The 40,398-nt window shown below is 75.9% G+C and carries 45 protein-coding genes and 2 pseudogenes; 16 read left to right on the top strand and 31 right to left on the bottom strand.

Annotated features, from left to right (window positions below):
* Together OO57_RS44885 and OO57_RS26530 are read left to right on the top strand one after the other, a co-directional pair.
* Positions 1–271, top strand: a 271-nt coding sequence (locus OO57_RS44885) for a hypothetical protein (RefSeq protein WP_199811334.1), incomplete at its 5' end; no start/stop codon positions are given.
* Positions 272–303: 32 nt separating this feature from the next.
* Entirely contained in the window at positions 304–654 is a 351-nt protein-coding gene (locus OO57_RS26530) for a hypothetical protein (RefSeq protein WP_158715233.1), read from the top strand.
* A 90-nt stretch (positions 655–744) separates the two neighbouring features.
* On the opposite strand, the gene OO57_RS26525 is transcribed toward OO57_RS26530, so the two are convergent.
* The 4 genes from OO57_RS26525 to OO57_RS26510 form a co-directional block, all read right to left on the bottom strand.
* Positions 745–2,214, bottom strand: a complete 1,470-nt coding sequence (locus tag OO57_RS26525) for a glycoside hydrolase family 6 protein (protein ID WP_033255181.1) — start codon at positions 2,212–2,214, stop codon at positions 745–747.
* A gap of 339 nt (positions 2,215–2,553) precedes the next feature.
* Positions 2,554–3,045 carry a hypothetical protein gene (locus tag OO57_RS26520; RefSeq protein ID WP_033255180.1) on the bottom strand — a complete coding sequence of 164 codons (492 nt, stop codon included), beginning with the start codon at positions 3,043–3,045 and terminating at the stop codon, positions 2,554–2,556.
* A gap of 59 nt (positions 3,046–3,104) precedes the next feature.
* On the bottom strand, positions 3,105–3,794 hold the full coding sequence (locus OO57_RS26515) for an ArsR/SmtB family transcription factor (RefSeq protein ID WP_051778281.1): 690 nt from the start codon (positions 3,792–3,794) through the stop codon (positions 3,105–3,107).
* Between the two features lie 9 nt (positions 3,795–3,803).
* A complete protein-coding gene (locus tag OO57_RS26510) occupies positions 3,804–5,003 on the bottom strand; it encodes an FAD-dependent monooxygenase (RefSeq protein ID WP_033255179.1) in 1,200 nt (399 codons plus the stop codon).
* A gap of 108 nt (positions 5,004–5,111) precedes the next feature.
* Between OO57_RS26510 and OO57_RS26505 the strand changes: the two genes are divergently transcribed.
* Positions 5,112–5,822 carry a TetR/AcrR family transcriptional regulator gene (locus tag OO57_RS26505; protein WP_033255178.1) on the top strand — a complete coding sequence of 237 codons (711 nt, stop codon included), beginning with the start codon at positions 5,112–5,114 and terminating at the stop codon, positions 5,820–5,822.
* Complete coding sequence (locus OO57_RS45985) at positions 5,819–6,334, top strand: hypothetical protein (protein ID WP_051778280.1); 516 nt, start codon at positions 5,819–5,821, stop codon at positions 6,332–6,334. The genes OO57_RS26505 and OO57_RS45985 overlap by 4 nt, the downstream gene beginning before the upstream one ends.
* A 19-nt stretch (positions 6,335–6,353) precedes the next feature.
* Here OO57_RS45985 and OO57_RS45980 read toward each other — a convergent pair.
* Positions 6,354–7,037, bottom strand: a pseudogene (locus OO57_RS45980) (MFS transporter); the annotation flags it as partial.
* A gap of 660 nt (positions 7,038–7,697) precedes the next feature.
* Here OO57_RS45980 and OO57_RS26490 point away from each other — a divergent pair.
* Positions 7,698–8,243 carry a CGNR zinc finger domain-containing protein gene (locus OO57_RS26490; RefSeq protein WP_033255176.1) on the top strand — a complete coding sequence of 182 codons (546 nt, stop codon included), beginning with the start codon at positions 7,698–7,700 and terminating at the stop codon, positions 8,241–8,243.
* Positions 8,244–8,691: 448 nt separating this feature from the next.
* On the opposite strand, the gene OO57_RS38660 is transcribed toward OO57_RS26490, so the two are convergent.
* Positions 8,692–9,030, bottom strand: a complete 339-nt coding sequence (locus OO57_RS38660) for a hypothetical protein (protein ID WP_199811332.1) — start codon at positions 9,028–9,030, stop codon at positions 8,692–8,694.
* Between the two features lie 203 nt (positions 9,031–9,233).
* A complete protein-coding gene (locus OO57_RS26480) occupies positions 9,234–9,533 on the bottom strand; it encodes a hypothetical protein (RefSeq protein ID WP_051778279.1) in 300 nt (99 codons plus the stop codon).
* A gap of 304 nt (positions 9,534–9,837) precedes the next feature.
* On the opposite strand from OO57_RS26480, the gene OO57_RS26475 reads away from it, so the two are divergent.
* On the top strand, positions 9,838–10,626 hold the full coding sequence (locus OO57_RS26475; protein ID WP_033255175.1) for a class I SAM-dependent methyltransferase: 789 nt from the start codon (positions 9,838–9,840) through the stop codon (positions 10,624–10,626).
* 184 nt (positions 10,627–10,810) lie between these two features.
* Positions 10,811–11,623, top strand: coding sequence for a hypothetical protein (locus OO57_RS26470; protein WP_033255174.1), 813 nt, complete (start codon positions 10,811–10,813; stop codon positions 11,621–11,623).
* 97 nt (positions 11,624–11,720) lie between these two features.
* Here OO57_RS26470 and OO57_RS26465 read toward each other — a convergent pair whose 3' ends face one another.
* Together OO57_RS26465 and OO57_RS41550 are read right to left on the bottom strand one after the other, a co-directional pair.
* Complete coding sequence (locus OO57_RS26465) at positions 11,721–13,370, bottom strand: alkaline phosphatase D family protein (RefSeq protein ID WP_033255173.1); 1,650 nt, start codon at positions 13,368–13,370, stop codon at positions 11,721–11,723.
* Between the two features lie 420 nt (positions 13,371–13,790).
* Positions 13,791–14,357 carry a methyltransferase domain-containing protein gene (locus OO57_RS41550; RefSeq protein WP_234337512.1) on the bottom strand — a complete coding sequence of 189 codons (567 nt, stop codon included), beginning with the start codon at positions 14,355–14,357 and terminating at the stop codon, positions 13,791–13,793.
* A 90-nt stretch (positions 14,358–14,447) separates the two neighbouring features.
* Here OO57_RS41550 and OO57_RS44120 point away from each other — a divergent pair, with 90 nt between their 5' ends.
* Complete coding sequence (locus OO57_RS44120) at positions 14,448–14,612, top strand: hypothetical protein (protein ID WP_158715232.1); 165 nt, start codon at positions 14,448–14,450, stop codon at positions 14,610–14,612.
* Between the two features lie 71 nt (positions 14,613–14,683).
* A complete protein-coding gene (locus OO57_RS26455) occupies positions 14,684–15,271 on the top strand; it encodes a hypothetical protein (protein WP_033255172.1) in 588 nt (195 codons plus the stop codon).
* A gap of 169 nt (positions 15,272–15,440) precedes the next feature.
* On the opposite strand, the gene OO57_RS26450 is transcribed toward OO57_RS26455, so the two are convergent.
* Positions 15,441–16,328 (bottom strand): SDR family NAD(P)-dependent oxidoreductase, encoded by an 888-nt coding sequence (locus OO57_RS26450; protein ID WP_033255171.1) that lies wholly within the window; start codon positions 16,326–16,328, stop codon positions 15,441–15,443.
* A gap of 69 nt (positions 16,329–16,397) precedes the next feature.
* On the opposite strand from OO57_RS26450, the gene OO57_RS26445 reads away from it, so the two are divergent.
* Entirely contained in the window at positions 16,398–17,051 is a 654-nt protein-coding gene (locus OO57_RS26445; protein WP_033255170.1) for a TetR family transcriptional regulator, read from the top strand.
* Between the two features lie 9 nt (positions 17,052–17,060).
* Here the strand turns inward: OO57_RS26445 and OO57_RS26440 are convergent, their stop codons facing one another.
* A complete protein-coding gene (locus OO57_RS26440; protein ID WP_051778276.1) occupies positions 17,061–17,645 on the bottom strand; it encodes an aldolase/citrate lyase family protein in 585 nt (194 codons plus the stop codon).
* Between the two features lie 277 nt (positions 17,646–17,922).
* Complete coding sequence (fdxA, locus tag OO57_RS26435; RefSeq protein WP_033255169.1) at positions 17,923–18,252, bottom strand: ferredoxin; 330 nt, start codon at positions 18,250–18,252, stop codon at positions 17,923–17,925.
* Between the two features lie 106 nt (positions 18,253–18,358).
* On the opposite strand from fdxA, the gene soxR reads away from it, so the two are divergent.
* Positions 18,359–18,808 carry a redox-sensitive transcriptional activator SoxR gene (gene soxR / locus OO57_RS26430; protein WP_033255168.1) on the top strand — a complete coding sequence of 150 codons (450 nt, stop codon included), beginning with the start codon at positions 18,359–18,361 and terminating at the stop codon, positions 18,806–18,808.
* A gap of 47 nt (positions 18,809–18,855) precedes the next feature.
* Here soxR and OO57_RS26425 read toward each other — a convergent pair whose 3' ends face one another.
* The 9 genes from OO57_RS26425 to OO57_RS26390 form a co-directional block, all read right to left on the bottom strand.
* Entirely contained in the window at positions 18,856–20,100 is a 1,245-nt protein-coding gene (locus OO57_RS26425; RefSeq protein WP_033255167.1) for a beta-ketoacyl-[acyl-carrier-protein] synthase family protein, read from the bottom strand.
* Complete coding sequence (locus OO57_RS26420) at positions 20,090–20,344, bottom strand: acyl carrier protein (RefSeq protein ID WP_033255166.1); 255 nt, start codon at positions 20,342–20,344, stop codon at positions 20,090–20,092. Before OO57_RS26420 ends, OO57_RS26425 begins: the two co-directional genes overlap by 11 nt.
* Before the next feature lie 27 nt (positions 20,345–20,371).
* Positions 20,372–21,385 carry a beta-ketoacyl-ACP synthase 3 gene (locus OO57_RS26415; RefSeq protein ID WP_033255165.1) on the bottom strand — a complete coding sequence of 338 codons (1,014 nt, stop codon included), beginning with the start codon at positions 21,383–21,385 and terminating at the stop codon, positions 20,372–20,374.
* Between the two features lie 11 nt (positions 21,386–21,396).
* Positions 21,397–22,245, bottom strand: coding sequence for an SDR family NAD(P)-dependent oxidoreductase (locus OO57_RS26410; protein ID WP_033255164.1), 849 nt, complete (start codon positions 22,243–22,245; stop codon positions 21,397–21,399).
* Positions 22,242–23,270 carry a 3-oxoacyl-ACP synthase III family protein gene (locus OO57_RS26405; RefSeq protein ID WP_033255163.1) on the bottom strand — a complete coding sequence of 343 codons (1,029 nt, stop codon included), beginning with the start codon at positions 23,268–23,270 and terminating at the stop codon, positions 22,242–22,244. The genes OO57_RS26410 and OO57_RS26405 overlap by 4 nt, the downstream gene beginning before the upstream one ends.
* 289 nt (positions 23,271–23,559) lie before the next feature.
* On the bottom strand, positions 23,560–26,361 hold the full coding sequence (locus tag OO57_RS39825) for an acyltransferase domain-containing protein (RefSeq protein ID WP_051778275.1): 2,802 nt from the start codon (positions 26,359–26,361) through the stop codon (positions 23,560–23,562).
* A 302-nt stretch (positions 26,362–26,663) separates the two neighbouring features.
* On the bottom strand, positions 26,664–26,834 hold the full coding sequence (locus OO57_RS46950) for a DUF6228 family protein (RefSeq protein WP_267884989.1): 171 nt from the start codon (positions 26,832–26,834) through the stop codon (positions 26,664–26,666).
* Complete coding sequence (locus OO57_RS38650; RefSeq protein ID WP_267884988.1) at positions 26,795–27,100, bottom strand: DUF6228 family protein; 306 nt, start codon at positions 27,098–27,100, stop codon at positions 26,795–26,797. The genes OO57_RS46950 and OO57_RS38650 overlap by 40 nt, the downstream gene beginning before the upstream one ends.
* Complete coding sequence (locus OO57_RS26390) at positions 27,097–27,651, bottom strand: TetR/AcrR family transcriptional regulator (RefSeq protein ID WP_033255162.1); 555 nt, start codon at positions 27,649–27,651, stop codon at positions 27,097–27,099. The genes OO57_RS38650 and OO57_RS26390 overlap by 4 nt, the downstream gene beginning before the upstream one ends.
* Before the next feature lie 172 nt (positions 27,652–27,823).
* On the opposite strand from OO57_RS26390, the gene OO57_RS26385 reads away from it, so the two are divergent.
* Positions 27,824–28,702: an NAD(P)H-binding protein gene (locus OO57_RS26385; RefSeq protein WP_033255161.1), complete on the top strand. Its 879-nt coding sequence runs from the start codon at positions 27,824–27,826 to the stop codon at positions 28,700–28,702.
* A gap of 42 nt (positions 28,703–28,744) precedes the next feature.
* Here the strand turns inward: OO57_RS26385 and OO57_RS26380 are convergent, their stop codons facing one another.
* Positions 28,745–29,143, bottom strand: a complete 399-nt coding sequence (locus OO57_RS26380; protein WP_033255160.1) for a hypothetical protein — start codon at positions 29,141–29,143, stop codon at positions 28,745–28,747.
* Positions 29,144–30,010: 867 nt separating this feature from the next.
* Here OO57_RS26380 and OO57_RS26370 point away from each other — a divergent pair.
* Positions 30,011–31,375, top strand: a complete 1,365-nt coding sequence (locus OO57_RS26370) for a Fic family protein (RefSeq protein WP_234337511.1) — start codon at positions 30,011–30,013, stop codon at positions 31,373–31,375.
* Between the two features lie 3 nt (positions 31,376–31,378).
* On the opposite strand, the gene OO57_RS26365 is transcribed toward OO57_RS26370, so the two are convergent.
* Complete coding sequence (locus OO57_RS26365; RefSeq protein ID WP_267884987.1) at positions 31,379–31,831, bottom strand: winged helix-turn-helix domain-containing protein; 453 nt, start codon at positions 31,829–31,831, stop codon at positions 31,379–31,381.
* Positions 31,832–32,941: 1,110 nt separating this feature from the next.
* Here OO57_RS26365 and OO57_RS26355 point away from each other — a divergent pair.
* A complete protein-coding gene (locus tag OO57_RS26355) occupies positions 32,942–33,574 on the top strand; it encodes a hypothetical protein (RefSeq protein ID WP_051778273.1) in 633 nt (210 codons plus the stop codon).
* Between the two features lie 83 nt (positions 33,575–33,657).
* Complete coding sequence (locus OO57_RS26350; RefSeq protein WP_033255157.1) at positions 33,658–34,377, top strand: GNAT family N-acetyltransferase; 720 nt, start codon at positions 33,658–33,660, stop codon at positions 34,375–34,377.
* A 66-nt stretch (positions 34,378–34,443) separates the two neighbouring features.
* Here the strand turns inward: OO57_RS26350 and OO57_RS47435 are convergent.
* The 8 genes and pseudogenes from OO57_RS47435 to OO57_RS26310 form a co-directional block, all read right to left on the bottom strand.
* Positions 34,444–35,291: pseudogene (locus OO57_RS47435) on the bottom strand (class I SAM-dependent methyltransferase).
* A 115-nt stretch (positions 35,292–35,406) separates the two neighbouring features.
* A complete protein-coding gene (locus OO57_RS26340; protein ID WP_033255155.1) occupies positions 35,407–35,907 on the bottom strand; it encodes an FBP domain-containing protein in 501 nt (166 codons plus the stop codon).
* A gap of 172 nt (positions 35,908–36,079) precedes the next feature.
* The gene (msrA, locus tag OO57_RS26335; protein ID WP_033222870.1) at positions 36,080–36,586 is read right to left on the bottom strand and encodes a peptide-methionine (S)-S-oxide reductase MsrA; all 507 of its coding nucleotides are present in this window, start codon (positions 36,584–36,586) and stop codon (positions 36,080–36,082) included.
* Between the two features lie 202 nt (positions 36,587–36,788).
* Positions 36,789–37,361, bottom strand: a complete 573-nt coding sequence (locus OO57_RS26330) for a YbaK/EbsC family protein (RefSeq protein ID WP_033255154.1) — start codon at positions 37,359–37,361, stop codon at positions 36,789–36,791.
* Positions 37,362–37,456: 95 nt separating this feature from the next.
* Positions 37,457–38,032 (bottom strand): chloramphenicol phosphotransferase CPT family protein, encoded by a 576-nt coding sequence (locus tag OO57_RS26325; RefSeq protein WP_033255153.1) that lies wholly within the window; start codon positions 38,030–38,032, stop codon positions 37,457–37,459.
* Positions 38,033–38,079: 47 nt separating this feature from the next.
* On the bottom strand, positions 38,080–38,304 hold the full coding sequence (locus tag OO57_RS40455; RefSeq protein ID WP_234337509.1) for a hypothetical protein: 225 nt from the start codon (positions 38,302–38,304) through the stop codon (positions 38,080–38,082).
* A gap of 42 nt (positions 38,305–38,346) precedes the next feature.
* Positions 38,347–38,823, bottom strand: coding sequence for a hypothetical protein (locus tag OO57_RS40450; RefSeq protein WP_199811331.1), 477 nt, complete (start codon positions 38,821–38,823; stop codon positions 38,347–38,349).
* A 30-nt stretch (positions 38,824–38,853) separates the two neighbouring features.
* Entirely contained in the window at positions 38,854–39,228 is a 375-nt protein-coding gene (locus tag OO57_RS26310) for a VOC family protein (protein WP_033255152.1), read from the bottom strand.
* A gap of 248 nt (positions 39,229–39,476) precedes the next feature.
* Between OO57_RS26310 and OO57_RS26305 the strand changes: the two genes are divergently transcribed.
* Positions 39,477–40,211, top strand: coding sequence for a class I SAM-dependent methyltransferase (locus OO57_RS26305; RefSeq protein WP_033255151.1), 735 nt, complete (start codon positions 39,477–39,479; stop codon positions 40,209–40,211).
* Positions 40,212–40,398: the final 187 nt, after the last annotated feature.

Below are 40,398 nucleotides of genomic sequence, written 5' to 3'. Positions count from 1 at the left end.
GGCAGCAACCGTCCGACCCGCCGCCCCCACCGCCACGACCTCACCGACTCCGACTCCGACCCCCGCCCCGGCCGCCGCACCGACTCCGACCCCCACCCCGACCGCCGCACCCGCGACGCTGGTCGCCGCACCGCCCCCGGACACCCCGGCCGGGCCGGGCCCGATCGAGCCCTCCGTGTGGGCGACCGTCCTGCTCGTCACCGTCCTGCTGCCGGCCGCGCTCGCGGCCCTCGTCGGGCAGCACTTCGCCTTCTCCAGGAGGAGCCGTTGAATCCCGCTCCGTTGATCGGCGCCCTCGGGGCCATGGCCCTCGCCGTGGGCGCGCTCGCGGTGGCGCACCGGGTGCGTCCCGAGGTTCCGGAGGGTGAGCCGTTCCCGGAACCGCATCCCACGCTCGGGGCGATCGGCTCCGGGCTGCTGTCCGGGTTCACCCTGCTGACGGGTTTCCTGATCGCCACCGGCTGGGCGGCCCGCAGCACGGGCATCGTCCCGCCCGACGGCCTGTACGTCGCGGACCTCGCGGCGGGCGGCGCCGTCCTGCTGTACCCGTCGCTCGCGGGGCTGCCGTTCACGCCGCGCTACGTCACGGCGGTGTGCCTGTTCGGCCTGCTGGTCGGCTACGTGATGGTGACGGCCGTTCAGCTCCGGCCCTGAGGCGCGCTCCCGGGCGCCCCAGGGCCGGAAAAGGAGGGTGCCCCGTCGGCCCACGGGTGGGGGGTGGCCGACGGGGCTGGGGAGGATGGCTCAGGAGGTGGTGCAGGCGGCGCCGTTCAGCGTGAAGGCGCTCGGGGCGGTGTTGTTCGACCCGTAGGTGGCCTGCAGGCCGAAGCTGGTGGAGGCGCCGGCCGCCAGGGTGCCGTTGTAGCCGAGGTCGGTGGCGGTGACGGCGGTCCCGTTCTGGGTGACGGTGGCGTTCCAGGCGCTGGTGATCTTCTGGTCACCGGGGAACGTCCAGGCGAGCTTCCAGCCGGAGATCGCGCTGCTGCCGGTGTTCTTCACCGTGACGTCGGCGGTGAAGCCGCCCGTCCAGGAGTTGGCCCGGTAGGCGATCGAGCAGGACGCGTTGCCGGTCGGCGGCTGCGAGGACGCGGGCGGCGGGGAGGACGGGGGCTGGGAGGTCGGCGGCTGCGAGGTCGGCGGCTGCGAGGTCGGCGGCTGCGAGGTCGGCGGCTGGGAGGTCGGCGGCGTGCTCGGGTCGGCCGCGTTCACCGCCAGCTGGTAGGCGATGTCGGGGACGAAGGTGCCCGCCGCCGCGGCGCAGCCGTCGGCCTCGCCCGGGGGCTTGATCCACAGGTAGGCGTCGATGCCGCTGTCGTTGGTGGCGGCGGTCGGGTAGTTGCCGATCTTGCGGCCGGAGGGGTCGCACCAGGCGCTGCCCGCGGGGCCGTTGCCGTTGCGGCTGGTGTCGATGACGGCGTGCAGGTTGCCGGGGTTGCCGAGGGCGTTGAGCACGCCGTGGGCGAAGGAGACCTCGTTGGAGGTGGCGTTGAAGTTGGAGACGTTGGTGAAGAAGCCGTTCGAGTTGAGCACGCCCGCGCTGCGCAGCCGGTTGGCCTGCTCGGAGGGGGAGTTCCAGGTGGAGTGGCCGCCGTCGAGGTAGACCTTGGCGTTGGGGCTGGCCGCGTGGATGGTGTTGACGGCGCGGGCCAGCGAGGCGAAGCGGTCGTTCTGCTGCTGGGCGCTGAGGCAGGTGGTGAGCGCGATCGAGTCGGGTTCCAGCACCACGATCGAGCGCGAACTGCCGAGCCCGGCCGCGAACTTGCCGACCCAGGCGTCGTACGAGGCGAGGTCGGGGGCGCCGCCCGCGGAGGCGCCGCCGCAGTCCCGGTTGGGGATCATGTAGGCGACCAGCACCGGCACCTGGCCGGCCTGGGCGGCGGCGGAGGTGATGGTGCGGACGTCCGAGGTGACGGTGTCGGGGCGGTAGTTGGCGACCCAGATGCCCTGCGGCTGGCTGGCGATCCGCTTGGAGATCACCGGCGTCCGGGAGTCCCCGGGGTTGGCGGCGACCCACCTGACGGCCTGGGAGGTCGGGTCCTTGTAGAACTGGGTGTCGGCGGCGAGGCTGCCCTGCACGGCCGCGTCCGCGCCGCCCTGGGCGGCGGCGACCAGGCCGACGGCCGCGGTCACCGCGGCGAGGGCGAGGGCCGCGGCGCGACGGGTCGGCCGGGCGGGCGGAACGGCGGTGCGCCGGTGGGGGTCGGGGGTGTGCACGGTGTCCTCCGGGGGGTGCTCTCGGGTGGGAGAGGCGGTCGGCATCGAGGTGGGGGCATGCTGACCGGGGACGATGCGGGAACCGAAGCGTGGGAGCGCTCCCGCAGCGAACCGCGGCCGATGCTAGCGGCCCGACCGGCCCCGGCGGCAGGCCCCGCGCACCGCGAAACGCCGTCCCGGGCGCCGCGAACTCCCGTCCCGTCGAGCGCCCTTGACGGCCTTTCGCCCGGTCGAGCGGCTGTCGAACGGCCGTCGAAGGGGCCCTCCGTACACGTTGCTTCCCATTTCGGAGGGGGTCCGAAAACCCGCCGCTCCCCGGAAACTTTCACGCCGCCGGGTTCAGTCGCTCCAGCCCTCGGCCTTCCTGACCGCTGACGTGAACCGCTTCATCGCGGCTTCCAGCTTGTCGACGAACGGGGAGAGGTGCTCGTCCCGCCGACCCTCCGCCCCGAGGATCTCGAAGACCACGCCGAAGGAGACCGGCACCCTGATGCCGGTGATCGCCCCGCAGACCGCGAGGAACTCGTCCCTGACCCCGCCCGGGGCGAAGAGGTCGATCTGCTCCCGGGCGCCGACGAGCCTCGCGTCGGACTGCCTGAGGGTCTCGTCGAGGCGGCTCCACGGCTTCTCGCCCGTCGGGTACGCCATTGCGCGCACCGCATCGAGGACGACCTTGAACTCGCGGTACGCGGTGCGGTACGCATCGCGCATGCCGTCCTGGTGGCCGGAGTTCTGCGCCGCCGCGCCCATGTGCACACCGCCGTTGACCGTCCCGGCCTGGAGCGATGATCCGAAGGTGCCGCCGCTGATCCCGTTGTCCGTCGACTCCACAGCCCCACCCACGCCCTTCGCCGCTGCTCGACTCCCCTAGCGTACGGCCGGGTTCGGCCTCAGGCGGCGTCGACCGGCAGTTCGGCGAGGCGCCATTCGAGCATGCCGTCGTCGAGCCGCAGGGCGCGGCGGCCGCGGGCGCGCAGCAGGCGGACGGCGTCGTGGGCGAGGGCGCAGTAGGCGCCGCGGCAGTAGACGACGACCTCGGTGTCGGCGGGGAGTTCACCGATCCGGTCGGCGAGTTCCTCGACGGGGATGGAGAGCGCGCCGGGGATGTGCCCGGCGGCGTACTCCTCGGCGGGGCGGACGTCGAGGGTGACGACCCGTCCGGTGGCCAGCAGGGTGCGCATCTCGTCCCGGGTGAGGGTGTCGTCCTCCTCCGGGCCGAGGTAGGCGGTGCGGGCGGGGGCGACGGCGGCCTGGTGGCGGGCGGCGACGCGGCGGAGCTGGTCGTAGAGGGCGGCGACGTCGTCCCCGGCGAGGCGGTAGTGGATGCGGACGCCGTCGCGGCGGGTGGCGACGAGCCCGGCCTGCTTGAGGGTCTGCAGGTGGGCGGAGGCGGTGGTGAGGTTGAGTCCGGCGGTGCGGGCGAGGGCTTCGACGGTGCGTTCGCCCTGGGCGAGCAGGTCGAGCAGTTCGAGCCGTTTGCCGTTGGAGAGGGCCTTGCCGGTGGCGGCGAACGCCTCGTACAGCTCGCTCTTCGCGGTCCGGTCCGCCACGGCGCTCACCTCGTTCCTCGCCTGTTCCATGGAATGAGGCTACCGCTCGGCCGCACCCCGTTCCTGCGGCTCGCGGGCGGGTTCGGGCAGGTCGAGGGTGGCGGCGTCCTCCCCCAGGGCGAGCATCCGGTTGAGCAGGGCGGGCCGGCTCAGCAGGGTGTTGCGCAGCCACAGCCCGCGGGCGGTGCGCGGGGCGAGGAAGGGGCCGGTGCGGTCGCCGCCGCGCTGGCAGCGTTCGGCGTAGGGGCGGACGGTGCGCTCGTAGCGGGCGAGGGCGGCGCGGTGGTCGCCGTCGGCGCGGGCGAGTTCGGCGGCCAGGACGTACGCGGCGACCAGGGCGGTGCCGGTGCCCATGCCGCCGATGGTGGCGCCGCAGGCGGCGTCGCCGAGCAGGGCGATCCGCCCGTCGGACCAGGCGGGGACGTCGGCGCGGCTGATCGAGTCGACGTACAGGTCGCGGTCGGCGACCTCGTCGAGGGTGGCGAGCAGCTGCGGGACGGGGTGCGGCAGGTCGGCGAAGCGTGCGCGCAGCAGGGCCTTGAGCGCGGCGGGGTCGTGCCGGTCGAGGACGAGTTCGGGCGAGGCGAACAGCAGGAAGGCTCCGGCCCGTTCGGGGTCGCGGGGGTCGGCTCCGGCGGCGGCGAGCCGGCCGGGGGTGTTGGCGCCGGTGGTTCCGACGGGCAGGCCGAGGCGGTTGGCGAAGGGCCAGGTGGCGGCGTAGTAGCCGAGGTGGCGGACGTACTGCCGTTCGGGGCCGAAGGCGAGGGCGCGGACGCGGGAGTGCAGGCCGTCGGCGCCGACCACCAGGTCGAAGCGGCGGTCGGGCCCGTGCCGGAAGGCGACGTCGACGCCGTCGGCGTCCTGCCGCAGGGCGGTGACGGTGTCGCCGAACAGGTACTCGGTGCCGGGGGCGCTGTGCCGGTGCAGCAGGCGGACGAGTTCGCCGCGCCGGATCTCCACCTCGCCCCCGGCGAACTCGGCGGGCAGGTGCAGCCGGGTGCGGCCGCGCAGGTCGGTGAAGGTCATCGGGGTGCCGCCGGTCTGCCGTTCGCGCAGGTCGTCCAGCAGGCCCATCCGGCGCAGCACGGTCAGGTGGGTGGGTCCGCGGAAGTCGACGGCCTGCCCGCCGGCCCGCAGGGCGGGGGCGAGTTCGACCACGGTGGGCCGGTGCCCGTACCGGGCGAGCCAGTGCGCGAGCGCGGGGCCGCCGATGCCGGCGCCGGAGATCAGGATCCGCACGGGGGTTCCTCTCCCTTAATTGCGTCCAGTGGACACAGTTCGATGCTGTGTACGGTAGACGCAGTTCTGGGCCGCGCACAAGGCCGGCCGGTGGCAGGAGGAGGGGCCGTGACCGAACCGCACCCGGCGCTGCGGCTGCTGTGGGAACCGCCCGCCCGCCCGACCAGGGGGCCGAAACCGGGCCTCACCCTGGAGTCGATCGCCCGCGCCGGGATCGAGATCGCGGACGCCGAGGGCCTGGCCGCGCTCTCCATGCAGCGGGTCGCGGGGCTGCTCGGCCACACCAAGATGGCGCTGTACCGCTACGTCCCGGGCAAGGCCGAACTCGTCGCCCTGATGGTCGAGCACGCCGCGGGCGACCCCCCGCCCCCGAGCGACGCCCCCTGGCGCGAACAGCTCACCGACTGGACGCACCGGATGTCCGCCGTCCTCACCGCCCGCCCCTGGCTGCTGGACGCCCTCGCCGCCCCCCGCCCCACCGGCCCGCGCGAACTCGCCTGGCTGGAGAGCGTGGTGGCCGCCCTCGACGGCCACGGCCTGTCCGGCGCCGAACGCATGGACGCCGCCGTCCTGCTCATCGGCCACGTCCGCACCCTCGCCGCCCAGCACCGCCAGTCCGCCACCGGCTCCCCCGAGGCCGAACTCCTGCACGCCCTGGTGCCGTTGATCCACACCCACGCCACCCGCTACCCCGCCCTGGCCGCCGCCCTCGCCGAACCCCCCGAGGGCCGCGACAACGCCTTCGACTTCGGCCTGGCCCGCATCCTCGACGGCCTCGCCGCCCTGATCGACCGGCGCACCGGGGCCCCCGCCCGATGACCCCCGCCGTGGCCGAACTCGCCGCACTGACCCGCTGGACCCGCCGCCGGGCCACCGCCACCGACTGGCTCCCCGTCGAACGGCGCCTCGGCCTGCCCGTCCCCGCCTCCTTCAAGGAGCTCGCGGAGACCTTCGGCCCCGGCGAGTTCAGCCGGTACCTGCTGGTCCACGGACCCGGCGACGAGCGGACGCCCCACTCGCTCGCCCGCGCACGGGCCGCCTGGTTCTCCCCCGCCGCCGCCGACCTGCTGCACCCCTACCCGCCGCCCGGCGAACCGGGCGGCCCGGTCCCGTGGGGCGGCACCTGCCACGGCGACACCTTCTTCTGGCTCCCCGGTGCGGCGCGCCCGGACACCTGGCCGGTCCTCGCCCTGAGCGAGACCGCCGACTGGCACCGCTTCGACCTGACCGTCCCGGAGTTCGTCCTCGAGGCGATCCGCCCCGACGGCACCGTCGCCCCCTTCGCGGTCGGCGACCTCGTCCCGCCGTCCTTCCTCCCGGCCGCCCCCTGACGCCGGGTCGGCTCCGCGCGCCGGGTCGGCTCCGCGCGCCGCGCCCGAGCGCGGTGTACAGCAGTGCGGCCGCCAGTTGCAGCGCGGCGATGCCGAGCAGGTACCGGGGCGCGGTGGCGGCCGTGGCCGTTCCGGCGAGGGCGGAGCCGACCGCGGCGGCGGACACCTTCAGCCCGGCTCCCAGCGTGAACACCTGCGCCAGCCGGTGCGGCGGGGAGTGGGCGGCGCGGATCCGCAGCGTCGCCGTCAGGACGAGGCCGTCGCACGCGCCCGCCACCGCGAAGCAGCCGACCGCCACCGGCAGCACCGGCACCGCCGCCGCCACCGCGAGCCCGGCGCCCGTTCCCACCAGGCCGGCCACGGCCAGCCGTCGCGGCGCCGCCCGCGCCCACGGCCGGGTGAGCAGCAGCGTCCCGGCCAGCGCACCGAGTGCGAACGCGGTCAGCAGCAGGCCGCCCGCGCTCGCCCGGCCCAGGTGCCCGGCGAGCAGGACACCCGTCGCGGTCAGCCCGCCGAGGCCGAGGAAGGCCAGGCAGGTGGCCGCGGTGACGGCCCGCAGTTCGGGCCGCCCCCACACTGTCCGCAGCCCCTCCGCCAGTTCCCGGCGCAGCCGACCGGGCGGCGGCCCGCCGAGGGGCGCGATCGGTGGCAGCAGGGTGGTCAGGACGGCCGCGCACCCGGCGGCGGCCGCCAGCACCGGCATCGCGGCGGCCGGGGAGCCGAAGGCGGCGAGCAGCGCGACGAGTCCGGGCCCGGCCACGGCGGCGGCGTTGTACGTCACCGCGTCCCACGCCTGTGCCCGCGCCCGCCCCGCTTCCCCCCGCCCCGCTTCCCCCCGCTCCGCCTTCCCCTCCACCTGCTCTGCCTTCCCCTCCGCCCTCCCCTCCACCTGCGCCCCGCCCGACGGCAGCCGGGTGAGCAGGGCGGAGAGTCCGCCGGAGACGACGGGCCCGCAGCAGCCGCCGAGCGCGGCGACGGCGAGGACGAGCGGGAGCGGGAGGCGGCCGAGGGCGGCGGCGAGGACGGCCACGGCCGCGGCGAGGACGCCGAGCGCGGCGGCGTGCAGGAGCCGGGGGCGGTGGGTGCGGGCGGCGAGGGCTCCGGCCGGCGGTGCGGCCAGCACGTGCGGGGCCGTCCAGGCCGCGAGCACGAACGCGCCGGATGCCGCGCTGCCCGTGCGGTGCAGGGCGAGCAGGACCATCGCCACGGCGGCGCCCTCGTCGGCCAGCCGGGCGAGGAACGCGACGAGCGTGTAGCGCAGCAGCATTCCGGCACCCCCCGTAACGGCTTACCATCAAAAGGCGTTACCCGGGCGGAACGCAAGCCCCCCGCCCGCCGGAACCGGCCCCAGGAAGGCACCTGCATGAGCAGCCGCGGCTTCAGCACCGCCCAGCGCGCGATCGACCTGGCGAACGCCGTCCGTGCCCACCCCGAACTGCCCCGCGAGGTGGCGACGGCGCTGCTGGTGCGCCACGGCGAGCGTCCGCAGGAGCTGGCGCCGGACGGGTTCTCCGCCGCCGACCTGCGCGAACTGCGGGACGCCGCCCGGCGGATGGCCGACCTGCTCGCCGAGCCGGATCCGGACCTGGCGGCGGCCGCCCTGAACGCGGTCCTGGCCGAGCACGCCGTGGCGCCCCGGCTGTCCCGGCACGGCGGCCACTCCTGGCACCTGCACGCGGACCGCGAGGACGCCGGCTGGGGCGAGTGGTTCCTGGCGTCGAGCGCCCTGGCTCTGGCCCACCTGCTGACCGAGCACGGCCGCCCGCCCTGGGGCGAGTGCGCGGCCACCGGCTGCCGCACCCTCCACCTGCACACCGGCCCCGGCAGCCCGCGCCGCTACTGCTCCCCCACCTGCGCCTCCCGCACCCGGGTGGCCGCCCACCGCCGCCGAGGCGGGGTCAGCCCGTGACGGGCGTCAGGTCGTGGATCAGGAAGTGCAGTTGGGTGTCCTCCCCGTGCTCCGCCCACAACGCATCGGCGTCCAGGACGGCGGCGACGACGAGTTCGGCGTGACGGGCGGAGCCGGGCCCGGGCGGCCGGGAGCGGGGACCGGCCGCCCGTCCCGCAGGACCGCCGGACCGCCGGACCTACCGGCCAGGTCCCGGGTACTTGCCCGACGACGGCCCGCTTCCCGAGCCGGAGTCCGGCGGTCAGGACTGGCGGCCGCGCGGGGCGGCGCGGTGGCGGCCGCGGCGGGCCGGGGTGCGGGTCGCGGTGACGGCCGCGGCGACGATCAGGGGGGTGAGCAGCAGGGCCATGGTGAGGGTCATCGTGGTGCCTCCGGGTGTCCGGGTGGTCCGGTTCCTGCTGGTGCGGTTACCCGTGCCCGGCTCGGTCATGTGCTCGGATCGCCCGGGTCACCCGCCCGGACCGCGCCCCGGCCCGGATCCCGCCCGTTCGGTCGTCCACCGTTGGGAGGTCTTCCCGGGCCGACGATCCGTCAATCTGCTCCGCAGGGGGCGCTCGGGCAGCACGATCGGCGCGCCCCCGCGCGGGTGCGCCAGGACTTCGACGGGGTGGCGGTAGACCCGGGTGAGCCGGTCGGCGTCCAGGACGTCGCAGGTGGGGCCGGTGGCGACGGTGCGTCCGGCGTCCAGCAGGGCGATCCGGTCGGCGGGCGCGGCGGCGAGGGTGAGGTCGTGCAGGACGACGACCACGCCGCACCCGGCGGCGGCACGTTCCCGGGCGATCCGCAACACGAGTTCCTGGTGGTGCAGGCCGAGCGCGGCGGCGGGGTCGTCGAGCGGCAGCGGCGCGGTGTCCCGGGCGAGGATCCGGGCCAGGGCGACCCGGGCGCGTTCGCCGCCGCTCCTCCGGCGCCGCCGAGTAGGGCCGCCCGGAACCGCGTCGGGCCCGTACGGAAGCTCCGTACGGGCCCGACGGCGCGCCCGGCGGAGGCTCAGCGTCCGCCCGCCAGCACGGCCAGTTCGCGCAGGCGGGTGAAGTAGTCGGCGGCCTCGGGGTCGTCGGCGAGTTCGGGCAGGATCCGGTGGACGGTCGCTATGCCGGTGCGCAGGGCCGCTCTGCGGCGTTCGTCCAGCGGGCCGGTCAACGCGGCGGACACGCAGCCGGCCAGATGGCTGTCTAGCAGCACCAGGTCCTCGCCGGCGGGCGAGCGCCGGTAGCAGCTCTGCGGGAAGGGCAGGTCGAGGAACCCCTGCCAGAGGGTGGCCAGCTGGTCATCGTGCGTGTCGCTCATGCGGACGATGATGCCCGAGCCCCCGGCCGCCGCGTCACCCGCCCCGGCCCCTTCCTGCGGGTACGACGAGGCCCGGCGCGGGGAAGGTTCCCGGGCCGGGCCTCGCGGCGGCGACCGGACGCCCGGGCGCTCAGCGGGCACCGCCCGCCGAGCTCGCCGAATACCGCGCCGTCGAGGACGAAGGCGCGCTCGCACCCCTCGGCGGCCCGGCGGCGCTCGACCTCGTCCGGCAGGTCGCCCATGCCTGCCGGGAAGATCCCACGGGCCGTTAAATCCCTCGGCGCACCGGCTCCGACGTGCTTGGATGCTCGTCATGGACCGATCGACGCACCGAACGTTCGACGCCCTGGTCGACGAAGCCGCGGCCGCCCCCGTCGAGGGGTGGGACTTCGGCTGGCTCGACGGCCGGGCCACCGAGCAGCGCCCCTCCTGGGGGTACCAGCGGCTGCTGGGCGAGCGGCTCGCGGCCGCCTCCGCGGCGCTGGACGTGCAGACCGGCGGCGGCGAGGTGCTCGCGGGCGCGGGCGCGGCGAACTTCCCGCCGACCCTGGCGGCGACCGAGGGCTGGCCGCCGAACGCCGCCCGGGCGACCCGGCTGCTGCACCCGCTGGGCGCCCTCCTGGTCGCCTCGCCGCAGGACGCGCCGCTGCCGTTCGCGGACGGCGCCTTCGACCTGGTGACCAGCCGCCACCCGGCCCGGGTGGACTTCCCGGAGATCGCCCGGGTGCTGGCCCCCGGCGGCACCTACTTCGCGCAGCACGTGGGCGGGCGCACCAACGTCGAGCTCAGCGCGTTCCTCCTCGGGCCGTTCGCCGTGCCCACCGCCCGCGAGCACGAGGTGGAGGCCGCGCAGGCCCGGGCGGCGGGGCTGGAGGTGGTGCAGTGCCGCAACGAGCGGCTGCGCCTGGAGTTCTCCGACGTCGGCGCGGTGGTCTGGTTCCTGCGCAAGGTGGTCTGGACGGTGCCGGACTTCACGGTCGACCGCTACCGCGGGCGGCTGCGCGACCTGCACGAGCGGATCGAGCGCGAGGGCCCGTTCGTCTCCACCATGTCCCGCACCCTCTTCGAGGCCCGCAAGCCCGCCCGCCCCTGACCGCCCCTCCCGCTCCCCCCTTCCCGCCCTTCCCCCTCCCGCTCTTCCCCTTCCGCCGCTCGGCGCAAGCCGTCACCCGCACCGGCGAACCGCCGGATCGCCGGGGTGCGAACCGGCTATGCATCCCGCCGGAACACCCGGACGGGCAGGACCCACGGGCAGGGCAAGCGGGAGGCGGTCGCGGATGGCACGGGGAACGGCGGACGGGCGCACCGAGCTGGACCGCAAGGGCGGGCCGGGGCACACGGTGCTGCTGGCGCTGCTCGCGGCGGTTCCGCTGGTGAAGATCGCCTGGACGGTCGGCGGCGGCTCGCACACCCGCGAGGTGGTCACCACCATGGGCGTGCCGAACCTCGGCGAGGTGCTGGTCGGCATGGTGACGACCCGTCCGCTGCTGGGTTCCCTGGTCGCGGTGGTGACCTCCCGGGTGGTGTTCGCCCTGTTCGCGGCCCGCGGCGCCGTCCCGAGCGGGCGCTCGGCGGGCGCGGCGGCCCGGACGGTGGCGCTGACGCTGGTGAACCCGCTGGCGATGGGCGTGCTGTGCTGGGTGTTCTACGGGCCGTGGTGGGGGCTGGCGGTGGCGCTGGCCTCGCTGCTGCTGCGGCAGGGTCTGGTCCAGGAGTACCGCGCGGGCCGCCGCCCCCGCCCGCCCGGCCACCCGCACGACGACGCCCCGGCCGGGCGCCCGGCCGCCGCCGCACCGGCGCCGTGGCGGCTGCGGCTGGTGGCGGCCGAGCAGTGGGCGGCGCTGCTGCTGACGGTGCTGGTCCTGCCGGTGACCGCGTTCGCGGCCGCGCTGGACGGGCTGGACTGGGACACCGTCCTGCGCTGCGAGGTCGCCGTCGGCACGCGCAGCGAGCCGTCCCGGCTGATCGAACTGCACCGCGAGGGCAACGGCGTGGTCGGCTGGGACCTGCACGCCCAGGAGGTCGTCAACGGGCTGGGCTGCGTGAAGGAGGAGTCCCTGCGGGTCCGCCCGGCCTGGTGGAACTCCTGAGCGGAACGGTCCCTCGGACGGCTCCTCCGGCGGCGGCACTCATGGTGGCCTCCTCTCGGCGGGCTCCTCTCGGCGGGGGCCGGTCAGGCGGGGCCGGTCAGGCGGGGTGGACGCCCGGGTTGCCCGCTTCGGTGACGAAGGAGCCTGCGGAGATGACCTTGCCGTCGGGGCGGGTGACGCGGTCGATGGCGTGGAAGTCGGCGCGGGTGGCGGTCCGGTCCAGGGTGACCACGGTGTAGCCGCGGCGGCCGTCGTAGAACTTCATGTGCGGGTTCAGGGCCCGCAGTCCGGCCCAGTTGGCGGGGCGGACGGAGCCGTCGCGCTCGGTGGTGATCGAGCTGCAGACGAACTCCGCGCCGACGGTGCGCGAGCCGGGGTCGTCGAAGTTCCGTTTGACGTCGAAGGCGTGGGCGACGTGGGCGTCGCCGGTGAGCAGCACCAGGTTCCGGTTCCCGCCCGCCTGGTCGACGGCGGTCAGGAAGCGTTCGCGGGCGGCGGGGTAGGCGTCCCAGGCGTCCCTGGAGAGCACGGGGGCCGAGCCGCGGGTGCCGAACGCGCAGCGGGAGAAGACGACTTGCTGGGGCACCACGTTCCAGCGGGCGTCGGAGTCGCGCAGGCCGTCGGCGAACCAGCGTTCCTGGGTGGCACCCATCAGGGTGCGGCGGGGGTCGCGGGCCTCGGGGGTCAGCGGGAGGCGCCAGCCGGTGCCGAGCTGGGCGTCGCGGTACTGGCGGGTGTCGAGGATGTCGAACTGGGCCAGGCGCCCGTAGCGGACGCGCCGGTAGAGGGTGAGGCCGGACGCGTCGGGCTGCGGCAGGCGCAGCGGCTGGTTCTCCCAGTAGGCGCGGTAGGCGGCTGCCCGGCGGACCAGCGACTCGGTGGTGCCGGAGTAGTCGTTGTGCACCTCGTGGTCGTCCCAGGTGACGAACCAGGGGTGGGCGTGGTGGGCGGCCTGCAGGTCGGGGTCGGTCTTGTGGAGGCTGTAGCGCAGCCGGTAGTCGGCGAGCGTCCGGGGTTCGCGGTTGTGCGCGGCGGGGAGGGTGCGGTCGGTGTACCTGCGGTGGCCGCCGACGGCGCTGACGGGGTTCTCGTAGATGTAGTCGCCGACGTGGAAGAGCGCCTCCACGTCCTGGGCGGCGGCGTGCCGCAGCAGGGTGTAGTAGCCGTCGGCGTAGTTCTGGCAGGACACCAGGGCCAGCCGCATCCGGGCCGGGTCGGCGTCGCGGGCGGGCAGCGTGCGGGTGCGGCCGACGGGGCTGCGCCAGCGGCCGACGGTGAACCGGTACCAGTACTCGCGCCCGGCGCCGAGGCCGCGGGCGTCCACGTGCACGGCGTGGTTGAACTCGGCGTGCGCGTAGGCGGATCCGCGGCGCTGGAGGTGGCGGAAGCGCTCGTCCCGGGCGATCTCCCAGGTGACCCGGTAGGAGCCGGTGGCGGGCATGCCGGAGCCGGGTTCGAGCGGGCGGGTGGCGAGCCTGGTCCACAGCACGACGGCGTCGGGCAGCGGGTCGCCGGAGGCCACGCCGAGGGTGAACGGGTCCTCGGTGAGCGTCTCGGGCGGGAGTTCGTCGGCGGGGCGCGGCTCGTCGTCCTCCTGCCCGGCGCGGCTCTGGTCGCCGGGCAGGCCGAAGCTGAAGGCGAGCGCGGCGACGGCCGAGGTGACGGTGAGGAAGCGGCGCCGGTCCAGTCGGCCGGCGGCGGCGCGCAGCAGCCGGTCGGGGTCCCCCGGCGGGGTCTGGCGGGTCATCCGTGCTGGGCCTCTCGCTGTTCGTCGGACGCGGGCGGGGTGTGCCCGTCCGTCCGCGCCGCGACCGCCCCGCGCTCCGGCCGCCGACGGGGCGGCGGTTGCCGCGCCCGCACCGGCCGGGCGGCGTCCGGCCCCCCGGTTCCGCGCCCGTCCTGCTCCCCCGTGCTGCTTCGTCCGCGGCTCGCGCCGCGGCCCCGATCCTACTGCCCGTCAGCCGCCCGCCCCGACGGGGGCGCGGGGCCGGACGCGGCGGGCGCGGACACCCGTCCCTACGCTCCGCGGTCACCCGTCCCTCCGTTCCGCGGTGACCACGAACACGGTGACGGAGGCCAGGAACGGTCCGCGCGCCAGGTGGTCGAGCCAGTCGCGGGCCTGGTCGCGGGTCAGGTACCCGGCGGTGACGGCGCGTTCGGTGTTGCGCTACAGGCCGAGCACCCGGTCGGCTTCGCGGACGTCGCGGAAGAGCGGGGTGACGGGGACGACGGAGCGCACGGTGAGGCCGGACTCCGCGGCGAGCCGGGGCGGTTGGCGTCCGATCAGCGGGTTGCGGACGATCCGGTCGGCCAGGTGGCGGGTGTAGGCGCGGGCGGCGGCGGGGTCGGGGTGGTCGACGGCGAGGGTGTCCCAGTCGGGTTCGGCGGCGACCAGGCGGCCGCCGGGGCGCAGCACGCGGCGGGCTTCGGCGAGGGCGGCGGCCGGGTCGGCGAGGTGCTGGAGCAGCCGGTCGGTGCGGATCCGGTCGGTGTCGGCATCGGCGAGCGGGAGGCGGTGGACGTCGGCCCGCAGCACGGCGGTGCGCGGCAGGCCGGCGGCGCGTTCGGCGGCCCGGCGGACCATCTGCGGGTCGTGGTCGACGCCCAGGACGCGGCCGCGGGCGAGGGCGGCGCGGGCGAGGGCGGCGCGGGCGAGGGCGGCGCGGGCGAGGGCGGCGCGGGCGGCGCCGGTGCCGCAGCCCTGCCCGCCCTCGCCCGCTGCGCCCCGCTGCACGCCTCGCTGCGCGCGCTGCGCACGCTGCGCACGGGTCGGCTGCGCCGCCGTCTGGCCGGGGCCGAACTGCCCCGGCACATCGGGCTGATCATGGCCGACGCGGCCCACGCGGTCCTCACCGCCCCGGCCGCCGGGACCACCGGCCGCTGCCACATCGACGAGGAGGTGCTGCGCGCGGCGGGCGTCACCGGGTTCGACGTCTACCGCGCCGACCCGGCGAGCACCGAGCCGCTGCGCCGCGACATCTTCCTGTAGGCCCGTAGGCCGCGCGGGCCCCGGCGGGAAATCCGGTCGACGCCCGGACCCCGGCCGGGAAGGATGGCGGGATGCCCGAGACCCGCCCCGCCGGTGCGGACGGCGCGGTCCCGCGCAAGCTGGACCGCGCCGTCCGCACCGGGCACCTCGTCCGCCTCCACCGCTCCCTCCCCGGCGCCGACCCGGTCGAGGGCTTCGTCGTCGCGACGAACCCGGCGTGGACGCTGCTGGCGCCCTGCCGGGACGTCCTGCTCGACGGCTTCACCGCCGTCCGGACGCCCGACGTCGCCCGGGTGAAACGCGTCGGCGACGAGGGCTCGCTGACCGTCCGGGCGCTGCGGCGGCGCGGGCAGTGGCCGGTGCAGGAGCCGGGGGTGTCCTGCGGCGACCTGCGCGAACTGCTGGTGGCCGCCTCCGCGCGGTACGGCCTGGTGGTGCTGGAGTTCGAGCACCGGGACCCCGGCGCGAGCTGGATCGGCTCGGTGCTGGGCCTGGGCCGCCGGACGGTGCGGCTGCGCGAGGTGGACACCCGGGCCCGCTGGCACGACGGGCCGTCGAAGTTCCGGCTGGCGGAGATCACCCGGGTCTCCTTCGCGGGCCGCTACGACCAGGCCCTCCTGGAGTTCGCCGGTCCGCGCCCGGCCGGTCCGGAGTCCTGAGACGCCGACCCCCGCCGCCGACGGAGCGGGGGCGGGGACAGGGGCGGGGACGGGGCGGGGCCGGGACCGGGCGAGTCGCGCGGAAGCAGGCACCGGGCCGGGGCCGGTCCGTGACCGCACCGCACCGCACCGCACCACGCGGAGCGGATGCCTGGTCGGCGGCCGGGGCTCAGGCCGCCCGGGGCGGCAGCTCCACCGGGTAGGGCGCGGCGAAGTCGGCCGAGCGGCTGACCTCCTCCCAGGCGCCGGCCTCCTCCAGCTGGCGGCGGGAGTAGTCGAGCGCCATGGTCACCGCGTCGGCGCCGAGCAGCAGGTGGCCCGGGGCGTCGCCGCGGCGGACGGCCCGCACGATGGTCTCCGCGGCCCGCACCGGGTCGCCGGCGGCGCCGGGCCCGCCCTGGCGGACCCGGCGGTTCATCGCGCCGACGGTCTGCTCGTAGGGCTCGGGGACGGGGTGGACGGTCATGGAGTCGCCCGCCCAGTCGGTGGCGAAGCCGCTCGGTTCGACGACGGTGAACCGGATGCCGAACGGGGTGGTCTCCGCCGCCAGCGACCGGGTGAAGCCGTCGACGGCGAACTTGGCGGCCTGGTAGGAGGCGATGCCCGGGGAGCCGCCGACCCGCCCGCCGATCGAGGAGAACTGGACGACGGTGCCCGAGCCCTGGCGGCGCAGGACGGGCAGCGCGGCCTTGGTGACGTGGTAGACGCCCCAGAAGTTGGTCTCGAACTGGGCGCGGAAGTCGGCGTCGTCGGCGCTCTCCACCGGCGACACGTTGGCGTACCCGGCGTTGTTCACCAGGACGTCGATGCGCCCGAAGCGGGCGAGTGCGGCGTCCACGGCCGCGCGGGCCCGGCCGGGGTCGGTGACGTCCAGCGGCAGGGTGAGCACCCGGTCGCCGTGGGCGGCCAGTTCCGCGCGGAGGGCTTCGGGGCGGCGGGCGGTGGCGACGACGAGGTCTCCCGCGTCGAGGGCGGCGGTGACCAGGGCGCGGCCGATGCCGCGGGAGGAGCCGGTGACGAACCAGACCTGCTGGGCGTTGTGCGTGTCTTCGCTCATGCCATTAGTACAACACCGTTCTCTTAATAACACAACACCGTTCTCTTAGCTCTCCCTATGATGGGGCTCATGAGTCAGCCAGCCTTCCGACGGGCCCGCAGCACCGAGGCCAAGCAGGCGCGGGAGACCGCGATCCTGGACGCGGCCCGGGAGCTCGGCCGGGGCCGCGGCGTCCGCGACGTCTCCCTGACCGACATCGCCGCCGAGGTCGGCATGCACAAGTCCGCGCTGCTGCGCTACTTCGAGACGCGCGAGCAGATCTTCCTCGAACTCACCGCGCAGGGCTGGCGGGAGTGGTCCGCGGCGCTACGCGCCGACCTGGGGGCCCGGGCCGCCGCCACGCCCGCCGAGGTCGCCGGGGCCTTCGCCGCGACGCTGGCGGCCCGCCCGGTGTTCTGCGACCTGCTCGCGCAGGCCCCGCTCAACCTGGAGCGCAACGTCTCGCTGGAGGCGGTGCGCGCGTTCAAGCTCCTCACCCTGCACGAAGTGGCGCTGATCGGTGAGGAGTTGGGCCGCCTGCTCGGCCTGGACGAGGCGCAGGTGCTCGACACGGTGGCCACCGCCACCGGCATGGCCGGCGCCCTGTGGCAGATCGCCAGCCCCGGCCCCCGTCTGCGGGAGCTCTACACCGGCGACCCGCGCCTCGCGCACGCCGTCGTCGAGGTCGAGCCCCGCCTGCACCGCGTCCTCACCGCGCTGCTGACGGGGCTGCGCACCCCGTAGGGACGCGGTTCACTCCGCCGCGCGCTCCAGCAGCGCCGCGGCCCGCAGGTAGACGGGGCGGTCGACCATGGCGCCGTCCAGGCCGACCGCACCCAGGCCGGCGCGTTCGCCCGCCTGGTACGCCTCGACCACCCGGCGGGCCTGTTCGACCTCGGCTGGCTGCGGGGCGAACTCCCGTTTGGTGAGGGCCACTTGGTCGGGGTGAATGCAGTACTTGCCGCGGAAGCCGAGGGCGCGGACGTGCCGGGCCTGGGCGGTGAAGAGCTCGGCGTCCCGGTAGTCGGACTCCGGGCCGTCCATCGCGCCGATCCCGGCCGCCGCGGCGGCGGCCGCCAGCCGGGCCCGCGGGTACTCCAGCTCCGTCGCCCCGCGGGGGCGCTCGATGCCCGTCGAGGCGGCGTAGTCCTCCGCGCCGAGCGAGACGGCGGCCAGCCGTGGGACGGCCCGGCAGGTCTCCTCGACCCGGGTGAGGCCCGCGGCGGACGCCGGGGCGGCGGTGGCCACCGCCAGGGCGGGCAGGACGGCCGCGCAGCCGATCAGGGCTCGGGTGGACCTCCGGCACAGCGCCGCGCCGATTCGCGTACCGAGGTGCATGAGGGCTCCTTCGAGGGTCCGCCGGGTCCCGCAGCGAGGGAGCTGCATGGGGGGTGGTCCCGGCGGTTGCCCCCATCGTCGGGAGCCGCGCGGATGCCCGACAGGCTTCGACCGCAGCTCTGTTCGTCCGGCACAACCGGTCGGCGGCGCATTGTGCCCGCGACCACGCACCGGCCCGCCGCCGACGGTCCCGGGGCGAACGCGACCGCCCCGCCGCACTGTCCGGGGACGGACGGCGCGACGGGGCGGTGACGAGGTCGGGTCGGGTCGGGAGTGTCTACGGCGTCCGGTGCGCGGCGGGCGGGAGGGCGGCGACCGTCGGGTGGTCCTTGGGGACCGGGCCCAGCTGGGCGCTGCCGCCCGGGTGGCCCAGGTCGTCGAAGAACTCGGCGTTGGCCGCGGCGAACGGCCGCCACTTCTCCGGGAGGTCGTCCTCGTAGTAGATGGCCTCTACCGGGCAGACCGGTTCGCAGGCGCCGCAGTCGGTGCACTCACCGGGGTGGATGTAGAGCATCCGTTCGCCCTCGTAGAGGCAGTCGAAGGGGCACTCCTGGATGCAGGCCTGGTCCTTGACGTCCACGCAGGGCAGGGCGATCACGAAGGTCATCGGGCTGTCGTCCTCTCGGTCCGGTGCTGCTCGCCGCTCTGGCACGGGTGACCGTAGGGCCTCAAGTAAGGTTGAGGTCAACGGGAGCAGGCAGCGGAGGCCACGGATGACGACCCACCCGCCCGCGGCGGACGACTGGCTGCCGATCGGCGAGGTCAGCGCGCGGACGGGCACGGCGGTGTCCGCGCTGCGGTTCTACGAGGAGCTGGGCCTGATCGCCTCCGGGCGCGACGGCCGGGGCCACCGCCGCTACGCCCGGCACATGCTGCGCCGGATCGCGCTGGTCTCGGTGGCGAAGCGGATCGGCATCCCGCTGCAGGACCTGCGCGAGGCCTTCGCCGACGTGCCGCTCGACCGGCCGCCCAGCCACCAGGAGTGGCAGCGGGCCTCGCGCGGCTGGAAGCGCCGTCTGGAGGAGCGGCGGCGGACCATCGAGCGCCTGGAGGCGGAGCTGACGGGCTGCATCGGCTGCGGCTGCCTGTCGATGAAGGCCTGTGCGCTGCTCAACCCGGGCGACAGCCTCGCCGAGGACGGCTCCGGCCCGCGCCGCCTGTAGCGGGCGGCGGCGGGGCGGCGGCACCTGCGGCGGGGGGTGGCGGGGCGTCAGCGGCGCAGGACGAGCACGGCGTTGTGGCCGCCGAAGCCCAGCGAGTGGCTGAGCGCCAGCCGCGGGCCGTGGTGGCGGGGCGCGCCGGCGACCAGGTCGATCCCGGCGGTGCCGGGGTCGGGGGCGTCGTGGTTGGCGGTGGGCGGGACGGTGCCGGTGCGCAGGGTGCGGACGGTGAGGGCGGCCTCGATGGCGCCGGCCGCGCCCATGGTGTGGCCGAGGGCGCCCTTGGCGGAGGTGACGCTGGGCGGGGTGCGGGGGTAGAGGTCGCGGATCGCGGCGGCTTCGACCCGGTCGCCCTGCGGGGTGCCGGTGCCGTGCGCGTTGACGTGCTCGACCTCGCCGGGTGCGGCGTCCGCGGCCCGCAGGGCGAGGGCGACGGCCCGGCGCAGGCCGCGGCCGTCCGGGGCGGGGGCGGTGGGGTGGTGGGCGTCGGAGGTGGCGGCCCAGCCGGCGAGGTGGGCCAGGGCGGGGGCGCGGCGGGCGGCGGCGTCGGCGGCGCGTTCCAGCACCAGGACGCCCGCGCCCTCGCCGAGGACGAAGCCGTCGCGGTCCCGGTCGAAGGGCCGGGAGGCGGTGGCGGGTCGGTCGGTGCGCCGGGAGAGCGCGCCGGTGCGGGCGAACGCGGCGGCGCACAGCGGGGTGGCCATCGCGTCGGTGCCGCCCGCCACGGCGAGGTCGCAGGCGCCGGTGGCGAGCAGCAGGGCGGCGTGCGCGATCGCGGTGGCGCCGGAGGCGCAGGCGGTGGAGGTGTGCAGGGCGGGGCCGGTGGTGCGCAGGGCGAGGGCGAGGTGCGCGGCGGCGGACAGGTTGGGCAGGTAGCCGGTGAGGGTGAGCGGGGAGAGCGCGCCGGGCCCGTGTTCCAGGAGCCGGCGGTGGGCGTGCTCCAGGACGGCGACGCCGCCCGCCGCGGAGCCGATCACCACGGCGACGCGCTCCGGTTCCCAGTCGGGGTCCCGTTCGCCGAAGGCCGCGATCCCGGCTTCCCGCAGGGCTTCCCGGGCGGCCGTCAGCAGGTAGCGGGTGGAGCGGTCCAGTCGCCAGCCCTGCCGGACGGGGGCGTCCTCGGGGTGCGGCGGGCGGCAGCTGATCGGGGCGGGGCCGCCGGGGCCGCTGTCCAGGCCGGGGTCGTGCCGGGCGGTGCCGCGGCCCTCGCACAGGGTGCGCCAGGTGGTGTCCGCGTCCCCGCCCGCGGCGGTGACCAGCCCGGTGCCGGTGACCACGATCCGGTCAGTCGCCACCGGGTCGCCGCCCGTCCAGCAGCTTCCGTACGTCGTCGACGAGTTGACCGACCGTGGTGTCGGCGTCGGCGGCTTCGGCGTCCAGCGGGACGCCCCACTCCTCCTGGAGGGTGACGTACAGCTCGACGATGGACAGCGAGTCGAGGTCGAGTTCCCGGAAGCTGACCCGGTCGGTGACCTGTTCGGCGGGGACGTCGAACTTCTCGGTGAGGACGGCGGCGATGCGTGCGGTGACCTGGTCCACGGGAGGTCTCCTCCTGGTACGGGGGTGTCAGGGCAGGGTGCGGCGGACGGGGGTGGCGGCGGGCCAGGTCAGGGCGACGGACGCCCAGGTCAGGCCGCCGCCGAAGGCGGTGAGCAGGGTGGGGGTGCCGGGGGCGAGGGCGCGCTGCGGGCCGTCGTCGGCGAGCACCAGCGGGATGGACGCGGCGGCGGTGTTGCCGAGCTCGCGCAGGTTGCCGAAGCGGACGGCGGGCGGCAGGCCGAGCCGGTCGGCGACCGAGTCGAGGATCCGCTGGTTGGCCTGGTGGGCGACGAACGCGCCCAGGTCGGCGGGCCGCCACCCGGCCGCGGCCAGCGCCCGCCCGGCGGAGTCGGTGAGGTGCCGGACGGCCTGCCCGTAGACGGAGCGGCCCCGCATCCGGAACCAGTGCGCGTCCGGGTCCTGCCGCTGCCGGTCGGGCTGCCGGGAGCCGCCCGCGGCGACGGTGATCAGGGCGGCCCCGCCGCCGTCGCTGCCCAGGTCGGCGGCGCGCAGGGCGCCGGGCGCGCCGTCCTCGGCGGCGGCCAGCAGGACGGCTCCGGCGCCGTCGCCGAACAGGGCGGCGGTGTCGCGGTCGGCGGGGTCGACGATGGTGGAGTAGGTGTCGGCGCCGATCACCAGCGGGCGGCGGCAGGCCCCGGCCCGCACCAGCGCGTCGGCGGTGGCCAGGGCGTACAGGAAGCCGGAGCAGACCGCGGCCAGGTCGAGGGCGGGGACGCGCGGCAGGCCGAGCCGGTGGGCGACGGCGGGGGCGGTGGCGGGGCAGGGGTGGTCGGGGGTGGTGGTGGCGAGCAGCACGAAGTCCGGTGCGGCGTCGGCGGATTCGATGGCGGCGGCCGCGGCGTACACGGCCAGGTCGCCGGTGGCGGTGCCGGGCGCGGCGCGGCGGCGGCGGTGGATGCCGGTGCGGCGGCGGATCCACTCGTCGCTGCTGTCGAGGCGTCCCTCGGCGATCACCTCCTCGTTGTCGACGCTGCGGGCGGGCAGGCAGGAGCCGATCCCGACGACGGCCGTGCGGGGCATCCGGTACCTCCTCAGGCCTGGAGCGGGGAGGGCGGCTTGGGGATGCCCGCCAGCCCGCCGTCGGGGACGGTCAGCCCGCCGTCCAGCACCAGGGCCTGCGCGGTGAGCAACGCGGAGGCGGGCGAGGCCAGGAACAGCACCGCCCCGGCGACGTCCTCGGGGGCGCCCCAGCGGCCCTGCGGGACGTGCGCCATCAGCCACTGCGAGAGCGGCTGCGCGCCGGACGCGAAGCCGGTCATGTCGGTGGTGATCCAGCCGGGGCAGACCGCGTTCACCCGGATGCCCTCGCGGGCCCAGCCGACGCCCAGGCTGCGGGCCAGCGAGATCTGCGCGGCCTTCGTCGCGGCGTACGCGTCCAGCAGCGGGGTGCCCATCACCCCGGACGCCGAGGACATCAGGATCAGCGAGGCCCGGTCGGACGCGGCCAGGTGCGGGTGCGCGGCCCGGCAGATCTCGGCGGTGGCGTTCAGGTTGACCGCGACCACGTACTCCCAGTCCTGCTGCGTGGAGTGCTGGAACGGCACCAGGACGGGGCTGCCGTCCGGCGCGCTGGGCAGCACCCCGGCGTTGTGCAGCAGCACGTCGAGGCCGCCGAGCGCCGCGGCCGCCCGGTCCACCAGCCCGCCCGGCGCGCCCGGTTCGGCCAGGTCCGCGGCCAGCGGCACCGCCCGCACCCCGTGCGCCTCGGCCTCCTCGGCGACCTGGCGCAGCGCGGCCTCCGTCCGGGCGCTCAGCACCAGGTCGCTCCCGGCCGCGGCCAGCGCCAGCGCGCAGGCCCGGCCGATGCCCCGCGAGGCCCCGGTGACCAGGGTGCGGGCGCCGTCCAGCCGGAACGCCCCCGGCAGCGTGCTGTTGCTCATGACAGTGCTTCCTTCCGTTCGCCGTGGACTGCCGCGGGGGCCGCGGACCAGCGCAGCAGGGCGCTGCCCCAGGTCATCCCGGCCCCGAAGACGGTCAGCAGGATCAGGTCGCCGGGTTGCAGCCGCCCCTCGGCGTGCGCGGTGGCCAGTGCGTACGGGGCGCTGGCCGCGCCGATGTTGCCCACCAGGTCGCCGACCACGGTCATCCGGTCCGCGAGGCCCGCCTCGGCGGCGAGCCGGCGCAGCAGGACGGGGTTGGGCTGGTGGGTGATCACGTGGTCGATGTCGTCGACGGTCAGGCCGTGCCGCTCCAGCGTCCCGTGCAGCATCCGCGGGAACGCGTCCCGGATGAACCGGCTGACCGTCCGCCCGTCCATCCGGATCCGGTGCGCGCCCTCCGCGAGGGTCTCCCGGGTCGCCGGGCGGCGGCTGCCCCCGGCCGGGATCAGCACCCGGTCGGCGAGCGTGCCGTCCGAGCCGAGCCGGAACCCGCCCAGTCCGCCGGGCGGTTCGACCGGTCCCAGCACGGTGGCCGCGGCCCCGTCCGCGAACAGCACGGCGGTGGCCCGGTCCGCCGGGTCGAGGAACTTCGAGTACGCCTCCACCCCGACCACCACCGCGAGCATCGGCCCGTCCGCCTCGCGCAGCCAGTCGTGCGCGACCTTCACCCCGAACAGCCAGCCCGAGCAGGCCGCCGCCACGTCCAGCGCGACGGCGTTGCCCGCCCCCACCAGGGCCTGCACCCGGCACGCGGTGGCCGGGCCCAGCTCGTCCGGCGTCGACGTCGCGCACACCAGCAGCCCGACCTGCCCCGCCGTCACTCCCGCCGAGGCCAGCGCCCGGCGGACGGCCTGCGCCGCGAGGTCCGAGGCCGCCTCGTCGACGCCCGCGACGTGGCGCCGCCGCACGCCGGTCCGCTCGGCGATCCACTCCGCGGTCACCCCGACCGCCGCCGCGACCTCCCCGTTGCCCCGCACCCGCACCGGCACGTACCGGCCGGTGCCCCACACGCCCACTGCGTTCACGACGAACTCCTTTCCTGTGCAGCCGATTCGGGAGAAAAAAGGGCCCGGCGAGAACAGCGAGAACCACATCAGGGGCCCGGGGAACGGCGGGGCCGGGGCTGCTGCGGGTGCACTGCCGGTGCGTGCGGTGGCTTCGGGTTCTGTTCAGGCGGCCCGAAGCAGCACGGACTTTCCGATGGGCTCCGGCCGTCAGCAGCACGGACCCGCCGTTCCCCGGGCCCCTGACGGGGCCACTGCGCAGCTCGGACCCGCCGTGCCCCGGGCCCCTGGTTCCCCCCGGGCCGTCTGCCTAGACGATCTCGTCGGGGAAGGCGAAGGCCCGTTCCACCCGGTCCAGGTGCGGCAGCAGCCGGTCGTAGCCGCGTTCGAGGGCGTTCTCCAGGCCGGCGAGTTCGCCCGGGGTGAGGGTGCGGTGGCGGAGCAGGGGCCCGGCGAGCCGGTCGGCGGCGCGGAGGGCGGCGAGGTGGGCGAGGGCGGTGGTGGCCTCGTCCGGGGGGAGGGTGGCGAGGGCGCGCGGGAGGTCCTCGGCGGCGAGGCGGGCCGCGTACGTGGCGCCGAGTTCCGCGGCCCGGTCGAGCAGCGGGTTCCAGGTCTCGAAGGGGGTCGCACCGCCGCCCGGGGGCCGGGTGGTGGCCCGGCGCAGCCAGTTGGTCAGGGTGTGCTGGTGGCGGGCCAGGACGGCGGGCCACCAGCCGGGGTCGGCGAGGTCGGTGGTCAGCGGCGGGGGCCCGCCGGGGGCCGTCTCGTCGAGCAGGGCGCGCCCGAGGTCGTAGCGGATGAGCCGGCTGTCGCCGCCCGCCGGGTCGAAGGAGCGGGCGAAGCCGTGGTACCCGGCGAGGCGGTTGCCGTCGGCGAGTCCGGCGTGGCCGCAGCGGCGCTGGCAGTCGGCGACGATCCGTTCGGCCTCGTCGGCGCAGTGCGCCTTGTACGCGGAGAGGGGGCGGCTGACGGCGGCCCAGGGGGCGAAGCCGCTCTCGGCTCCGGCGGTGTCGGACTCCCGTGCGGCGGCGAGGAGTTCGCGGGCCCGGGCGGCGGCGCAGCTGAGCGCGAAGGCGTCGGCGAGGGCGCCGAGCAGGGCGCGCTGCTGGCTGCGGTGGGCGAGCAGGGGGGTGCCGGGGGCGAGGGCGGCGCGGGTCTCGCGGTGGCGGGAGTGCCGGACGGCGAGGACCGCGGACTGGCGGGCGAGCGCGGCCAGCGCGGTGGGCAGGACGCCCCACAGGTCCTGGCCGACGGCGAGGGTGCGGCGCAGCCGGTCGGCGGGGGTGCGGGGGTCGTGCAGGCGGCCGTGCCCGTCGAGGTCGGCGTCGTCGCGCAGCCAGTGCGCCTCGGGGACGCGGACGCCGTCGAAGCGGACGCGGTGGTAGCTGAGCGGGAGGGCGCCGACCGGGACGGGCGGGGAGAGGGTGACGCCGGGGCGGGGCCCGTCGTGGTCGGCGAGCTCGACCAGGAAGGCGAACACGCCGCCCTCGCGTCCGGCCGCGTCCACCGCGCGGGCGATCACCACGGCGCCGCGCGGCCCGGGGTACTGGGGGACGCCGCCGAACTTGGCGTCCGCCCCCTCGGGCGTCCGCAGCACGAACTCCCTTTCCCCGGGCTGGAATTCGGCGACCGTCCCGGCTCCGAGGTGGCTGCTGGCGCGGCCGGCCTCGGTGACCAGGTAGCCGATCCGCAGCGCACCGGCGTCCACGGCGTCCAGCTCCGACCGGACGCGCTCGGGGCCACCGGCCAGGCGCAGCAGCGATCCCTGCCCGAGGACGCCCTGGGTGACCACCGTCATGCCGAGCCGGGGGTCGGCGACGGTGGCCCAGGCCAGGGCGGCGGCCAGCGCGTCGGCGTCGGCGTGCAGTTCGGCGGCGGCGGGCAGGGCCCGCAGCAGGGCGCGCAGGCGGCGGTACAGGTAGGGCTCGCGTTCGGAGGGGGCCTCGGCGACGCGGTACGGGTGCCGGGCCAGGGCGCGGTGCAGGCGGGGCAGGTAGCCGGGGTGGTGGCGACCGTGCAGCAGCTCCTCCAGCGTCCTGCCCGGCTCCCTCGGCTCCCCCTGCTCCCTCGACTCCTCCGACTCCCTCGACTCCCTCGGCTCCCCCGGCTCCCTCGGCTCCGTTTCCTTCGTCTCGCGCGGCTCCTGCTCCACCGTGATTCCCCTTGTTGTCCTCGGAGTTGGCGTGTCGTCGGCGGCGGTTCCCGACACCCGGGCGCCGGTGCCGCGCAGGCAGTCCGCGGCGTTGCGACCGAGCGCGCTGCCGGGGCCCGCCTCGTGGTAGTCGGTGTGGCCGTGGGCGGCGAGCAGGGCGAGGATCCGGGGCAGGTGGGCGGGGCGGACCAGGCAGTCGGCGGCCCGGGCGGCCAGGTCCTCGGCGGGGGCGTAGCGGCGTCCGGCGACGGCCGAGTAGACGGGGACGGCGGGCGGGCGGATCGGTGGGCCGTTGCGCAGGAGCGTTTCGAACTGCTGTCGCTGCGCGCCGAGTTCGGGGTGGTGCGAGCCGAACGGGAGGTGCAGCCGGACGGCGGTGAGGCCCTGTTCGGCGGCGAGCCGTTCGACGGCGGCCAGCTGCTCGGGCGGGCCGCCGAGCACGCACTCGCGGGGGCCGTTGACGCACCCGACCACCACCCGTCCGCCCCCGGCCCGGGCGGCCAGCCGTCCGGCCCGCTCCTCCCCGCAGCCGATCAGCGCCAGCGCACCGGGGGCACCGGCCAGCACCCGGGCCAGGCCGTACGCGGCGCTCGCCCCGGCGCCGACCGTCCAGGCCCCGGCGGCGGTCAGTGCGGCGAGTTCGCCGAAGCTGACGGCCAGCAGCGCGTCGGGCGGACCGTGCCGTTCGGCCAGCACCCGCTGCCAGGCCACCGCCGCGCCGTACTGGGCGAGTTGCGGCAGGCCGACCGACCCCTGCGCCAACTCCCGCCCGCCGGGCGGACGTTCACCGAGCAGCAGGTCGGCCGGCGACGGCAGCGGGCCGATCTCGGCGGTGGCGTCGATCTCCTCGTAGACGGCCAGCAGTGCGCGGCGCAGCGCGGCGTCCCGGGCGGCGGCCCGGTGGAGCACTTGCACGGGGAAGTCCCCCTGGCCGGGGAACATGTGGACCGACACGGGCATGACTGCACGCTCCCGCAGCAGCGAGGGGATCGATCAGGGACGGGCCGCACTGCCCCCGACTGCGCGCCGACTCCCCCCGGGCGCGGCCGGTGTTCGGCCCGCCACCACAGTGCCCAATCAGTACGTCCACCATCCAGTCACATGACCAGTGAATATGTTGAAAGTTTCGCCGAAGTTGAACGTTCACCCGAAACCCGGGCCACCGTCTGTCACCCGTCGCCCGCCCCCGCTCCTGCAGCCACCCCGCTACGACCTCGGCCACCGACGGCAGCCCCTCCCCCGGCCGCCGTCGCCCTCACCCCTCATCCCTCACCCTCCAGGAACGCCTCCACCTCGGCGGCCAGCGCGGCGAGTTGCTCCCCGGCCTCCAACCAGGTGGTCGCCTCGGCCCGCCAGGTGCCGTCGGCGGCGCGCCAGGGCCGCAGCGCCCAGGTCAGGCCGACGTGGCCGCCGGGGCGGAACGCGGCGCGCAGCGCCAGGTCACCGTCGGCGTTGCGCCAGGACCGCTCGCCCCCCAGCCGCGGAAGTCCGCCGCCAGCCCGGCCAGGAAGCCCGCGAGGCCGCCGCCGGGCCCCAGGCCGACCACCTCGGCCAGCCGGGCCGTCAGGCCGGGGGCCCGCAGCTCCGCCGCGAACCGCACGACGCCGCCCTCCTCCTGGCGGCCCGTCAGCCGGACGCCGACCGCCCGGTCCCGTCCGCACCGCACCTCCACCCCGCTCGTCCGGATCGCCCCGCTCATCCGACGATCATCCCGGCCAGGGCGAGGTCGAGCAGCCGGTCGGCCTGGGCGGGGGTGTCGTGCCCGCGGGCCCAGGCGGCGGCGTTCATCAGGGTGAACACGTCGGCGCCGGTGGTGTCACCGCGCAGGGCGCCCGCGGCCCGGGCCCGGTCGACCAGGCGTTCACCGATCGCCGTCAACCGGTGGCAGGAGTCCTGGAGTTCGTCGGACCGGGCGGCCAGCACGGCGGCCAGGCCCTGGTAGGCGGCGGCGTGCCGGACGACGGCACGGACCCAGTCGGCCAGCGCCAGGGCCGGGTCGGGGTGCTCGGCGAGGGCGTCGCCGTGCGCGAACAGCTCCCGGTTGCGGGCGTCCAGCAGGGCGGCGATCAGGGCCGTGCGGGTCGGGAAGTGGCCGTAGAGGGTGCCGATCGCGACCCCGGCCCGGCGGGCGACCCCCTCCAGCGAGGCGCCGGTGCCCTGCTCCCGGAACACCGCGTCGGCTTCGGCGAGCAGCCGTTCGCGGTTGCGCAACGCGTCGGCGCGCGGGCGGCGGGTGGCGGCTCCGGTCACGTCAACTCCCGTTCCGGGCCGGGTCCTTGCGCCCGGCCGACAAGTCGAGGCATCCTCGGTTCGCACCGAACCCGAGGGAACCTCAGCATAACCGGCACGGCCCCGCCCATCACCGCCATCCGCCACCGCCACCGCCACCGCCGCCACCGCCACCCATACGGGAGGACCCACCATGATCCTGCTGACCGGAGCCACCGGCGCGATCGGCCGCCACCTGGTCCGCCGACTCACCGACCGGGGGGCCGAGTTCCGCGCCCTCGTCCGCGACGAGGCCAAGGGCCGGGCCCTGGGCTGCGCGTACGCCGTCGGCGACTTCGACACCCCGGCCTCGCTGACCGCCGCGTTCGTGGGCGTGGACCGGCTGTTCCTCGGCGGCCCCGGCGCGCTGCCGGTGGACGGCGAGCAGCCGATGGTCCGCCAACTCACCGCCGCCATCGGGGCTGCCGCGGCGGCGGGCGTCGAGCGGGTGGTGAAGGTCTCGGTGTGGCACGCCGCACCGGACAGCCTGCTGGCCCAGGGCGCGCACGGCGTGCTGGACCGCCGCCTGGCCGCCGCGCTCCCGGGCGGCTGGACGCTGCTCCAACCCTCGGGATTCCTGCAGAACCTGCTCGCCCCGGGGGCGTTCACCCCGGACGGGCGGCTGGTCGGCCGCTACGGCGACGCGCCCGTCTCGCACGTCGACGCCCGGGACGTCGCCGAGTGCGCGGAGGTCCTGCTGACGGGGCCGCCGCGCCCGGGCGAGTCCTTCGTCCTGACCGGCCCGCAGGCCCTCACCGACCGGGACCTGGCCGACCGCATCGCCCGCGCCCTGCACCGCCCGGTGGACCTCCACCCCCTCACCCCGGACGAGGTCGCCGCCACCCTGACCGCCCAGGGCGCCCCGCCCGCCTTCGCCGCGGACCTGGCTGCCCTGCTGCGCGAGGTCGCCGCGGGCTCGCTGGCCGAGGTGACCACCGCCGTCCCCGACCTGCTCGGCCGCCCGGCCCGCCCGGTCGATGCCTTCCTCACCGACCACCTCCCGGCCCTGCGCACGGCCGTCGGCCACCCGTGACCCGGCCGCCTCACCGCCGGCTCCCCCGCCGGGCACCCGCCTTCACCCCGCCCCGCCCGCGAGAATCGCCGCCGGCACCGCCTGCAGGTCATCGTCGTCGAGCACCGGAACGACCCAGCCGTTGCCCCGGGCGTGCGCGAGGAAGTCGGGGTCGAGCACCACGTGGTGGCGCTCCACGTAGTGGGCCAGGTCGGAGAACCACAACCACCGCCCGTCGGTGAACAGGTGCAACCCGCCGATCACCGCCCCCGCGGGGCCGAGCACATCGGGCACCGCACTGGGCGTGGCGTACAGGAGCGCACCGCCGCGCAAGTACCGCAGGAGCTCGGGCTCGTCCTCCCCCGGAGCGGCCCGCACGGCGGCCCTGATCGACGGACCGTCCGGCCGCCCGTGCCCCCACTCCCTGAAATCGCCGACGTAGCGAAACGTGTCGCGCTCCATCCGCCGAGCCCAGGGCACCGCCCGGGGCAGCCCGGCAGCACGGGCCCACCCGACTCACCCGGCCCACCGGAGGCAGCCGTCCTGCCGACCGGCTCCCCGTTCGGCTTCGGACGCGCCTTGGTCGCCGTGGACGGCAGGGCGGCGCGGAGCGCGAACACCCGGGCAAGCAGCGCGCTTCCGCAGCCACCGGTCCACGGCGGCGTGACGGCGGGCCGCATCGGGCAGCGTTTTCCCCGTTGACCGCTCGATGGCGCCCATGGCCCCTCCTCGCCGCGCTGGTGGTCTTCGTGGTCTCCAGCCTGCACGATCGAGCGGGCACGGTCACTACCTCTGGCACCCGTCTTGTGGTGGTGCTGGCTTCACCATCGGTATGGGCGTTGTCGTGAATGTCCTTCTGCGTACGGGTCGGTGACGGATCCGCCCGATGCGGCGGCACCGATCCCGGCGAGCCGCTCGGTGCACCGAACGGACACCTACTGCGGCCCCCTGTCGCGGTGCTGAATCAACCCGGAGTCCTTCTCGGCCCTGCGCCGCCACAGCACCGTCCCAAGTGCGTCCAAGGGGAGTTCGGTGAGCATGTACCCGGCTATCCACCAGCCGACGAACGCGACGTGGACCCACCCGGGCCAGGTCCGCACGCAGGTCATGTCCGCGCCCCGCGGCCGGTCGGGCCGTTCAGCTTGCCGTTTAACCTTGGCGAGCTCGGTACTCCTCGACCGACTCGGCGGGCCCTCTTCTCTGCCCGGGCCATGTCCCCGGCCGAGGACGACTCCGCGCAACGCAAGCGGCGCCCGAGTCGCATTCCTCGTTCGGTCAGCCGGGGAAATGCCGTTGCCCGCACCGCCGGTCTCCGTGCACCCTGGCCGGGTGTTCAGAGTGCCTTACCCCAGAGACCTGTCCTGGGACGATGTCGATCCCGCAAGCCATCCCTTCGACCCCGATACGGTGGCGCAGGTGGTCCGGTCCTTGGGCCCGGCGAGGCGGGTGCCCTCCCGGACGGATCCGGACATCGACCTGACCAGGGTCAACTGGGCTCACGAGGTGGCCAAGCCCTGGTCCGACGCCATGACGCATGCGCTGGTCGAGAACTACGGCCCGTGGGCGGCAGGATGGCGCTGGTCGCACGGCGAGGGAGACATTGACGGAGGGCCGATCGGGAGCTGGTGTTGCGGCTCGCACTCGATCGCCACCCCGCAGCAGACCCTCGACCGGGTCGTGGCGGCGCTGTGCGAGTGGCGTGACTGGCTGGAGCGTCTCGTGGAGTGGTTCGAGGCCTACCCGCTGGACCCGGAGACCGTGACGGCCGACCGTGTCTTGTGGGAGAGCGCCGCCCGCAACGTGATCCTGCAGGTGGCGGACTGGACAGGTGCCGAAAGTGGCTGGCACGGGCACTGCCAGCAGGTCCTGGGTTGGTTCCTCACTTACTGGGGTGTCGCCCCGGAGACGGCCAAGAACTTGGTAGGTCAGGCGGTCGGGGGCCGGTTCAAGAGTTGGACCGCGCCGGACACCGTCCTGGCTGATGACATCGCGGAGCGGCTCGTCGGCCCCTTGCGACCTGAGGACACCCGCTGGTCGCCTGAGCCCGGCGAGTTCCCGGACCACCTGGCGCGCTGGCTGGTGGTGCGCGAGACCGTGCCGTGGCCGGAACACGAGGTCAGTACGGACGACGGACCGGTGGTGCCCGCCCGGGACGGCGCGGTCGAGGAGTTCCGCTTCTTCGACACAGCCGTGGACGCCGCTCGCGGAGCTGGCTTGCTCGCCGCACTCGAACTGGTACGGGCCGACGCCGCACGAGGCGCCGCACTCGACTTCGAGCTGATACGCGGCTGGCAGCGGCACGTACTCGGCACCCCTGAGCTGCCGCTGCTGCGCACCCACCCCGCCTTCGCCAAGGGCGGTGCCGAGCGCTACGGGATCGGCCCCGACACCCACGCCCGCCTCGACACCTGCTTGGCACAGGCCACCGACGGCCGGCTCTCGCTCGCCGCCAGGGCGGCCCGTGCACATCTGGACGTTTGCTTCTTCCACCCGTTCGACGACGGCAACGCCCGTGCTGCCCTGCTCACCCTGCTGTTCGTGCTGGCCCGCGAAGGCGTCACCCTCGACTCAGTGGTGCTCATCCGTCGGTTCAGTCACCGGGCCGACGACCCGCAGGACGCCCTGGGTCTGTGCGGTTTCGTCGAGTTCCACCTTGAGCAGAGCCGTGCCTCTGTCGCCCAGCTTGACGGTTGACCCTCAGCTGGCCACCGCCGCGTCGTCCCGCTCGACCGCGCGCCGGGCCGGGACCTGGTGGCTCCAGCCGTGGCGGCGAAGCATCTGCGAGATGCCCGAGAGCGAGAGCGACTTGTGGAACCGCCGCCCGATCAGCGTCTTGATCCGGGCCAAGGTCCAGGTCTGGTCCGGCCAGCCGTGCGCGACCGCGCCCTTGGCCAGCTCGACCTCCAGCACCATGAAGAGCGCGTTGCTCGGCTTCGGCGTGGAGACGGGCCCGACCGAGCGCAGACCCTCGGGTCCGGTGTCCTGCCAGGTCCGGTACCAGCGCTGCACCGAGCGCACACTCACCCGTAAGTCCTTGGCGACCTCCCCGTTGGAGGCGCCTGCGGCGAAGCGCTCGGCTGCCTCCATCCGGATCCGCTCGCGAGACACCTGGCGTTCAGGCGTCAGCCCACCGCCCTGCGGATACCTCATACAAGTGGCATACCGCGACAATCGCCCTCCGTCATTCCCCGGCGACATCACGCTTCGAAGGTCAGTAAACGTCAAGCTCAGCGGTGAGGTTCCGGTCGACCAGGTCCGGTGGCCCGGGCGCGATCGGGCGGCCCGTAGTGCGGACCTCGCGGATCGCGCGCTCACGGAGCGCGTCGGGGGATTTGCGTGGTGCCGGTACAGCAGGTGGATCTCCTTGCGCCAGGATCGAAACCCCGACTTCCGGGACTCCACCGAACTCAGTGCGGCTCCCTCTTGCCCCGGGCCTGTCGGTCCAGGTAGTCGATCAACCCGGTCTCGCTCCGCTTGAGACGCTCTTGCTGATCGTGGGGCAACGATGCCAGGGCATCGACGAGAACTCGCTTGCGGGGAACGTGAACCATCGAGCCGGAGTAGATCCGGCAGCCGGAACACCACGCGAGCCCGATGCATCGCTCGAACATGGAGGACTCGGGCGGATAGAAGCGGTACTGGTACGAGCGGACAGGCGTCCCGCAGGCGGCACAGATCCGACGGTCCCCGTCAGAGACCGTGTCCCAGGTCCCGACCTTGAGCCAGTGCTGGCGCTCCGACGGTGCTCTTCAAATAGTCATGCGGAGCATTCTTCCTCATGACGAGCGCTCCCGGCATCAACTCCGGGCCACTGCAAGCAGCTCTGCACGTCCGCTCGTACGTACCTCTGCACTTCGACCCGCACGCCGACACCGACACACTCCCGAGTGCAAGGAGTCAAGGAGTCAAGGAGTCAGGAGGGCCGTGGTCCCAGCCCCTCCACCGGTCCGCTTGTCCGGCCACCGGTTCTCGCTCCGGTTCGGTTCCACGCCGTGCTCAAGCTGCCCCTGTTCGAGTCGGGAACTGCAGCCCGCTCGGCGTGGTCGGGTGGGCGGGCGGGCGCCCGGGGTGGCTGTCATCGGCATCCGGGCGGGGGGTGGGGACGGACCGGCATCTCGTGGGCGTCGTGTGCAGCCGGGTTCCAAGATCCCCGACAGGGGCGAACTGAGTGCGGATACTCTGGCTGATGATCCATCGCGCACGGAATGATGATCGCACCGACGGGCCGCACGGGCCCGCCCACCCACCGGAGTGCCCAGCGTGAAACGAAACGCCCTGGCCGCGGCCGCCGCCCTTCTCGCCGTGGGCGCCCTGCTCACCGGCTGCGGCTCCACCCACGGCTCCGGCTCCGATTCCGGCGGTACCTCCGCGGGTGCGTCGAAGGCCCCGCGGCAGGACGCGTCGAAGGCCGCGCAGGAGGCCCAGCAGAAGTACCAGCAGCAGGTGGAGGAGGCGACCGCCGAGCACGACCGGGCCTTCCCGACCGTCGCGCAGGCCTGCGCGGGAAAGCCCACCGCGGTGCCGACCGCCCCTTCCTCCTCCGGCTCCTCCGGTCCGCAGCCGGAGAACCCCAAGTACGGTGAGAACCACACCTACTTGAAGACCACCGCGCTGAGCCCCCTCGCGGAGTGCCGCGGCGAGGCGCACGCCGCCCGCATCGCGGCCGAGCTCGCCCGGCAGACCCCCGCCGACCCCGAGCAGGCGAAGGCCCTGCTCACCCGCCTCGGCTACCGGGACGCCAAGGTCGCCCCGGCCGGTCAGGGCGTGCAGTTCTCCTTCTTCGTCCCGCAGGTCGGGCCCTGCCTGTCGGGCACGCTGTCGAACCCGCCGCAGATCGAGGTGCACGGCCCGTACATCGAGGGCGGCTGCGAGGCCTCCCGGGGCGGCCACTGACCCGGCCTCCGGGGGCGGCTGCCGGTCCGCCCCCGGTCGAAATCCCTTCGGCCCGCGCCCGACTTCCCTGCGAGGATGGGGAAGTGACGAACGATTCGCTGCTCCGGCGGGCGTCCGGCCTGTGGGAGGGGCTGGCTGCCGAACCGGTCGCCTTCCCCGCGCCGGGCGCGGCCGCCGTCGTGGTGTCCCCGCGCTCCGGGCTGTGCCCGCCCGGCTGGGTCGGCCTGCTGACCCTGGGCGGCGCGGTGCTGGCGACCGCACCGGACGCCCGCCGCGCCGAACTGCTCCGCACCGTCCTGCACTCCTGCCCGGAGGCCGCACGGGACACCGCCCGGCTGCGCGCGGCCCTCCCGGTCGGCCGGATCCTCGGGCCCGCCGCACTCGCCTACCTCGCCCCGGACGCCTTCACCCCGCCGCCCTCCACTCCCGAGGGGGTCCGCCAACTCCCGCCCGACCACCCGGCGTTGTCCGAGCTGACGGCCCGGGTCACGGCGGAGGAACGCGACGAGGCCGACCTCGGCGACATCACCTCACCCGCGTTCGCCGTCCTCCGGGGCGAACGCGTGCTGGCCGCCTGCGGCTACCGCACCTGGCCGTACGGGACCGCCCAGTTCAGCGTCCTCACCGCCCCGGGCGCCCGCGGCCGCGGCCTGGCCCGCACCGCCGCCGCTGCCGCCGCCGCGCACGCCCTCGCCGCCGGTCTGCTCCCGCAGTGGCGCGCCCGCGTCCCCGCCTCCCGCCGCGTCGCCGCCCGCCTCGGCTTCCGCGAACTGGGCACCCAGCTCTCCGTCGAAGTCCGCTGAGCCCCGATCCGCTGAGGCCCGGTCCGCCGAGGCCCGGTCCGCCGAGCCCCGACGCTCCCTCCGGCCTCAGCGGTGGGCCGCGGCCAGCAGGGCGGCGTGCGGGAGGGCCAGGGTGCCGTCCGCGGTGCGGAACTCCTCGGCCAGCCGCGCGAACTCCCGCCCGGTCCGGGCCCGGACCTCCGGGGTCTGGTGGTGCAGCAGTTCGCCGATGAAGGCGACCCGGGCCGCGGGGCCGGCCCACCACTCCTCGGTGGTGGTGCGGTGGTTCCAGCGCAGGGTGCGGCACTCCGCGCCGCGCAGGCCCCCGGCGGTGAGCAGCGCGGCGAGGCCCTCGGCGCTGCCGGTCGCGCGGCGGGCGGCGGCGGCAGGTGGGCGGGCCGGACGGCCCCGGCGGCTTCGACGGCCCGGCCCAGCAGGGTCTGCCCGGGCGCGGCGGGGGCCGCCCAGACGGTGAGGGCGAGACGGCCGCCGGGGCGCAGGACGCGGCGCAGTTCGGCGACGGCGGCGGCCTGCCGTCCGACGTGGTTGAGCACGAAGTTGCCGACCACCGCGTCGAACGCCCGGTCGGCGAAGGGGAGTTCGGGCAGCGTCGCGGCACGCACCTCGACCCCGGGGGCGTTGCGCCGGGCCTCGGCGAGCATGCTCGGTTCGGCGTCGACGGCGGTGACCCGGGCCCCGCGCGCGCAGGCCGCCGCCGCGGCGGCGCCCGTCCCGGTGCCGACGTCCAGCACCGTGCTGCCGGGGCCGACCCGGGCGGCGTCGAGGAGTGCGGGCACTGGGTGGGCGCACAGCCGGGCGAAACTCGCGGCGTAGGCGGCGGCGCGGCCCGCCCAGATCCGCCGCTCCAGAGCGTCGAACGCGTCGATCACCCCCTCGGCGTCCTCTGCTGCCCCAGCCGCCATGATCTCCGCCATCCGCCCGCCCCCTCTGCACCGCTCGCCGACCCGCCCCCTGCGCCGCTCGCCGCCCCGCCCCGCCCCGCCCCGCCCCGGGCAGCGGACGCCTGGCCTTGCTCCGCCCACCGGGGGCTCAGTGCTGCCCGCCCTCCCCGCGGACCTTCGCCAGGAAGGCGGCCAGGTTGCCGCGCATCCGCTCGATCCGCTCCTCCGTCGTCAGCGACTCGTGGATCTTGTTGCCGGTCTCGCGCAGCCCGCGGACGTACAGCGAGCAGGCCAGGTCGCTGCACATGTAGGCGCCGACCGAGTTCCCCTGCCGACCGGCGGGGCCCGCCAGCGGGGCCACCAGCAGGGAGACCCCGCCGGTGTGGGTGGTGACGCAGAGCGAGCAGATGCTGCGGCGGGGCTGCCAGGAGGCGCCGGAGGAGGCGCGCAGGACGACGGCCTGCGGGCGGCCGTCGAGCTCGGTGACCAGGTACGCGCGGTCGGGGGCCTGCGGGTCGCGCCAGCCGAGGAAGTCCAGCTCGGGCCAGGGCTGGTCGGCCAGCTCGCGGGGCAGGTTCAGGCGTTTCGCCTCGCCCTTGGAGCAGTTCAGGAAGGCGGCGCGGATCTCGGGGTCGGTCAGCTCTCTCACGGGAACCACGCTAATCAGCCTAGGAGCCTTAGGCAAATGATTAATCACCCAAGGCAGGCCCGCGGGGCCCCGGACACGGCGACGGCGGCCACCGCCACCGGTGACCGCCGCCCCGCGATGCCTCAAGCCCTCAAGGCCTCAACCCCTCAGCGCCTCCCTCGGCGCCGCCCGCTCAGGCGCCTTCGCGCACCGGGAGCTTCCACCCCGGCCGCGGGTAGTGGCAGGTGTAGCCGTTGGGGTAGTGCTGCAGGTAGTCCTGGTGCTCGGGCTCGGCCTCCCAGAAGTCGCCGAGCGGGGTGACCTCGGTGACGACCTTGCCGGGCCACAGGCCGCTGGCGTCGACGTCCGCGATGGTGTCGAGGGCGGTGGCGCGCTGGGCCTCGTCGGCGTAGAAGACCGCCGAGCGGTAGCTGCTGCCGATGTCGTTGCCCTGCCGGTCGAGGGTGCTCGGGTCGTGGATCTGGAAGAAGTACTCCAGCAGCGTCCGGTAGCTGATCCGCTCCGGGTCGTAGACGATCTCCAGCGCCTCGGCGTGGCCGGGGTGGTTGCGGTAGGTGGCGTGCGCGTTCTGGCCGCCGGTGTAGCCGGTCCGGGTCGACTGGACGCCGGGGAGCTTGCGGATCAACTCCTGCATTCCCCAGAAGCACCCGCCGGCCAGGACAGCGCGGTCCGTGGTCATCTCGTACTCACTCCTCGCATGGGACGTCGACTCGCCCCGCCCGGTGCACCACCCGGCGGGACCATCCGGTCCAACCGTCCGACCGCCCGCGGTGTTCCCGCCCACGACCGTCCGCCGCCCGCAGGCGTCCCCTCGGCCGCCCGCAGGCGTCTCCCGCGGTCGTTCGGCCCCCAGCCCACCAGCCCTTCAGCCCGCCAGCCCTTCAGCCCGCCAGCCCCTCCAGCACCCGGGCCCCGGGCAGCGCGGCGGCGACCGCGCCCGGCAGGATCAGCTTCCCGCGCCGCCGCCCGCTGCCGACCAGCACGTACGGGGCGGCGGCGACCGCCGCGTCGACCAGCAGCGGCCAGTGCGCGGGCAGGCCGACGGGGGTGATGCCGCCGTACTCCATGCCGCTCTCGCCGACGGCGGTGTCCATCGGCGCGAACGAGGCCTTGCGGGCGCCCAGGTGACCGCGGACCGCCTTGTTGACGTCGAGCCGGGTGGTGGCCAGCACCAGCCCGGCGGCCAGCGTGGTCTCCCCGCCGCGCTTCGCGGCGACCACCACGCAGTTCGCGGACGCCTCCGCCGGGACGTCGTACGCGGCGCAGAACACGGCGGTGTCGGCCAGCTCCGGATCGGTGTCCACGTACAGCACCTGCCGGGCCAGTTCCGCCTCCCACCCGCCCAGCAGCCCGGCCACCGGGGGCGCCAGCTCCGCGACCGCGTCCACCGCGCGCCGCACCCGCGGGAAGTTCCCGAACGGCGCCCGCACGGCCTGCTCCACCTGCTCGCTCATGCCCCGACTCTAGCCCTCCGCCCCGCCCCGGCCCGGCCGAGCGAACGGGCGGCCGAGCAGGCGGCCGGGCAGGCGACCGAGCAGGCGGGCGGGGCTCACGCCGTGAGCGGCTCGCGGCCGTCCAGCAGGCGGCGTCGGAGGCGGGTGAAGGCGGTGGGGCGGGGGCGGTGCGGGAGGAAGTCCTTGATCTGCCGGGCGCACTCGCGAGGGCTCGCCGTGCCGGTGTCGCACTCCAGGTCGTAGTCGCCGTGGCCGTGGACCAGGCCGTACTGGTGGGCCGCGAGGCCCGGCGGGCGGTCGCCGCGGGCCAGTTCGCGGCGGGTCAGTTCGTCCAGCGGGCAGTGGACGCCGACGAACAGCACGTCCTCGGGGCGCAGCACCGCCAGGCAGTCGAGCAGGCGCCACGGTTCGCTCAGCACGTGGTCGACCACGATGTCGTTGCCCGCCTCGGCCATCGCCGCGATCGAGCGGTGGAAGCCCGCCCTGGTCCGCCGCAGCGCGGCGTCGAGTTCCTCGGCTCCGAGCGCCCGCTTGGTGCGCATCGCGTTGAAGCCGTCGACCGCCAGGTGGAAGAAGACGCCGTCGTCCAGGACGTCGAGGAGCTCCCGGGCGATGCTCGACTTTCCCGAGCTGGACGTGCCGTTGAGGAAGATGATCCGACCGGATGCCATGCCCCCATGGTCACACGGCGCCGGTGCCCGCCCGACGGCCGCACCGCTCACCCGTCGAGCGCCGCCCGCCACGCCCAGGAGGTGCGGCGCGGGCGGTCCGGGAGCGCGGCCCGGCCGGTGCACCACAGGAGCACGGGGGCGGGGTCGCCGGGCGGGGCGTCGGGGAAGAGCCGGGCCAGGACGGCGGCGCAGAGGGCGGGCGGCGCTGTCCAGTCCAGGGCGAGGCCGGTGGCGATGTCGTGGGTGTGCAGCAGCGTCTCGGCGACGCCCATCGCGGCGAAGCCGGTCGGGTCGGTGGGGCCCGGGGCCCGTCTTCAAACCCCCGTCGTCGCCCGAAGGGCGGCCTCGCGGCGTCTGGTGCGTGCTCTCGGCGTGCCGGGTGAAGGGCCTCGTACTGGATGTACTTGGCCCTTTGCCCGGTGCGGCGAGAGGGCGTGCCAGGGGTCGCGGGGCAGGCGGGGGTTTGAAGACGGGCCCCAGTGCCAGGCCCGTGCGGTCGGGGCGGCGGCGGACAGGGCGAGGGCCAGCAGTTCGCCGCAGGCCAGCGCGGTGGTCAGCACCTCGGCGGGCCCGGCGTCCGGATGCAGCGTCAGGTCGAAGGGCAGGTAGCCGTCCGCGGGGAGGGCCGCGACCTGCCCGGCGTAGGCGAGCAGGTCGTGGCCGACGTGGGCCAGCGTGTCCCGGCAGCTCCACTCCAGTGGGCCCGCCGGGACGCTCCAGTCCGCGTGGAGGTGCGGGGCGAGGACGCGTCGCGCCTCCGCCAGGGCGGCGCGCAGTTCCTGATGGTCCATCGCCCCGTCCTCCTCTCCCCGTGCGCAGGCCTACAGGTAAGGACGGGTGATCAGTTCCAGGCCGTGCCCGGACGGGTCGAGCACGTAGACGCCGCGGCCGCCGTGCTCGGTGTTGGTCTCGCCGGGGCGCTGCATCTGCGGGTCGGCCCAGTGGTCGATGCCGCGCTCGCGCAGCAGGGCGTGGGCGCGGTCGAACAGCTCGTCGTCGACCAGGAAGGCGTAGTGCTGCATCTGGATCTCCACCGGCGGTGCGGCGAACTGCAGCAGCACGCCGTCGGCGAGCTTCAGGTTGGTGAACGGGCCCCAGGAGGGCGCCTGTTCGGCCTCCAGCAGCTCGCGGTAGAAGCGGGCGGACGCGGCGCTGTCCTTGGAGACGATGATGGTGTGGTTGAAGGCGGCGGGCATGGCCGGGTGGTACCTCGTTCCGGGGCGGTCGGTCTGGGGACGTGTGCGCGCACTGCTCCCAGACCTCGGCGGCCCCCGGACGCGCGGGCGCCCCTGCGGCGCCCGGGGCAGGGTCAGCCGCCCACCGGGTCGCCGATCCGTGCGTGGCCCATGGCCGTTCCGGTGTTCACCCGCCCCACCGTACGGGCCGCCGCCCGCCCTGACAAACCCTTTTCCGTTCCGCCCCCTCCCCCGCTACGGTCCTCCGGATGGCCGACGAATGCTTCACGCTGCCCGCGCTGGCGGCGCTCTACGACGGGCTCGACCCGGACCGCTCGGACCTGCTCCCCTACCTGCGCCTGGTCGACGAGTTCGGCGCGTCCGACGTCCTGGACCTGGGCTGCGGCACCGGGGTGTTCGCCCTGCTGCTGGCCGGGCGCGGGGTGCGGGTGCTCGGTGTCGACCCGGCCGCCGCGTCGGTGGAGGTGGCCCGCGGCAAGCCGGGCGCCGAGCGGGTCCGCTGGCTGGTCGGGGACGCGACGGACCTGCCCCCGCAGCGGGCGGACCTGGTCACCATGACGGCCAACGCCGCCCAGGAGATCACCGACCCCGCCCGGTGGCGCGCCACCCTGCGGGGCGTGCGCGACGCGCTGCGCCCGGGCGGGCACCTGGTGTTCGAGAGCAGGGTCCCGGCCCGCTGCGCCTGGGAGTCCTGGACGCGGGAGGCGTCCCGCCGGGTCAGCGAGCTGCCGGGCGTCGGCGCGGTGGAGACCTGGGTCGAACTGCTGTCCGTCGCCGGTCCGTTGGTGGCGTTCCGCTGGCACTACGTGTTCGCCGCGGACGGGCGGCACCTCACCTCGGACTCCACCCTGCGCTTCCGCGAACGCCCCGAGGTCGAGGCCGACCTGCGCGCCGCGGGCCTCGAACCCCTGGAGGTCAGGGACGCCCCGGACCGGCCCGGCCAGGAGTACGTCTTCCTGGCCCGCCGCCCCCACCGCCCCTGAGCCCCGCTCCCGGAGCCCGCACAGCCCCGGCCCCCCGGCTCCCCGGCCCCCGTACGGACACCCCTGCCCCGTGCGGACACCTCCCGCGCACGGGCCCCAGCGGCCCGGTGGGTGGGCGATCTCGCGGCGCGCCGGGACGCGCCGGGGCCCGGCAGCCGGTGTGGTGCGGCTGCCGGGCCCCGGCCCG

The sequence above is a fragment of the Kitasatospora phosalacinea genome (assembly GCF_000717185.1).
Classification (GTDB): Bacteria; Actinomycetota; Actinomycetes; order Streptomycetales; family Streptomycetaceae; genus Kitasatospora; species Kitasatospora phosalacinea_A.
The sequence above is the reverse complement of the archived record's forward strand: the minus strand, read 5'-3'. Positions and strand labels throughout refer to the sequence as shown.

Excerpts from the sequence above, each read along its gene's own strand:
- OO57_RS26530 (WP_158715233.1), top strand. The coding sequence starts at position 304 with ATGGCCCTCGCCGTGGGCGCGCTCGCGGTGGCGCACCGGGTGCGTCCC.
- OO57_RS26515 (WP_051778281.1), bottom strand. The coding sequence starts at position 3,794 with ATGGAACAGGCGAGGAACGAGGTGAGCGCCGTGGCGGACCGGACCGCG.
- OO57_RS45985 (WP_051778280.1), top strand. The coding sequence starts at position 5,819 with ATGACCCCCGCCGTGGCCGAACTCGCCGCACTGACCCGCTGGACCCGC.
- OO57_RS26490 (WP_033255176.1), top strand. The coding sequence starts at position 7,698 with ATGAGCAGCCGCGGCTTCAGCACCGCCCAGCGCGCGATCGACCTGGCG.
- OO57_RS26480 (WP_051778279.1), bottom strand. The coding sequence starts at position 9,533 with ATGAGCGACACGCACGATGACCAGCTGGCCACCCTCTGGCAGGGGTTC.
- OO57_RS26475 (WP_033255175.1), top strand. The coding sequence starts at position 9,838 with ATGCTCGTCATGGACCGATCGACGCACCGAACGTTCGACGCCCTGGTC.
- OO57_RS26470 (WP_033255174.1), top strand. The coding sequence starts at position 10,811 with ATGGCACGGGGAACGGCGGACGGGCGCACCGAGCTGGACCGCAAGGGC.
- OO57_RS26465 (WP_033255173.1), bottom strand. The coding sequence starts at position 13,370 with ATGACCCGCCAGACCCCGCCGGGGGACCCCGACCGGCTGCTGCGCGCC.
- OO57_RS44120 (WP_158715232.1), top strand. The coding sequence starts at position 14,448 with ATGGCCGACGCGGCCCACGCGGTCCTCACCGCCCCGGCCGCCGGGACC.
- OO57_RS26455 (WP_033255172.1), top strand. The coding sequence starts at position 14,684 with ATGCCCGAGACCCGCCCCGCCGGTGCGGACGGCGCGGTCCCGCGCAAG.
- OO57_RS26450 (WP_033255171.1), bottom strand. The coding sequence starts at position 16,328 with ATGAGCGAAGACACGCACAACGCCCAGCAGGTCTGGTTCGTCACCGGC.
- OO57_RS26445 (WP_033255170.1), top strand. The coding sequence starts at position 16,398 with ATGAGTCAGCCAGCCTTCCGACGGGCCCGCAGCACCGAGGCCAAGCAG.
- OO57_RS26440 (WP_051778276.1), bottom strand. The coding sequence starts at position 17,645 with ATGCACCTCGGTACGCGAATCGGCGCGGCGCTGTGCCGGAGGTCCACC.
- fdxA (WP_033255169.1), bottom strand. The coding sequence starts at position 18,252 with ATGACCTTCGTGATCGCCCTGCCCTGCGTGGACGTCAAGGACCAGGCC.
- soxR (WP_033255168.1), top strand. The coding sequence starts at position 18,359 with ATGACGACCCACCCGCCCGCGGCGGACGACTGGCTGCCGATCGGCGAG.
- OO57_RS26415 (WP_033255165.1), bottom strand. The coding sequence starts at position 21,385 with ATGCCCCGCACGGCCGTCGTCGGGATCGGCTCCTGCCTGCCCGCCCGC.
- OO57_RS26410 (WP_033255164.1), bottom strand. The coding sequence starts at position 22,245 with ATGAGCAACAGCACGCTGCCGGGGGCGTTCCGGCTGGACGGCGCCCGC.
- OO57_RS39825 (WP_051778275.1), bottom strand. The coding sequence starts at position 26,361 with ATGCCCGTGTCGGTCCACATGTTCCCCGGCCAGGGGGACTTCCCCGTG.
- OO57_RS38650 (WP_267884988.1), bottom strand. The coding sequence starts at position 27,100 with ATGAGCGGGGCGATCCGGACGAGCGGGGTGGAGGTGCGGTGCGGACGG.
- OO57_RS26385 (WP_033255161.1), top strand. The coding sequence starts at position 27,824 with ATGATCCTGCTGACCGGAGCCACCGGCGCGATCGGCCGCCACCTGGTC.
- OO57_RS26380 (WP_033255160.1), bottom strand. The coding sequence starts at position 29,143 with ATGGAGCGCGACACGTTTCGCTACGTCGGCGATTTCAGGGAGTGGGGG.
- OO57_RS26365 (WP_267884987.1), bottom strand. The coding sequence starts at position 31,831 with ATGAGGTATCCGCAGGGCGGTGGGCTGACGCCTGAACGCCAGGTGTCT.
- msrA (WP_033222870.1), bottom strand. The coding sequence starts at position 36,586 with ATGACCACGGACCGCGCTGTCCTGGCCGGCGGGTGCTTCTGGGGAATG.
- OO57_RS26330 (WP_033255154.1), bottom strand. The coding sequence starts at position 37,361 with ATGAGCGAGCAGGTGGAGCAGGCCGTGCGGGCGCCGTTCGGGAACTTC.
- OO57_RS26325 (WP_033255153.1), bottom strand. The coding sequence starts at position 38,032 with ATGGCATCCGGTCGGATCATCTTCCTCAACGGCACGTCCAGCTCGGGA.
- OO57_RS40455 (WP_234337509.1), bottom strand. The coding sequence starts at position 38,304 with ATGGGCGTCGCCGAGACGCTGCTGCACACCCACGACATCGCCACCGGC.
- OO57_RS40450 (WP_199811331.1), bottom strand. The coding sequence starts at position 38,823 with ATGGACCATCAGGAACTGCGCGCCGCCCTGGCGGAGGCGCGACGCGTC.
- OO57_RS26310 (WP_033255152.1), bottom strand. The coding sequence starts at position 39,228 with ATGCCCGCCGCCTTCAACCACACCATCATCGTCTCCAAGGACAGCGCC.
- OO57_RS26305 (WP_033255151.1), top strand. The coding sequence starts at position 39,477 with ATGGCCGACGAATGCTTCACGCTGCCCGCGCTGGCGGCGCTCTACGAC.